The sequence below is a fragment of the Microbulbifer sp. TYP-18 genome (genome assembly GCF_040932045.1).
In the GTDB taxonomy this organism is placed as follows: Bacteria; Pseudomonadota; Gammaproteobacteria; order Pseudomonadales; family Cellvibrionaceae; genus Microbulbifer.
Window position 1 is genome coordinate 57672 of the sequence record NZ_JBFRBC010000007.1, and the last position, 57671, is coordinate 115342.

Here is a 57671-nt window from a genome sequence, read left to right on the forward strand (position 1 = left end):
GATACCCCTGCTGCCCTGCGCGGGCTTTGTGCTGCTCGCGGCGATCCCCCTGTGCAGCCGGCGCGAACCTGCGGAACTGGTGAGCGCCATCATCGGCGTCGGCAGCGTCGGCCTGGCAGCGCTGATCTGCCTCTATCTGGCGGCCAGTGTATTTTTAGGCGCGCCGGAGGCGCAGCTGCAACTGTCCCTGTGGAACTGGATAAGGGTTGCCAACCTAGAACTGGAGTTCGGTTTTGTTGCGGACTGGCTCACCATGGTGATGTTGCTGGTAATCACCGGGGTCGGTTTTCTGATCCACTTGTACTCCGCCGGTTATATGCGCGGCGACGACGGCTACCGCCGTTACTTCGCCTACCTCAACCTGTTTGTCGCCGCCATGCTAGTACTGGTACTGGCGGATAATCTGGTATTGCTGTACCTGGGCTGGGAGGGCGTGGGCCTGTGCAGCTATCTGCTGATTGGTTTCTGGTATCGCGACCCGGCCAATGGCGCCGCCGCTCGCAAGGCGTTTATCGTCACACGGGTGGGCGATACCGCCATGGCTATCGGGCTCTTCCTGTTATTCGATCAGTTTGCCACCCTCAGTATTCGCGAACTCAACGATGTAGTGGTGCAACCCGCGGTGGACCCCACCACAATCACTATCGCGGGGCTGCTTTTGCTGGGCGGGGCAGTGGGCAAATCGGCCCAGCTACCGCTGCAGACCTGGCTGCCCGACGCCATGGCCGGCCCCACCCCGGTGAGCGCCCTGATCCACGCGGCGACCATGGTCACCGCCGGTGTGTATTTGATTGCCCGAATGCACCCCCTGTTCACTCAATCCGAGATTGCCCTGACAGCCGTTGCCTGGGTCGGCGCCCTCACGCTGCTGCTCGCCGGGTGCAGCGCCCTGGTGCAGTCCGATATCAAGCGGGTGCTGGCCTACTCCACCATTAGCCAGATCGGCTATATGTTCCTGGCCCTGGGAGTGGGCGCCTGGTCCGGGGCGATTTTTCACCTGATGACCCACGCCTTTTTCAAGGCCCTATTGTTCCTGGCCGCCGGCTCAGTGATTCTCAGCCTGCACCACGAGCAGAATATTTTTGCCATGGGCAACCTGCGCAAAAAAATCCCGTTTACGTTTATCTGTTTTACCGTCGGTTGTGCCTGTCTCGCCGCACTCCCTTTCACCTCCGGCTTTTTCAGCAAGGACCAGATCCTTATCCTCGCCTGGCAGTCGCAGCAGGGGTTCAGCGGCCTATGGCTGGCCGGGGTACTGGGTGCCCTGATCACCGGTATCTACAGTTTTCGACTGCTGTTTCTGGTGTTCTTCGGCCGCGAAGGCAGCGCTTCGGTCCGCTGCCAGGATGAAAACACCCCTGCCATGGCACTGCCATTACTGCTGCTGAGCGCACTGGCGCTGCTGGGAGGGCTGCTGACACCGCCACTGCAGGCGGTGTTCGGACAGGCCGCTTCGGGACACGCCCCCCTCTTGGCGGAGACCCTAGCCATCGCAGCGCCACTTGTGGGGCTGGCCATCGCCTGGCGGTTGTTCCTGCGGCGCCCGGTACCCGCTCAGCTGCCGGCCCGGTTGGAAACCTTCTGGCGCGACGGCTGGGGTTTCGATTGGCTCTATGAGCAGCTACTGGTAAGACCCGTTTTGGCGCTGGCACACCTCAATCGCAATGACATTATCGACAGTGTGTACAAAGGCTCCGCCTACGCCAGCCGGCAACTAAACCTGTTTTTTGCCGCCTCGCAAAACGGCCAGGTGCGCTGGTATATGGCCACGCTGGTGGCCGGCTCTATTCTGTTCCTCGCCCTACTGGTGGCCCTATGACAATACTGGCAATCATCTCGCTCCTCTTTGCCGGTGGCATCCTCGCCTGGTGGGGGGAACGCCACCTGCGCGGCAGCAGCCAGTGGATCTCCCTGCTGGCTATCGCGGGTGCAACCATACTGCTGCTGCGCTACTGGGGCCTCGCCACCGCGGACGTGAGTGCGGCGCCCGCAGGGCTTTGGTGGGACAGCCTGCAACTGAGCTGGATCCCGCGTTTCGGTATCAGCTTTTTCCTGGCCGTGGACGGCCTGGGATTTCTGCTGATCCTGCTGACGCTACTGATGGGTTTATTTGGCCTGATAGTGACCTGGCGGGAGGTCAGTTTCCGCCGCGGGTTTTTCTATTTCAATTATCTGTGGACCCTCGCCGGCGTGGTGGGCGTGTTCACCGCTATGGACCTGTTTCTGTTCTTTTTCTTTTGGGAAGTAATGCTGATCCCCATGCTGCTGCTGATCGCCATCTGGGGCTATGAACAGCGGATATTTGCGGCGATAAAGTTCTTTATCTTTACCCAGGCCAGCAGCCTGCTGATGCTGATGGCGATAGTGGGCCTGGTCTATATCCACTTCGAAAACACTGGTGTGGTCACCTTCAACTACCGGGATCTCCTCGCGGCCCAGTTCTCTCCCCAGACGGGGTATTGGCTGATGCTCGGTTTCTTCGTCGCCTTTGTGGTGAAGCTGCCCGCAGTCCCGGTGCACACCTGGCTGCCGGACGCACACACCCAGGCGCCCACGGCGGGGAGTATCCTGCTGGCGGCGATACTGCTGAAAACCGGCGCCTATGGCCTGCTGCGTTTCACCCTCCCGCTGTTCCCCCAGGCCTCCGCGGCCTTTGCCCCCATGGCAATGACCATCGGTGCCATAGGCGTAGTGTACGGGGCCGTATTGGCCTTCGCGCAACGGGATATGAAGCGACTGGTGGCCTATTCCAGTGTCAGCCATATGGGCTTCGTGCTCCTGGGGCTCTATGCGCTGAATACGATTGCGATCCAGGGCGCAGTGATGCAGATGCTGGCCCACGGCGTAAGCACAGCGGCGCTGTTTGCACTGGTAGGCGCTTTGCAACACCGGCTGCATACGCGCGACATGGAATTGATGGGGGATCTCTGGAGCCAGGTGCCGAAACTGGCCGCCATTGCGCTGTTCTTTGCCGTTGCCTCCCTGGGCCTGCCGGGGCTCGGCAATTTTATCGCCGAATTTATGGTGCTGCTGGGCACCTTCGATAGCAACCGGACCATTGCGGTGGTGGCTGCCATCGGCCTGGTGGGTGCGGCCATGTACGCCCTGCAGATGATGCAACGGGCTTTCTTTGGCGAGCGCCGCGGGCCCCCGCCGGAAGCGGGTAAAGCGCAAGCCCTGGCCGATCTCAACCTGCGGGAAACCGCTGCGTTGCTGTTTCTCGCTGTGGCACTGGTGCTGCTCGGCCTGCGACCGCAACCGGTGTTCGACATCAGCGCACCCGCCGTTGCCGGTTCGATACAACCCTTGCAGGGCGCGCCGATCAATAGCAGTCAGGCTGCACCACCCAAACTGTCACGCCAGGTCGCGCAGAGCAAAGGGGATTGAAATGAACCTGCAGGAACTCCACGGTATTTTGCCGCTACTGGTACTCACAGCCGGCATCACCCTGCTGTTGCTCCAGGTTTCCTTTTGGCGCGGACACCGCAGGGCCCTGGCCAGCAGCCTGCTGATTCTCACCGCAACTATTTACGCCTGCTACAGCGCTGCCCGTCAACTGCAGCAATTGGACACCCAATCCATCTCTGTCACAAGTCTGATGCTGGTTGACCATACGGCACTGTTTATCTCGGTGCTGATGCTGCTGGCTGCCGTCGCGGTAGCGGTGTTGGGGTTCAACCACCTGCGCCAACGCTGTTCTCACACCACTGGCAGCGGCGACCTGGCGGAGGAGTTCTACATACTGTTGCTGCTGGTGTTATTGGGCGCCTGTACCCTGACTTTTGCCAGTCACTTTGCGGTCCTGTTTCTCGCCCTGGAGCTGATGGGGTTGGCCCTCTATCCACTGCTGGGATTCGCGGTCACCGGAGTCAAGTCGTCCGAGCGGGAGAGGACCTACTCCCTGGAGTCCGGCCTCAAGTATCTGCTGCTGTCAGCCCTGTCCACAGCCCTCGGCCTGTTTGGCATAGCGCTGATTTACGCCGCCTCCGGCACCCTGGATTTTACCGGCGTCGCAAGTGCAGTGGCCCGGACAGACGGCGGTGTTCTCCTGCCCAGCGGCTTAATCCTGCTGCTGGTCGGCATTGCATTCAAACTGTCACTGGTGCCCTTTCACATCTGGACACCGGATGTCTACCAGGGTGCACCGACACCGGTCACCGCCCTGATCGCCACTGTGGGCAAAGGGGCCGTAATCGCAATTTTGTTGCGCCTGCTGGCGCAACTGGACCTGCTGGCATTCCCGGTGATCTCCAATATGCTGGTGGTGCTGGCGATCGCCAGCATGTTAATCGGAAACCTGCTGGCGCTGATGCAGGCCGACATCAAGCGGCTGCTGGCCTACTCCTCTATCGCGCACATCGGCTACCTCATAGTGGCGCTGATGTTTGGCGCCACGGCATTTGGGGTGGAAGCCGTGGCCTATTACCTGGTGGCCTATGTGGTGACCACCCTGGGGGCTTTTGCCGTGGTCAGCCTGGTGGCGGATGCGGCCTGGTCAAATGCCCCGGACAGCGGGACAGAGCCGGGAGACGCTGTGACAGATCCCTTCCAGCGCAGCTACTATCGCGGACTTTTCTGGCGCTCGCCCTGGCTGGCCTGCTGCCTGGCGGCGATGTTGCTTTCTCTGGCGGGGATACCGCTCACCATCGGGTTTATCGGCAAATTCTACATATTTGCCGCCGGCGTTCAGGCCGGCCTCTGGCTGCTTTTGGGCGCCGTGGTGCTCGGCAGCGCCCTGGGACTCTTCTACTATCTGAAACTAATGCTCACCATGATGCAAAAGGATGACAGGGAAAGTCCGCTTTTGCTCTTAACTGCAAATAACCTACAGATCAGACTGTCCGGGCAGATATTATTGATATGCCTATCCGCCTGTCTGTTGGTTTTCGGCATATTTCCCCAAACCCTGATCGACTGGATCAATTGATGAAAACCCTAGCGAAGGAGCGCTCCATGCGAGACCATATACACTCTAGTGCCGCAACCCCATATTGACACAGTACCGAGAGGCAGGCCCATGAAAACTTTCAAGCAGGCATGTGAGGTGCTCAAGGACGCTGAGAAGTTCCATTTGGATATGGCGGATCTCTACCAACAACTGCTGCAAAAATCGCCGGACAACCGCACCCAGTTACTACTCAGGCACATGCTGGAACACGAGCAGCGCATGGCGAGAAATCTGGCCAACTACAGCGACGTCGCACAGCTCAAGGTGATGCGAACCTGGCTGCAATACACCCAGGAGGAGTCAGCCAGTGATTTCCTGCGGGATATCGATCTCAGCGATCCACCCACCATCAGTGAAATCAATACCCTGGGGCGCGCGGTGGACCGCTACTTTTCCGAGCTTTACCAGGCGGTTTACGGCGCTATCGAGTCCGCCGAGGTAAAGGAAGTCTTTGAGGATCTGAAACAGATTCAGGACAAAGAGCGCATTACCCTGTCCATGGCGACCAATTCCCTCTGGGACATGTAGGAACCGGTAGAGATTTACCGACATCGACTGAAGCCGGTATCACTCCCAACGAAAAGCCACCGGGTGGGCCATCTGGATGTAGGTCTTGGGGAAAGGCAACAGCCGGTTATCCGGGCGGCTGCCAGTTGATCACCGGTTGAGTTTCCCGATCTTCGCAGAGCCAGATTACGGCCCGCAGTTTGTCGCGAAACTTTCCGTCCGGCTGGTAGAGCCGGCTCCAGTCCCCCTGGGAAAAAGGGACGCCGTCCAGCCGCATATGCTCCATCAATGCCGCCTCGGTTTGATAGTCCACCTGCAGGGATTCCTGCGTGTCGAAGTCCGTCGACATGCGCAGACTGATTCTGTTGCCCTGGCGATCCAAATGCAGGATCTCGCCCATCCAGGCGGTGAGCTGGTTGGGATCGCAGGTCAGATAGGGCGGAACTGCCAGGCGCCGCTGGGCGGCCACAGGCGCAGATAACAGCAGGATCAGGAAACCGAGCAGGATTTTTTTCATACCGGGAGTCTAGCCCAGTGGAGGAAGGGGGGAAAGCCCCCCTTCCCGGCTTTTTACAGGCCGCGGTAGACGTTGCTCAACTCGTCCGCGCGATTGGATTGGCCGGTGGTGAACTCGTACATACAGGAGTCATAGGTGTAATCCATAAAATTATGGATCGGGTCCAGGCCACTGGCATTCTTACCCTTGGTGCAGGAATCGCGACCTACGGGGCAACCATTTGCCGGTGACCTCTCTGCCGGCGTGTCGGCAACAAAGTCGCCATCGCCATTACAGCCACCCTGGAAGGTGTGATACAGGCCCAGCCAGTGCCCCACTTCGTGGGTCATGGTGTCCCCTTCATTGTAAGGGGCGGCATCGCCGCCGGGCAGTGAGCCGGTCAGCACCACTACGCCGTCACGCACCGGGTTGGAGGCATAGTTGCTGGGAAAGGTCGCCCAGCCCAGCAGGCCGCCGCCGATGTTGGCCACGTAAATATTGAGGTCAGTCGCATCACCCACCCGCAACGCGGATTTCATGGCGGTTTCCTCAGCGGAGCCGGAGTTCAGGTTGTACCAGGCATTGTTTGCCGTAGTGGTGGTGGAAGCCAGGTTGAAAGTGAACGGAGTGTCCGCAAAGGCAGCGTTCAGAACATTCATCTGGTTGTTGATATCACCACTGGACAATGCGCCATTATTGCTGGTGTCGGTGATCACGTGGAAGTGAACATCCACGTTCACAGAGCCGGCGGGGCGAGGCGTATAGCCACTGTCGCCACCGCTGCCAGGCTTGCCGCGCAGATTGCTGAGGTGGCGCTCCTTGAGGGCCGCTTCCTCGGTGGTCGGGTGCTTGGTGCCGCAGCGCAGGAAATTCGCGTTACTGTTGGCGTTTTCGAAAGCCTTGTCACTCTGTGCATCGGCGATCATGGGAGAGGCGAGCAGGCAGAAAGCGAACGCCTTGCTGAGGGACTTGGTTCGACACGGAAATTGCATAAGATAATCCTTATTTTTATTTATGATTGTTGTCGGGCTTCGGTTGAAGCCCGCGCAGAATGAGGCTTTTCACGCCAATTTGTCAATGACACAATCGCGGTGTTACATCAATAATGACGCTTAGTTCATTATTTTTCCCACGCCTAAAGTCCTCTCGCAAAAGCCCCCGATCGCACCTTCAGCAGTAGAAGAACCTGCTGTAAACATCTACAGAAGATTATCCTCCCCGACCGCCATGTCTCCTTATTCTGTCAATATCTACAGCAATATTCAGACAAATATTCTACGCGCTGTCTAAAGTCAGCCCCCTGTCAGAAAGCCCCGCCTCTTTGCTCCTGTTCGCGGTGCAGAACCCGTCTGACGGCCGTCCCACCATAGATTCGGGCTCTGCCTCTCCCAGCCAAATTGACATACCTGCCCCTCTCCGGTTTCTTTTTAGGGAAATCTCTGGCATAACCCCCAGATGATTATTAATCCGGCAACTCAATAAATTGCCGGATTTATGCAATACAAGGATGTGCCGTCACCGGGGTTAGGCCGGTGCGAAGCTGTGGAATACAAGTAACTTTGTGCAGATGTGCAAGTCTTCAAACACGGCAGTCCAATGGATAGAGGATCATCGATTGAATCGCCGAGTTAATAATGCTGTGTGGGAAAGACTATGACGGATGTTTTGATCGTCGGCGGGGGCCACAATGGCCTGGTTTGCGCCTGCTACCTGGCCAGGGCTGGGCAGAAAGTCACCGTATTGGAACGCCGCGATATCGTTGGTGGTGCGGCCGTCACCGAAGAGTTTCACCCGGGTTTTCGCAACTCTGTAGCCAGCTACACAGTGAGCCTGCTCAACCCCAAGGTGATAGAGGACCTCAACCTGCACCGGCACGGCTTGCGGGTAAAGCTGCGCCCACAAGCCAATTTTTTCCCCCTGTCGGACACTGAAAGCCTGTCCTTCCACAGCAGCTTTGCGGATACCAGCGCGGAGATTGCGCGCTTTTCCGGCAAAGATGCCGCTGCCCTGCCCGCCTTCTACGCGATGCTGGAATCCGTCGCCGATATATTGCGCACGGAGCTGCTGCGCACACCCCCCAACGTGGGTGGCGGCCTTGTGGACCTCTTGCGGGCCGGCAGTTTCAGCCTGCGCGCACGCCATTTGACTATGGCCCAACGGCGGGACGCGCTGGACCTGTTTACCAAAAGCGCCACCGACATACTGGATGCCTGGTTCGAAAATGACCACCTGAAGGCTGCCCTGGCATTCGATTCTATAGTGGGTAACTATGCGGCGCCGAGCACCCCCGGCTCCGCCTATGTACTGCTACATCATGTCTTCGGTGAAGTGAACGGTGTCAAGGGTGCCTGGGGCCATGCGCTGGGTGGTATGGGAGCCATCACCCAGGCCATGCTGAAAGAGGCCCAGCGGCTCGGCGTGACGGTGCGCACCGGTGCCGAGGTGAGCGAAGTACGTGTGGACAACGGACGGGCCACCGGTGTGCGCCTGGCCAACGGCGACACCCTCCGGGCGCGCAAGGTGGTTGCCAATGTAGGGCCAAAACTGTTGTTCGGCAGCATGGTGGACCCCCAACACCTGGACGACGAATTCCTGCGCCGGGTGCGCGGCTTCAAGGTCGCCTCCGGTACTTTCCGTATGAATGTGGCCCTGTCGGAACTGCCGGATTTCACCTGTCGCCCGGGCACCCATCTGCAGAAACACCACCAGGCAGGGATAGTGATCGGCCCCGACTTGGCTTACCTGGAACAAGCCTACCTGGATGCAAAACAATTTGGCTGGTCGAAAAAACCCATTGTGGAAATCCTGATTCCATCCACAGTGGATGATTCCCTGGCTCCCCCCGGCCAACATGTTGCCAGTTTGTTCTGCCAGCAGTTTGCACCAACACTGGCGGATGGCAGAAGCTGGGATGACTGCCGGGAAGCAGCGGCGGACACCATTGTCGACGCTGTGTCCGAATACGCACCCAATTTCCGCGATGCCATTATCGCCCGCCAGATCCACTCACCCCTGGACCTTGAGCGCAAATTCGGCCTTGTGGGCGGCGACATCTTTCACGGCGCCCTGGGGCTCGACCAGCTTTGGAGCAACCGCCCATTTATGGGCTATTGCAACTACCGCACGCCGGTAGCGGGTCTCTACCTGTGCGGCTCAGGCACCCACCCGGGGGGCGGTGTCACCGGAGTACCGGGACACAATGCCGCACGCGAAATCCTAAAAGACAAGTGATTTCCCTGTGTTTCCACCCGCGCTGCCAGGCAGTGCACAGGCACAACTGTGCGCTGTCAGACCATATAGGAAGGCACTCAACACGGCCAAGCCAAAAATCCACCAAAATCCTATCCCATAAAATTCACATCGATATGGGCAAGGCGCCTATTTTTTATCAATAAGGTATGAAGTTCCCATCATGAAAAAAGCAGTTTTTTTGCCCGCATTGGCGATAATATTCAGTGCATTTTCCATTGCCGATGAGCAGCCTCTGGAATTTGAGGCAGGTTACCTTGTGGATGGAAAACCGGGTCTGCAACCGTCGGGGCTCGCCGTCTGTAGCGGAGAAATCGTCTTTGTCTCCGATAAACATGAACAGGAAATCTACAAATTGGTTTTCCACCCGCAGGGGGCAGCCAAACAAGGAATAGCTGGAGTAAAAACCTGGAAAACACTGTCCAGTATTCCCGCGCCGCCCAAACAGGACTTCAGCTTCACAATGCGTTTCAGGCGCTTTGTGGCGGAACTGGCCGGTATATCCGGGGGTATGGATTGGGAAGGTATCGCCTGTGACCGATTTGGCAATACCTTTTTGGCCAGTGAGTACTATTTCTCAATTTTGAAAATCGATACTTCCGGCAAGATGGAATGGCTGGCCGACAATCTGTATCAACGCGGAAACAAAGTCGGACTTTTTCAAAAGGACAATGCCTACGTAGAGGGACTCACGTTACAGGACGGTGTACTCCTGCTGGCCGCCGAAAGGGAACCGAGAGGAATTATTGCCCTGGATGGGGGCTCTGCGTCTTTCCATGTTCAGCCCGAACCCCAGTCTTCCGGGCAAGATCTGCCCCTGGACTATACGGGGCTGGAGGCCTACAACGGCAAAATCATTGCTCTGGAAAGAAATCACTATCAGGTGTGCCAGCTTTCCCAGCAGTATGAAAGCAAACCCTGCTATTCGTTCAAGGAGGTTGCCACATCGTCCGACTGGGGCTACAACACCGGAAAGTATGGCCTTGCCGAAGGGGTGGCAGTGGATGGAAACTCCCTATGGATAATTGTGGACAACAACGGGGATACCCGAAAGGCGGATGCCGACGATAGCAGATCGACTATTTTGAAATTCAAAAATCCATTTTAACAAGCCGGCAATTCCTGGGTTAATAGTCCAGCTTCTCCTGTGCAACTACTGATAGGCGCCGCAAGGCGCCGCTCAGCAGCAATACTACAAACGCCGCGAGGCTCAGTACTCCCGCCCAGGCCAGGGTGGTGATGGGAGCCGCATATTCACTCAACACACCGGCGCCGAGCGCCCCCAGTGCGGCGGAACCGAACAAAGAAAGCTGGTAGATGGAAATAATGCGGCTGCGGAATTCCTCCGGTGCCAGCAGCTGCACAATGGCACGACCGAGTGCCGCGGACGCGGCGGCGACCGCACCCCAGCAAAAGCACAGCAACAGCAGGCCAAAACGTGTGGGGCCCAGGCTGATACCGATCAGCAGGGCCGCACTGTACAGCAGGCACATAAGGATACCGCGCCCCGGCTGCGCCCCCTGACCGCGCCGCAGCATTACCACTGTGGCTGTCACCGTCCCGGCGATAAAGGCTATCTGCAGGGTGGCATAGTAGCTGGCGCCGCGTCCATATTCGTTGGCCAGCAGTGGCAACACCACCAAAAAAACACCGATATGGACAAAGCCGTTGAAACCTACCAGGGCCACCAGCTCGCGCAGTGGCGGCCGCTGCCAGACCTGGATAAAGCCGTCGCGAATCAGGGCCATGGATGGCGGTTGCCGCGACTGTGGTGCCGGGGCAGGCAACCTGAGGGCATAGAAAAACGCTGACGCCAGCAGCAATGCGATGATTTGCAGCGACAGCAGGGTCACGACGCCCCAGTGGTCGAAGCGGCTGGCCAGCAGCATACCCGCCGCCTGGCCGCCGTACTGGGCCAGCATCATCCAGGTCACTGTGTGCTGGATACCGGCGCTGCGCTCTCCCACCGGCCGCACACCCCGCTGCACCAGATTGTCCCGCGCCGGCTGCAGGAAGGCAGTGCAGATGCCCAGACCCACGCCATAGAGCAGCAATACCGCCAGGTTCGGAATACGGATATCAAAATACAGCAGTAAAGCTATGTGACAGACAGCCAAGCCAAGGCAGGCCAGAGCGGCCACGGCCGCGGAATCCCGCCGATCCGCGACCACGCCACCAAACAGCAGCAATATCAGATTGGGCAACAGTACCGATGCCTGCACCCAGCCCAGTTGCAGGGGTGGCAAGTTCACCACCGCCACCGCAATCCACGGCAGCAGGATTATCTGTAATCCGGTGGCGAGCGAGGTACCGGCATAGCCGAGCAAAAACTTGTGCAGTCTTGCCGCCAGAGCGGAAACAGACATCGGGAAATTCCGGGGGTTGGTATACAGTGTTACAGCTCCGGACAGCACTCAGCGGCGGCGGGGGCGGAAGCTCCGCAGCAGGCGCCGCAGCTGCCTGCCGGCCCGCGGGTCCTCGGCGTAGCTGGCCATCTCAAATGCGGAGGTGATCTTGTCTGCCATGGGCCCGAGCCCCGGTTCCTCAGCCGCCACCCGGCGGGCGAAGTCCCGCGGTGCTTCTCCGCAACGCCGCCCTATGCCCGCCCGGGCCAGGCGGCGGCAGAAGTTCCGGTAGAGGCGCTGCGCCTCCGGCAGCTTTTGCTCCCGCCCGGTGCTCCAAATCCACAACAGCAGAATGCTCAGGGCCACCGCGGCGGGTATCGCCAACAGCAGTGCCAGCCGGGCCGGGGAGATTTCTCCCAGTATACGCTGCAACAGCGTTCTCTGTCTGTCGCTGTCGAAGCTGATCACCGTCTGGTACCAGCGGTAGTTGAGCATGTCCCATTCCAGGCGCAATCGATGCAGCAGGGCGATGCGGTGCAGTGGCAAGAGCGCATCGCGCATAAACTCATCCGCCGCCGCCCTCTGCAGCCCATCGCGAATCCGCTCCGGCGATACCGCCGCGGTGGGGTCCACCCGCTGCCAGCCCCGTGCGGGAATCCAGATTTCAGCCCAGGCGTGTGCATCATAGTCCCGCACCAACAGGTACTCCTGCCGCGCCACCCATTCGCCGCCCTGATAACCGGCTACCACACGCGCCGGTATCCCCGCCGCACGCATCATAAACACATAACTGCCGGCAAAGTGCTCGCAGAAACCCTGTCTGCTATCAAACAGAAACTCATCCACACTGTCTGCGCCCAGGGCCGGCGGCTGCAGTGTGTAGATAAAGCTGCGGGTGAATAAATCCAGTATCTGCTGCGAGACCTGTTGTGGGGACAGGTTTTTTTCGCGCAGTTGCGCCGCCCAGGCCCGTGCGCGCGGATTCCCACCGCGGGGCAATTGCAGGTTGCGCCGCCGGTCTGTGGTATTCAGCACTTCCTGCACCGGCAGCGTAGACCGCGGCCAGGAGCGCACCTGATAGGCAAAGCGGCTGTAGACCGGCGTCGATTTTACCAGTCGGTCGTCGCGGGTTTCACCGACCCCCCCGGTATCCGAATGCGGCCGCGCCAGCGCGAAAAGCCAGGGTTTGTGGGTCGGCTCCTGGATCACCTGGTAGCGGTAGCGCGGCCCGACCGCCGGCAATTGCGAAGCCGTCGGGCGCGGTTGGCCCCACCCCCTGTCACCGCTGCCAAAGCCGGGATAGCGGCCCCAGCTGCGGCCGTCGAAGCGGGACAAAACCAGACCCCGCCAGTAGCGCTGTTCCGGCGGCGGCACCGGGCCGTCGAAACTAATCCGCAGCGCCGGCTCGTCGGACTTGGACAGCCGGGAAAAATCCCCGGGGGTCATCGAATCACTGATGCCGGTGGTGGCCTCCCCGCTGTCCTGCGGCACTGCCCACAGGGGCCCCAGCCGCGGAATCACCACGAACAGCACCAGCATCAGTGGCACCGATTGCGCCAACAGGGCTGCCGCCAGTCCCAGCGCCCGCCGCGGCCGGGCACTGTGGCGGCCACACTGGGCCGCCAGTGCCGCAGTCACCACCAGGATGCTCAGCACACCGTAAACCGCAACCGGGATCGACTGGTCGAAAATAAACAGCGTCGCGGCGACAAAATAAGACAGCAGCAGGCTCAGAAAAGCATCCCGCCTGGATACCAACTCGAGATTTTTCAGGGTCAGGGCAATGGCTAGCAGCGCGACCATGGGCTCCAGTGCGAACCAGTGCCGATAGGACGACAGCAGCCCCACTGCCACTATCCCCACCGCCATGTACTTGGCCAGACGTCCCGGCAACTCACGGCGTCCGCGGTAGGCATCCAGCCGCCACAATACCGCCAGCACCCAGGCCGCCACCAGCCAGCCCGGCAGGCGCAGGAAGTGTGGCGTCAGCACCGCCAGTTGCGCGGCAAATATCCACAGCAGGCTCTCCCGCGGCAACAAGCTCTCTATCTGATTCACCTGGGGCCCCGCACCGGAAACAGGGCCAGCGCCGTGAGCACCCGCTGCTGGTGCTCCACACCCAGCCCCGGCTCGATTTTTCCACCGGGCAGGCGCAGCCCGTAGGCCTTGTTCTCCCGCTCGGCCTGGAGCGCCCAGTGGCACAGGTTACTGAGGCGCGTCTCCACATCGCGCCCGGCCAGTTGATCCCAATCCAGCCACAGGCGCGGATCGGCGCTGCTGTGATACTCCTTGCTGTGCAGTTCGCGCCCGCCCGCATACTGCTTCCACGCCACCTGCCGCAGAGAGTCTCCCGGGCGGTAGCTTTTGAGTCCGGCGAAATCGTCGCCGTCCCGGCGCTGCCTGTGTATGGCTTCGCCCTCGCCTTCCACCCCACTGTCCGGCAAGGGCCCGGCACTCTTGGGTTGCGGGTAAACCAGGAACTCCACGTCAAGGTCGACGCGACTCCAGCAGCGAAACAGCCCCAGGGGAAAACGGCTCTGGATATAGAGTCGCGGTGGCCGCACCCGGCCGCGCCCGCTGACCGGCAACGTGACCAGAGCCTCTTCCCCTTCCTCCGTCATCAAATCCAGCCGCAGCGCCTGCTGCCCTGGCCAGTATATTTCCACCCCCTCCCGGGAGCGCCCTCCCCGGCCCGACACGGCGATCCGCAGCGCGGCAAAATCCCCACTAAAGGCGGGCGGGCTATCGAGTCGCTGCAGGCGGGTACCGGACAGGTTGCCGAATGTATGGAGAGGCAGCAGCACCAGCAGGCTCAGTAGCAGCAGAGCCAGCGCAAGTACCAGGTTGTTTTCGTAGTTGGTCCCCAGCAGCCACAATAGGGCGATCAACAGCAGTGTCGCCAGGCCCGCGCGGGTGGGCAGGATAAACAGTTTGCGGTGATCCAGGGTAACGCTTGGGGCCGCGGGTGCGCGCCGGTTGATCCACCGCTGCATGGCGGACTGCCAGTGCCGCACGGAGGAAACGGCGTCGTCCCTGGGTGAGGTCATCGGGCCGGGCTCAGGCGGCGATGATATCGACCTGGTGCAGCAGGCGCTCCACCAGCTGACCGCCGTCACCACTGTCGCCGGCGAGGCGGTGGCCGGCAACCGCCGGCAGTACCGCCTGGATATCCTCCGGCACCAGGTGAGCGCGGCCATGGATGAGCGCCCAGGCCCGGGCGGCGTGCAATACCGCCAAAGCGCCGCGGGGCGAGAGGCCGACGGCGCATTCCGCACTGTGACGGGTGTGAGACACCAACCGCTGCAGGTAGTCCAATAAACTCTCCGAGGCCTTCACCTGGCCCACCAGTGCCTGCAGCCGCACCAAACCACCGGCATCGATCCGCGGCTGCAACTGCGCCAGTTGGGCGCGGGGATCGACTCCCTGAAACAGGGCCCGCTCCGCCTCCCGGGTGGGGTAGCCGAGACTCACGCGCATCAGGAAGCGGTCCAGCTGCGATTCAGGCAGCGAAAAGGTACCGGACTGGTAAATGGGGTTTTGGGTGGCGATGACGAAGAAGGGTTCCGGCAGCGAATGGGTCTCTCCGTCGATGCTGACCTGGCGCTCCTCCATCGCCTCCAGCAGTGCGCTCTGGGTTTTCGGCGAGGCGCGGTTGATTTCATCCGCCAGCAACAGCTGGCTGAAAACAGGGCCGGGGTGAAAACGGAAGCTGCCGGAGTCCCGCTGGAAAATCGACACGCCCAAAATATCCGCCGGCAGCATGTCGCTGGTGAACTGCACCCTTTTGTAGGACAGGCCCAGCACTCGCGCCAGGGCGTGTGCCAGGGTGGTCTTGCCCATGCCGGGGAGGTCCTCGATCAACAGGTGGCCACGGGCGAGCAGGCAGGCCAGAGCCAGTTTCACCTGATGTTCCTTGCCCAGCAGTACCTTGCCCGTGTCAGCGATGATGGCGGAGATGATTTTTTGCATGTCGGTCCCGTTGTCACAGCCGCCACACCCCGGAAACTAGCCTCCGGATAGCGGGCGGGCTGAATTCTTGTTATTAATCATAGGCGGCCGGGGGGCGCCGCTTCACGGGCCAATTCCGCCGCCATCAGCTCTGGTTTCAACTGGCGGCGGGATACTTCTTCCCGTCAGTCCAAAGTGGACAGGCCCTGCGCCAGGTCGCGCTGCAGATCCTCGACAGTTTCCAGCCCCACGGAAACCCTAATAAGGTTTTCCGCGATGCCTGCCCGCGCCTTTTCCTCTTCACTGAGACGTCCATGGGTCGTGGTCGCTGGGTGCACAATGGTGCTCTTGGCGTCCCCCAGATTGGCGGTCAGGGAAAAAATTTTGCAGGCGTCGATAAGCTGCCACGCCTGCTGTCTGCCGCCCTCCACCGCAAAACTGAGCACACCGCCGAAAGCCGTCATCTGCTCTGCTGCCAACCGGTGACCCGGATGTCCCGGCAGACCCGTATAGTAGACCCGCGCCACCGATGGCTGCTTTTCCAGCCATTGCGCCAGCACCAGTGCATTGCGCGAATGGGCCTCCATGCGCAACCGCAGGGTTTCCAGTCCCTTGAGAAAGACCCAGGCGTTAAACGGGCTCATGGTCGGTCCCGCGGTGCGCAAAAACACCACCAGTTCATCGATGAACTCCCGCCTGCCGACCACTGCACCACCCACGCAACGGCCCTGGCCGTCGAGGTACTTGGTAGCCGAGTGCACCACGAAGTCGGCTCCCAGTGTCAGGGGGCGCTGCAGTGCGGGCGTGCAGAAACAATTGTCCACCGCCAGCATGGCGCCAGCGCTATGGGCCAGGTCCGCCAGTTTGCGGATGTCGGCCACTTCACACAGCGGATTGGAAGGGGTCTCCATAAACAGCAACTTGGTATCGCCGTCCAGGGCATCCCGCCAGGCCGACATATCGGTGAGGTCCACGAAGGCGACACGCACACCAAATTTTTTCAGATAGCGGCTAAAGAGTGCGGTGGTGGTGCCAAAAACACTGCGCGAGCAGATAACCTTGTCGCCACTCTGCAGCAGCGCCATGCACAGGCTGAGAATCGCGGCCATACCGCTGGAAGTGGCCACTGCGGCCTCGCCCTGCTCCAGTGCTGCGATACGCTGCTCGAACATCCGCACCGTCGGGTTGGTGTAGCGGGAATAGACGTTACCCGGGTTGTCGCCGGAAAATCGCGCGGCGGCCTCCGCCGCCGAGGGAAACACATAGCTGGAGGTGAGGTACATGGCTTCCGCGTGCTCCCCCTCCCCGGAGCGCGACTGGCCGGCGCGCACCGCCAGGGTTTCGAGTCCATAGCCTTCGTCTTCGAACATAGACGCCTTCCCGGATCGCGTGTAAAGAGGCTTTGCCGCTACCATCGCGGCACAGAGAAATCTATTGTAAACAAAGTTGCGGCAATGGCACTTAAAATATCCGCACAGGCGGAGACTGAAGGTACCCTGAGCGAGCCGCAGTGGTGGAGCCGCCAACAAAAAACCCGCGAACTTGCGCGCGCGGGCTCTTTAGTTTTGGCCTGTGTCCCCGACAGTCGACTACATAGAGTTTTGGCTGCCCTTTTCACTCTTGGCACTGTCATTGCGCGCCGCGTGCAGCCGCTCCAGGTACTCCTCATCCACATCGCCGGTCACGTATTGGCCGTCAAAAACAGAACATTCGAACTGCTCGATGGTCTCATTGCCCTCGGCGGAAGATTCTACCAGGTCGCCCAGTTCCTGATAAATCAGCCAGTCAGCACCTATTTCCGCACAGACCTCATCGGTGGTGCGGCCGTGGGCCACCAATTCATCTGCCGACGGCATATCGATGCCATAGACGTTGGGGTATTTCACCGCCGGCGCCGCCGACGCAAAGTAGACTTTGGCCGCTCCCGCCTCGCGGGCCATTTGAATAATCTGCTTGCTGGTGGTGCCGCGCACTATGGAGTCGTCCACCAGCAAAACATTCTTGCCACGGAACTCCAGTTCAATGGCGTTGAGTTTCTGACGCACGGATTTCTTGCGCTGTTTCTGGCCCGGCATGATAAAAGTGCGCCCGATATAGCGGTTCTTCACCATGCCCTCACGGAACTTGACCCCCAGCCTGTAGGCGACGGTCTGGCCCGCGGTACGGGAAGAGTCGGGGATAGGGATCACCACGTCGATATCGTGATCCGGGCGCTCCCGCAGAATTTTTTCCGCCAGGTGCTCGCCCTGGCGCAGGCGCGCCTTGTGCACCGAAACCCCGTCCATGATCGAGTCCGGCCGTGCAAAATAGACATGTTCGAAGATACAGGGGTTCAGGGACGGGTTCTCGGCACACTGCTCGGAGTGCACAGTGCCATCCAGTTCGATGTAAATCGCTTCTCCCGGTGCCACGTCGCGCACCAGAGTGTAACCCAGCACGTCCAGAGCCACTGACTCGGAAGCGACCATATATTCGCTGCCGCGGTCGGTCTCGCGCTTGCCGTATACCAGGGGGCGGATACCGTGCGGGTCGCGAAAGGCGACTATGCCATATCCGACGATCAGCGCGACGCAGGCGTAGCCACCCCGCACACGCTGGTGCACAGCCCTGGTGGCAGCGAAAATATCCGCGGCCTTGGGCTGCAGCTTGTGCAGTTTGTGCAGCTCGTGGGCAAATACGTTCAGCAACACCTCGGAATCGGAATCCGTATTGATATGCCGCAGGTCCTGCAGATAGATTTCCTCCACCACTTCGCGCAAGTTGGTCAGGTTACCATTGTGCGCCATGGCAATGCCGTAGGGGGAATTTACGTAAAAAGGCTGTGCCAGTGCGGGGCCGGAGCTGCCGGCGGTGGGATACCGCACATGCCCTATGCCGAAGTTGCCGGTCAGGCGCTGCATATGCCTGGCCCGAAAAACATCGCGCACCAGGCCATTGGCTTTCTGCTGCTTGAGCTGATCCTTGTCGCAGGTGACGATACCGGCGGCATCCTGGCCCCGATGCTGCAACAGAGTGAGCGCATCGTACAGCTGCAGATTAACGTCACTTTTACCGACAATGCCGACAATACCACACATAATCCGAGTCCTACTGATCTAGCGGCAACCCCTGGTGGATGCCCCGGTTAAAACAATTGAACGAAAAAGCCCTTGAGCGCCGCCGCCAGCACCCGGGCGCGGTCCTCAAACTCCAAAAAGTGGGGAATCAGGGCCGAGTCGCGCCACCAGCCATCCTGCTGCACGGGGATCAGCGCCGGAGCCAGTATCAGTAGTGCCAGCACCACAATACCGCCCCGCACTATGCCAAATACGGTGCCCAGGACGCGATCGGTGCCGGAGAGTCCGGTTGCCTCGACGAATGCCGACAGGGTCATTCTGAGACCGGCGCCCGCCAGCAGAGTGAAGACAAACAGGATGGCAAAGGCCGCGATGACCTGTACGGACGGGGTGTCCACCAGGCCGGAAAGCAGAGGGGCCAGCTGGTCGCGGAACATCATTGCGATGACGAAGGCCGCCACCCAGGTCACCATTGAGAGGGTCTCGTTGACGAAACCCCGACTGAGACCGATCAGCGTGGATATGGCCACGATTGCCAGAATGGTCCAGTCAGCCCAGTTCATTCAACCCTGCCCACCTCGGCGACCGCTGTGAAGAGTGCGCATTCTAACTTAACGGGCTGGGTGCGTGAAGCACAGTGCGAGCGGGACATTGGCCCGGCCGTTGACCGGCGGGCCAGTGGCCCAGCATAGGCTCAAGCACAATTGGGCTTAGGCACAGATTTCTAGCCGGGGCACCAGGCGGGCAACCGGCGTCAGGACCTGAAGCGCAGTACCAGAGTCTGGATATCCAACAGCTGATCCAGTTCCTGCTTGACCAACTGGGCATCCGCCCGGTTTAGTTTGGGGCCCACGAACACCCGTACAAAGCGCCCTCGGGCGGTCGTCACCGGTCGGGTATAGGCTTTGTAGCCCTCATCCATCAGGCGGCCGCGCAACTGCTCTGCGCGGCCCTGGTCGCGGTAGGAGGCCACCTGCACCACCCAGGCCTGTGGCAGGCCATCGGCATCCAGTAAGGAGGGGGTTTCTTTTTCCGCAGCGGACTCATCCCCAGCGGTTTGCCGCTGCCCGTCCCCCGCAAGGGTACTCTCTTGCTCCCCGCGGCTGGACTCGCCGTCGGGGCTGTCCACCGCGGGGCCCGGCTGAAAGACCTGCTCCGGTTCCGGTGTCGGCACAGCATCGGCCACGGGCACCGGGTCGGCAATGGCGATCGGTTGAATCTCCGGAGCTGGCGGTATCTGGCTGGTGGCGTCGACATAGCGGGCGCCTTCGCGGTCGAACAGGCTGGGAAGAAAGATCACCCCCAGTGCCACCAGCACCAGGGCACCGACCAGGCGCTGCTTAAAGCCATCGCTCAATCTCCCGGTGGACACCGGGTCACTACCCCGACTCGCCATCACTCCTATCCCGTAAATATTGCAGAACCCCGGCCACGGTAAAGAAAGAACCGAAGACAAGCAACCTGTCCCGCTCGCCGAGGGCGCTCAGAGCCAGTTCAAACCCCTCCGCCACCGGCTCGCAGCGCGGCTCAATAGCCTGCGCGGTTATACCCACCCCTTCCAGCGCGGTTCTCAGTTCAGTACAGCCGGCGGCGCGGTCGTTCTCCGGCAGCAGCGCCAGCTGCCACCTGTCCACCAGCGGTGCCAGTGGCGCGACCAGCCCAGGCAGGTCCTTGTCGGCCATCGCCGCCAGCAGTGCATGATTTGTCCCCTCCACAGGATTCGCTGCCAGCCAGCCGGCCAGATATTGCGCGGCGGCCGGATTGTGTCCCACATCCAATAGCAGCGAGTGCCCGCGCCAGTGGAGCTGCTGGCAGCGCCCGGGCAGCCAGATTCCCCGCAGTACCGACTCCAGACTGCACGCGGGAAGGCCGTCCAGCAGCGCCACACCGGTTATAGCGGCGGCGATACTGTTGGGCGGCAAGCTGATCGGGGGGATCTCGACGCGCAGGTCACCAAACCGGTAGCTGCCGTCGCTGAGGGCGAAATCTCGATTGATGAAGTAGCTGCGCGCCCCCTGGCTGGAGGCCGAGGACACCACCGACAGGGGTGGCTCCGGATCGGCGCAGACAAACGGACTCGCCGGCCGCAGTATACCCGCCTTCTCCCGGCCTATGGCTTCGCGGTCGCTACCCAGCCAGGCTTCGTGATCCACCGCCACACTGGTGATAATGGCCAGGTCTGCATCCACCAGGTTCACCGCATCCAGACGCCCGCCCAGTCCCACCTCCAACAGGGCATACTCGACCCCGGCGCGCTGGAACAGCCACAGGGCAGCGAGGGTGGAGAACTCAAAATAGGTCAGGCTGATTTCACCCCGCACCCGCTCCACCGCTTCGAACGCCTGCACCAGGGCGACATCGTCCACCTCCCGCCCGTCTATGCGCACCCGCTCGTTGAAGCGCAGTAAATGGGGTGACGTATAGGCAGCCACCCGGTGCCCGCCGGCACACAGCAGCGCTTCCATAACGGCGACACAGGAGCCCTTGCCGTTGGTACCGCCCACAGTGATAACCCTTGGTGCGGGCTTCTGCACCCCCAGCCGGCGCGCCACCTCCGCGACCCGCGACAGTCCAAGTTCTATCTCTACCGGGTGCAACTGTTCCAGCCGTTCGAGCCAGGTCTGCAGCTCACTCATGGCTTACTCCAGAAGTCGACATAAAAGGGGAAAACCACCGCGATTGTTGATGGTGTCGGTGGCTATTGCAATGGTTATTGCGCGAATCGACGGCGAGTGAAAAGCCCCGGGCACCAAAGCCCGGTATCGCCCTGGCGCCGCCCAGGGACGGGATTTCAATCCCGAAACAGTTTGCCCAGCAGGCGCGCCACAGTTGCGCGCATTTCGCCGCGCGGGATGATCATATCGATAGCGCCGTGCTCCAGCAGAAATTCACTGCGCTGGAAGCCTTTGGGCAGTTTCTGGCGAATCGTCTGCTCGATGATATTGGGGCCGGCAAATCCAGCCCGCGCGCCCGGTTCGGCAGCATTGATATCACCCAGCAATGCCAGCGACGCAGAAACACCACCGTAGACCGGATCGGTCATCACCGAGATATAGGGCACACCGGCGGTTTTCATTTTCTCCAGCACCGCGGACGTCTTGGCCATCTGCATCAGGGAGATCAGTGCCTCCTGCATCCGCGCGCCTCCGGTAGCGGAAAAACAGACCAGGGGCATTCTCTCCTCCAGCGCCAGCTGCGCCGCGCGGGTAAAGCGCTCGCCCACCACATAGCCCATGGAACCGCCGTGAAACGCAAATTCGAACGCCACCGCCACCAGTGGTCTGCCTTCCAGAGTACCGCGCATGGCTACCAGCGCGTCCTTTTCGCCAGTGGCTTTCTGCGCCTGAGTCAGGCGGTCCTTGTATTTCTTCACATCCTTGAATTTCAGCCGGTCCACCGGCAGGACGTCGGTGGCCAGTTCCTCCCGCCCCTCCGGGTCCAGAAAGATATCCAGCCGGCGGCGGGCACCAATTCGCATATGGTGATCGCACTTGGGGCACACATCCAGGTTGCGCTCCAATTCCGGGCGGTACAGCATCGCATCGCACTTGACGCACTTCTTCCAGACCCCTTCCGGCACTTTGCTGGCACCGGCGCGACGCTCAGTGCGAATGACCGCGGGAACAATTTTTTCTAACCAGCTCATATTGTTTGCAAATCCCGATGCTTGGCAGGGCCAGTGGCGACTACTGACCTTTGGCGTTGAGGTTGAGCATTAAAACACTAGTGTTCGCCGGAAACCCGGCGGGTTCGGCCGCCAATTTAGGCTTTCTGGCCAGGTGCGCCCAGCGATGGACGCTCAATGGTCGAGCCCTGCGCGTATTTCGCTGACGAGTTCCGCCACGGCCTGACGCGCTGCGTCTGCGGTCGCGGATTCACCCACCGCCGCTACCAGCACACTGCCCACCACGGCGCCATCGCCGTGTTCGCTCACCAGGCGTGCGGAGGCCCCACCCTTGATTCCAAAGCCCACACACAGTGGCAAATCGGTAAAGCGGCGGATCTGGTGCAGCTTCTCACCAACGGAGACCGGGTCCAGATTGCCGGCGCCGGTGACACCCTTAAGGGAAACATAGTAGACAAAACCACTGGCCAGCCCGCAGATAGTGCGCATACGCTCTTCGCTGGTGGTGGGCGTCAGTAAAAAGATATTGCGCAGGCCGCGCTCTTTCAGCAGTTCGTTGAGCGGCCCCGCCTCCTCCGCCGGCAGATCCACCGTCAAGGCGCCATCCACACCAGCGGCCTGCGCCGTCTCGGCAAAGCTCTGCGCCCCCATTTTCTCGATGGGGTTGGCGTAGCCCATCAATATCACCGGTGTATCGCTGTCTCCCTGGCGAAACTCCCGCACCATTTGCAGGCATCTGCGCAGCGAAGTGCCCTGGGCCAGCGCCCGCTCGTGGCCCCTCTGAATGACCGGGCCCTCGGCCATGGGGTCGGAAAAAGGCACCCCCAGCTCAATCAGGTCACTGCCACTGGCCACCAGCTGGTGCATCAGGGGCACTGTATGGTCCACACCGCCGTCTCCGGCAACGATATAGGTGACCAGCGCCTTGCGTCCCTGGGCGCGCAGGGCGGCAAAGCGTCGGTCAATACGGTTTTGCATTTCCTCACTCACCGGCATCACTCCTAGACTTCGATGCCATCAATGGCGGCAACGGTAAAAATATCCTTGTCCCCACGACCGGAGAGGTTGATCACGATATTCTGCTCCGGCGAAAGGCCGGCGGCCAGCCTGAGGCCATAGGCCACAGCATGACTCGACTCCAGCGCCGGCAGAATACCCTCTTTCCGCGTCAGCAGACGAAAGGCGCTGAGCGCTTCCGCATCGTCCGCCACCACATAATCGACACGGCCGATATCCTTCAACCAGGCGTGTTCCGGACCCACACCGGGATAGTCCAGGCCAGCCGACACCGAATGGGTCTCGATAATCTGACCGTCCTCGTCCTCCATCAGATAGGTGCGGTTGCCGTGCAGTATTCCGGGCACACCATCGTTGAGCGGGGCCGCGTGGCGACCGCTGGCAAGGCCCTCTCCACCCGCCTCGACGCCGAACATTTTTACCGCGGCATCGTCGAGAAAGGGGTGAAAGAGACCTATGGCGTTGGACCCGCCACCGACGCAGGCCACCAGCGCATCCGGCAGACGGCCAAACTGCTCGAGGCTTTGGCGGCGCGCCTCGCGGCCTATGACTGAATTGAAATCCCGCACCAGCTGTGGGTAGGGATGGGGGCCAGCCACGGTGCCGATAATGTAAAAGGTGTCATCGACATTGGTCACCCAATCGCGCATGGCCTCGTTCATGGCATCCTTGAGGGTTTTGGAACCGGACTGCACCGGAACCACCTCAGCTCCCAGAAGCTTCATCCGGTACACGTTTGGCGACTGGCGCCTGACGTCCTCGGCACCCATATAGACGACGCACTCCAACCCCAGCCGTGCCGCCACCGTTGCCGTCGCCACTCCGTGCTGGCCGGCGCCGGTCTCCGCGATCACCCGGCGCTTGCCACTGTGCTTGGCCAGCAGCGCCTGCCCCACTGTGTTGTTAACCTTGTGCGCACCCGTGTGGTTGAGATCCTCCCGCTTCAGCCAGATGCGCGCACCGCCCGCTTCGGCGGTGAGCCGCTCCGCCAGATACAGGGGAGAGGGGCGGCCGACATAATGGGCCAGGTCGCGATCGAAGGCGGCGCGGAACTCCGGGTCGTCCCTGAGACTGAAATACATCGCCTGGAGCTGGTCCAGGGCATCCACCAGTGTTTCCGATACGAAGCGGCCGCCATAGGGGCCAAAATGGCCTTCGGCATCCGGAAAGGCTGAATAATTCATCGTATTTCGATCGTTCAATGCTCTATGTCCTTCACGCTATCACCCTTCTCCCTGCCGATTAGGGGCACTTCAATTGTAACTGTGCGCCGGGGTTTCAAACCCGGCACCTGGCGGCACGTATAAATTCGGCAACCTTGCGCTCGTCTTTGCACCCCGGCGAGGCCTCCACGCCGCCACTCACATCCACTGCCTGTGGTCGCGCTATCGCAATCGCTTGCGCCACATTTTCCGGACTCAGGCCGCCGGCCAGAATAATCTGCCGGCCGCTGTCCCGGGGTACCCTCTGCCAGTCGAAGGTCTCACCGGTACCTCCGGGCACTCCCGGCCTGAAGGCATCCAGCAGAAGACCCCGCGCCTGGGGATACCGCGCCATGGTGCCGGCGACGTCCAGGTCCTCCTTCATACGCAGCGCCTTGATATAGGGACGCCCGAACTGCTGGCAATAGTCTGCGGACTCAGCGCCGTGAAACTGCAACAGATTCAAGGGCACCCGATCCAGGACCTCTCTTACCTGCGCCGCATCCGCGTCGACAAACAGTCCCACCAGGGTGACAAAGGGCGGCACCGCTGCCGCAATCTCGGCGGCCCTGTCTATAGAGACACAGCGCGGACTGTGCGGATAGAACACCATTCCCAGAGCATCCGCACCCAGTGTCACAGCCATAATGGCGTCCTCTGGCCGGGTGATGCCACAGATTTTTACTTGCATGGACACTGGTCGCCGAATGGCGCTTAAAAAAAGTAGCTGGCGATACTACCAGATCCGCACAGGTGGCGGAATCCAGCGGCCCGGGAGCCCCGCCCTCTGGCAGCTTGTACAAAACAACCGGAAAGGGGTCAGCTGCGTAAATCCGGGTCAGTCTAGCGACAGTTCTCCCAGGGGCAAGGGTACCAGCAGGGGCCCGGGTGCCCGCCGGGGCAAGGGGAATTCCTCCGGGTATTCGACCTCCACCAGATAGAGACCAAAGGGGGGTGCGGTAACATCCGCCCTGGTGCGGTCCCGGGCAGCCAACACCTCGGCTATCCACTCCGGTGCCCGCTCTCGCCGCCCCACCGACATCAGCGCCCCGGTGATGTTGCGCACCATATGGTGCAAAAAAGCGTTGGCTCTGACTTCCAGCACAATCAGCGGACCCAGTTGGGCAATATCGAGCCGGGTGATTTCCCGCACCGGATTCCTGGCCTGGCACTGGCTGGCGCGAAAACTCGTGAAATCATGGCATCCCAGCAGGTGCGCGGCACCCCTACGCATGGCTCCCAGGTCCAGCGGGTGCCGGGTCCAGGTCACCTCGGCTGAACTGAGCGCCGAGCGCACCGGCGCACTGTGTATCAGGTAGCGATAACTGCGGGCGGTGGCGGAAAAACGCGCATGGAACTGCGGGGCCACTTCCGTCGCCCAGCCTACCCGCACCTCGTCCGGCAGCAGGGTGTTCACACCCTGCACCCAGGCCCGTAGCGGGCGCTGCGCGCTGGTGTCAAAATGCACCACCTGGTTGGTGGCATGCACGCCCGCATCGGTGCGCCCGGCGCACACCACGGCTGTGGGCATTGCTGCTATGGAGGACAGGGCCTTTTCCAGAAATGCCTGTACGGTGCGCGACGCGGACCGCTGCTTCTGGAACCCATGTAGACGGGCACCGCAGTACTCCACGCCCAAAGCATAGCGCCGCACCCCCGGCGGCAGTTGCTCGCCCGGCGGCACTTCACCGTTGGGTTTGTAATGGTACTGGCTGGCCATTTCCTGCGCGGCTCCCCGCTGTGCGCGGCAACGTCTGTCGACGGTGCCTGAAAATAAAAAACCCCGCCGTTTAGGCGAGGTCTCTCTGGGTGCCGAAGCGGGCGATTACGCCAAACGCTCCAGCATCTCCCGGGCCTGTGTCTGCTGATCTCCCGAAGCCTCTTCCACCACTTCAGCAAGTATATCCCTGGCTCCGTCTTTATCACCCATATCCAGGTAGGCCTGTGCCAGCTCCAGTTTGGTACCCACCTCGTCACCGCCATCCAGCAGGTTAAGCTCCGAGTCCAGGTCTCCCTCGAGATCGAAACCCAAGTCGCCCAGATCCGCGCCCAGGTCCTCTGCGGGCGCCTCCTGTGCCGAACTGTCCTGCACCGGCTGGGCCGCTTCCGCGCGGGTCTCGGGTGCCACGGCCAGATCGCCGTCCTGGGGCAGGTCTGCGGCTATGTCGTCGAGGTTGATGGAGTCCAGATCGAGATCCAGTTCCCCGTCCAACTCCACGCCAAAAGTCTCCAACTCTTCCGTTGTCTCATCCGCTTCCTGTGGTGCCGGGTCCACTGCGGTATCGGGGGTGAAATCCCCATCCAGGTCCAGAGTCGGCATCTCCCCACTGCCGGACTCAATTGCTTCCCCCCCCTCTATGGGCGACAGGTCCAGGTCAAAGTCCAAACCACTGTCCGCATCCCCCTGGTGCAATATCTCCGTCGCGCCGCCGGCGGGCTCTGACTCCAGCCCCTCATTCCCTTCCAGATCCAGTCCCCCGGGAATCAGGTCGTCCAGATTGAACTCCTCCGCGGAGGCAAGCTGCTGCTCATCGGTATCGTCAATACTGCCACCGACGTCGGATTCGAGTCCCAGGTCGAGAGAGAACTCTTCCTCGCCGGCGGGATCCTGTGCCGGCCGACTCTCATCGGGAATATCCGCCATCAGATCATCCAGCAGGGATGACCCCTCATCTGCTTCCACCGGGGCCACATCCTCACCCAGGGAGGCACTGATATCATCGAGCTGGGCGGCCTCCAGGGACTCGCTGGACAAATCCATTGCCGGCGCTTCGAACGGTGGCGCCCCGGCGATGCCTTCGCGCAGGTGCGCGGCCCTGTCTGCGGCCGGACCATCGCTCACCGCCAGCAGCTCGCGATAGTGGCTGTCGAATTTATCCAGATCCTGCGCATTGGCATAGACTTCCAACAACATCAGCCGCGCGTCTATATTCTGGGGAGACTGCTCGAGGCCAGCCAGGAGCTTGTTTTCCGCTTCCCGATACTGTCCCAGGGACAAATGGATCTCCGCCTCGGCGATAGGATCGTCGGTACCGATACCCCCCAGGTCATCCATTTCCAGGTCACTGGCGGCTTCGAAGGATTCCACTGCCGCCAGGTTTTCATCCCGATCATCCGCTGAAGGTGCATCCGCCAGCGCCCGCTCGGCGGCCATCTCCGCTTCGATCTCGCGCATGGCTTTCTCTTCTTCACGGCGACGGCGCCAGCTGAAGAAACCGAACAGGCCCGCCAGCAGAATGGCCGCTCCGATTCCGATCAGGCGCATATGTTGCGCGGCCCAATCCAGCAGCGTCGGCTCGGGTTTCGTCTGCACGCTGACAACACGGTTGCGGTCGATATTTTCAACCGGCTCCTCTATCGCAGGCACTTCCTCCGTTGCGGTCGGCATCTCGGCCTCGTCCGCCTCCTGCACAGGCACTTCCCCGGTATCTGCGCCCGGGGACTCCTCCTCAACGGCATTACTCTGCTCTGCCGCGGTCTGAATGGCCTGCATTTCCTCATTGGAAACTTCAACCATCCGCTCCATGGTGTCGATCTGCTCGTCCAGCTCGGAAATCCGCTCCTGCAGCTCCGCATTTTCCAGCCGCTGCTTGTCGAGTTCCTCTTCCGCGACTGCCAACTCTCCGGACAGCGCCTCGCTGTCTTCGGCACCGCTACCGGAACCGGACAGCACCGATTCATTGTCTCCCGGTGCGGCCAGGCTCACGCGCCCCTCCAGCGTATCGCTGGAAGCGGTTTCCCCCACCACCGCACGCCCGTCGAGCGGGGCACCGGTCGCGACTTCGCCACCGACGCCACGGCCGCGCCAGGAATCATTCTGCACCGCCACCTGGGCGATGGCCTGGGTGCGCGTCAGGTTGCGAATGTCATCGGCACTGGGCAGGCGCAGCACCACGCCGCGCTTGAGCAAATTGATATTGTTGTCGATAAATGCTTCCGGATTCAGGCGCTGAATCGCCAGCATGGTCTGCTGCACCGACAGGCGCCGGTCCGGGCGGCTGTCCAGCGCTATCTGCCACAAAGTCTGGTTGGCCACCACCGGACCGTATACCTGGCTGCTGCCGGCCTGCCCACCGGGCGACAGCTCCAGCGGCTCGTCCGCCGGTGGCTGTTCTTCAGCCCGCGGTTCCGCCGCGGGCTCCGGAGCGGGAACACTTTCCACTACCGGTTCCGCCGTCTGAGGGGCGGGGGATGTCTGCACCGAGGGCCGCGCCGGTTCGCGGCGTACCTGCTGGCGCTCGCGCGGAGCGGCGCGCACAGGATCCGGTGCCGCCTTTTCGGCAAAAGCCGGCAAATCCATCAACAGGGTATATTCCCGCAGCAGACGGCCACTGGGCCAGCGGGTTTCCACCAGGAAATTCAGGAAGGGCTCGCGGATGGGTTCATGGCTGGAAATACGGATTTTCGGCTGCGCGGAGGAAAAGTCCACATCGAAATCCAGTTCCGTCAGCAAATAAGATCTGTCGACCCCGGCCCGCTCAAAGTCCTCCGGGCTGGCGAGACGCACCTTGATCTCACCATCCGAAAGTCCACGGGTCTGGAGTAGATTGATTTCCGCCTCCAGTGGCTGGTTGAGTGTCGAGTTCAGCTTGATCTCACCGAGACCCAGCGCCAGAGCGCCATTGCCAACCAGCGCGCTGACCAGACCTACAGCAAGTGCCAGCTTTCGCACACGCATATCCGATTCCCTTTATTGTTAGAACCATCCGGGTTTTCGCAAAGTGCGCCTTAGAAAACCCCTTGACTGTACAGTAAACGTCCAATGGGGGCTTTGCCGCAAATTCAATACCGCTCCACTGGCGTACCAATCGCCTCCCCAAGCGGTACTGAAAGTTAATAACACACCTTCACTATGGCCGCTAAGTATTAATTATCAATGGTTTTTTAGCAACAAGTGCACAATCTGCACACAATTCATAGCCAAATCTTTGCGCAAATTGTCCGAAGCCGTACAAAAATCAAACTGACCGGGGTTCAACAGGCTCGTCCGCAAACGTCCAATCAGGGTCGTATCACGGCCTACCGCCTCCGCCGCCGACGGCCGCTCGACCATTTCCAACCGCGCGCCATTACCCAGCAGTCTGCGCAACTGTTCCAGGTCTGTCGGGGTTTGCAGTAGGACACGCACATTGGCTAGTTGGCCGTGAAACACCGAGGCTGTGTTAACTGTGGCGTCGACCGCAATCTCGTCCCCCAGCAGGCGCTGCAGATCGTGCACCAGTGACAGCTCCGTTAGGTTGTGGCCACTGGGTAGCGGCGGCTCACTGGAACTCAGGATATTAAACGCCAGTCGCTGGCCAATTTCCGGGTCCACTTCCACATCCTGCGCATTGAACATCTGTGCAGTCTGCGCCGCCATGGCATCCACCGCCGCTTTACCCAGCGCTGACACCGGCTGGTTGAGCGTTACTTCCGCCGATTTCAGCAGACTGCGCAAAGGCAGCAATGCCTCCACCACCATGGCCGCACCCGCCACCGGCAACACCAGCAGGCGGCGCTCGGCGACGGCAATGTCCGCGGTATTTACCAGCGGGTGCACCAGCAAGGCCGTCTCGTCACCGCGGGCATTGCCCGCCGCATCCAGTATCCAGGCCCCGGCCTGTTCCGCCGCGGCCATGGCCGCCTGGGCCTCCGGGCCGCTCTTTAGCAGCACAACTATCTGTCCTGGCGCAAAAGCGAACGCCTCCAGTGACTGGGCCGCGATGGAGCGATTGGCAAATACCTGGGGATCCGCTTCACAGTCCTCCGCCTCCAATAGGCACAACTGTCCCGGCTTGACCGTCTTGCGCTCTTCCAATAGCTCCAACAGGGGTGAAATGACGGCGTTGTTGACTCCCACAACCACCAGTTCGCGCTCTGATTCCGACATACCCGATCACTTATCCAATTGCAGCTGTAAAAAAACCGGCCGATTATACCTGCCTGTATAGCCGCCGCGACCCACCGCAGCAACTATTTAATAAGTTCCCGGGTCAGTCGGGTACAGGGATATGCCGCCGCCGGGCAGGGGGCGGTACTTCGATCGATAAGGGGTCACCCATCGGATTGCCGGGTTATTGGGAATGGGTTTTTAGTAATCTGACAGGGCTGCTTAAAGTCTACCCAGCAGAATCAGCAGCGCGCGGCGCAAGGGTTCCGCAGCGCCCCACAATAACTGATCGCCGACGCTGAAGGCATTCAGGTATTCGGCCCCCATATTCAACTTGCGCAGGCGCCCCACAGGGACTTCGAGCCCACCGGTCACCGCAGTTGGACTAAGTTGCGCCAGTGTGGCTTCGCGCTCATTGGGCACCACTTTCACCCAATCATTGGCACCGGCGATCAGCTGTGTCAGGTCCGCCAGTGGCAGATTCCGCTTGAGCTTGATGGTAAACCCCTGGCTGTGGCAGCGCATGGCCCCAATGCGCACACAGGTACCATCCACCGGCACTGTTTCGCCCGTGTCGAGGATCTTGTTGGCCTCCACCTGCGCCTTCCACTCCTCGCGGCTCTGACCGCCCTCCATGTGGCGATCAATCCAGGGCAGCAGGCTGCCTGCCAGCGGCGCCCCGAACTCGGCGATGGGGAAGCTGGGTGCCCGCATGGCGGCGGCCACCTTGCGGTCCATATCCAGTATCGCGCTGGCGGGATCGGCCAGTTCGGTGGCGACGCCATCGCGAATCGCACCCATCTGGGTGATCAGCTCGCGCATGTTTCTGGCCCCGGCCCCACTGGCGGCCTGGTAAGTCATGGCGCTTACCCATTCCACCAGCCCCGCCTTGAAGAGGCCGCCGAGGCCCATCAACATCAGGCTTACGGTGCAGTTGCCACCGATAAAGTTTTTGATCCCGGCGTCTATACCCCGGTCGATCACCGCGCGATTGACCGGGTCCAGCACGATAATGGCATCATCCTGCATGCGCAGGGTGGAGGCGGCGTCGATCCAGAAACCGTCCCAGCCCCTGGCGCGCAGCTGTGGAAACACCCGCTGGGTGTAGTCGCCGCCCTGGCAGCTGACGATGGCATCCTGCTGCGCCAGAAGGTCGATATCGTAGGCGTCCCCCAGGGGCGCCGATTCACGCCCCACGTCGGGCGCTTCACCGCCGGCATTGGAGGTGGAGAAGAACAACGGCTCCGCGATATGGGCGAAATCATTTTCCTCCCGCATGCGCCCCATCAACACGGAGCCCACCATGCCGCGCCAGCCGATAAACCCAATTTTGTTCATTTCAACAACCTGTTAAGTGCCGCGGGCGGCCTGAATTACTAAATTTTGGGGTCACAAGGCGTTCACCACGGCTGCACCCATCTCCGCGGTAGTAACTTTCCTGCATCCCTGGGTAAATATATCCGCAGTGCGCAGCCCCTCATCCAGCACCTTGTGCACTGCCTGCTCAATAAGGTCGGCGGCCCCGTCCATATCCAGTGAATAGCGCAACATCATGGCTGCGGACAGGATGGTCGCGAGCGGGTTGGCAACGCCCTGCCCGGCAATATCCGGCGCTGAACCGTGACAGGGCTCATAGAGACCGAAACCGGTTTCATTCAGGGAAGCAGACGGCAGCATACCGATGGAGCCAGTGAGCATGGCGGCCGCATCGGACAGAATGTCGCCGAACATATTCCCGGTAACCATCACGTCGAACTGCTTCGGTGCGCGTACCAGTTGCATGGCGGCATTGTCCACATACATATGGGACAGCTCCACATCCGGGTACTCGGGCGCGAGTCGCTCGACAACTTCGCGCCACAACACCGTCACCTCCAGCACATTGGCTTTATCCACGGAACAGAGTCGGCCGCGGCGCTTTCGCGCCGCTTCGAACGCCGTGCGGGCGATACGTTCAATTTCGTACTCGCTGTACACGTAAGTGTTGTAACCCTGCTGCTCACCGTTGGCCAGCACGCGAATGCCCCGCGGCTCACCGAAATAAATACCTCCGGTAAGTTCGCGCACTATGAGAATATCCAGGCCGGATACTACCTCCGCTTTCAGTGACGAAGCGTCTGCCAGCTGTGGATAGAGAATGGCCGGGCGCAGGTTGGCATAGAGACCCAGGCGACTGCGGATTTTCAGCAGTCCCTTCTCCGGCCTTATGCCCCGATCCAGCTGGTCCCACTTGGGGCCACCGACAGCGCCGAGCAATACCGCATCACACTGGCCAGCCGCTTCCAGGGTCTCCTCGGTCAAAGGCTCGCCACTGGCATCAATGGCAGCACCCCCTATGTCACCCTCCACAAAATCTAGCCCGAGACCGGTTTTTTTGTCAGCGGCCCCCAGAACCGCTTTGGCCTGGGCGACGATTTCCGGGCCTATGCCATCGCCCGGCAGGATCATAATTTTCTTACTCACGACAGATTCCTCAGTTCCATGGTAAACCGGCGTTACCGGACCGCATCGAATAGCCAGGGTGCCCGCTGGCGACGCTGTTGCTCGTAGGCGCGAATATCATCCGCATCCTCCAGTGTCAGCCCAATATCGTCGAAACCGTTCAGCAGACAGTGTTTGCGAAAACTGTCCACCTGGAAGGAAATGGGGACACCGTCCGGCTTCACTACCTGCTGCTGTTCCAGATCGATGGTGAGCTGGTAACCTTCCCGGGCGAGGGTCTCTTCAAACAACTGATCCACGATCGACTCGTCGAGCACTATGGGCAAAAGACCGTTCTTAAAACAGTTGTTGAAAAAAATATCGGCAAAGCTCGGAGCTATGACGGCGCGAAAGCCGTGGTCGTCCAGCGCCCAGGGAGCGTGTTCGCGGCTGGAGCCACAGCCGAAGTTCTCTCGTGCCAGCAGCACCGAAGCCCCCTGATAGCGCGCCTGGTTGAGCGCAAAATCCGGATTCAGCGGACGCTTGGAATGATCCTGGCCCGGCTGGCCTTCATCCAGGTAGCGCAGTTCGTCGAACAAGTTGGGGCCGAAGCCGGTGCGCTTGATGGATTTCAGAAACTGCTTGGGAATAATCAGGTCGGTATCCACATTGGCCCTGTCCATGGGTGCCACCAAACCCTTGTGCTGAGTAAAAGCTTTCATTGCCCGCCCTCCCGGTGCAAGTCCCGCACGTCGACAAAATAACCGTTAATCGCCGCGGCTGCGGCCATGGCCGGGCTCACCAGATGCGTGCGTCCACCGTAGCCCTGGCGCCCTTCGAAATTGCGGTTGGAGGTGGACGCACAGTGCTCTCCGGCCCCCAACTTGTCCGCATTCATCGCCAGACACATGGAACAGGAGGGCTCGCGCCACTCGAAACCGGCGTCGATAAAAACCCTGTGGAGACCTTCCGCTTCCGCCTGCACTTTCACCGCCTGGGAGCCAGGTACCACCAGCACCTGTTTGACCGTGTCCGCTTTTTTGTGGTCCCGGGCGATGTCCGCTGCTGCACGCAGATCCTCGATGCGAGAGTTGGTACAAGAGCCGATAAAAACGCGATCGAGCCGTATTTCGGTGATTTTCTGCCCGGCGCGCAGGCCCATATAGCCCAGCGCCCGCTCGATACCGGCGCGCCTTGTGGGATCGGATTCGGCGCCGGGATCCGGCACCTGGGCACTGACTGGCGCCACCATCTCCGGTGAAGTACCCCAGCTCACCTGCGGCTCAATTTCCTCACCGCGCAACGTCACTACCGCATCGAATACGGCATCCTCATCTGAGTGCAGATGACGCCAGGCCTCCACCGCCTGCTGCCACTGTTCACCCTGTGGCGCATAGGGCCGGCCCTTCACATAGTCCAGGGTCACCTGGTCCACCGCCACCATGCCCGCACGGGCACCCGCCTCTATCGCCATATTGCAGATAGTCATGCGCCCCTCCATGGACATGGAGCGGATCACCTCACCACCGAATTCGATGGCATAGCCGGTGCCTCCGGCGGTACCAATCTTGCCGATTATCGCCAGCACCACATCCTTTGCGGTAACGCCCGGGCGCAGCTTACCGTCCACGCGTACCAACATGTTTTTCATCTTTTTCTGGATAAGGCACTGGGTGGCCATGACATGCTCCACCTCGGAGGTGCCGATGCCGTGTGCCAGAGCCCCGAGGGCGCCGTGGGTGGAAGTGTGGGAATCACCGCAAACCACCGTCATCCCCGGCAGAGTTGCACCTGTCTCCGGGCCGATTACGTGCACTATGCCCTGCCCCGGTTCATTGATGCCAAATTGCACCACATCGAAGTCCCGGCAGTTCTCATCCAGTGTTTGCACCTGAATGCGCGCTATCTCATCGCGAATACCCGCAACCCCGCCAGCGCGCTCGGTTTTGTCGGAAGGCACATTGTGGTCGGGAGTCGCCACCAGCGAATCCCTGCGCCACAGATTGCGGCCCGCAAGCCGCAGGCCCTCGAAAGCCTGCGGCGAGGTCACTTCGTGAATCAAGTGGCGGTCTATATAAATCAGTGCGGTGCCGTCTTCGCGGCTCTTGACCAGATGGTCAAGCCAGAGCTTGTCGTAGAGTGTCTTTCCACCAGCAGTAGCGCCCATGGCCTTTTCTCCTCGGTTTTGGCTCGAGCCAGTCTAGCCATGCACGTTGCATAACATCAACTTATATTTATCATATAAACTAGTCCAACTGGGAATAGATCCCCCAGGCCAGTTCCCGCCGCGTAACAGGCTGAGGGAGCTGACTTCCCGGAGGAGAGTCCGAGTATGGAGATTCAGTGGCTAAAAGCCTTTCTCGCCATCGCCGAACAGGGTTCTGTATCGGATGCCGCCGCACACCTCCACCTCACGCAACCGGCGGTGAGCAAACGCTTGGCGGCACTGGAACAACAGTTGGATACCGCCCTGTTCGACCGCATAGGACGGCGCCTGCAACTCACGCAGGCGGGGCGTGTGCTGCTGCCCCGGGCACGGCATATTCTCAATGAGGTGAGCGATGCGGAGCGCGAACTCCACACCCTGGGCACTGAGGTCTCCGGCAGTCTACGCATCGCCACCAGCCACCACGTGGGCCTGCACCACCTGCCGCCAGTACTGAAGTCCTTCAGCAACCTCTATCCCAACGTGGCCCTGGACATCGATTTCGTCGATTCGGAACAGGCTTACGAAGCACTGGTAGCGGGCGAGTATGAACTTGGGGTGGTGACCCTGGCGCTGAAGGACTACCCGGGCCTGGAGGCCAGGGTTATCTGGCCGGACCCCTGTGTGGTAGTGGCGGCGCCGGACCACCCATTGGCACTGAAGCCGAAACTCCAACTCGCCGACCTCTCGGACTACCCGGCGATACTGCCGGACCTCAGTACCTATACCGGACGGCTGATCAAGCGGGCGTTCGATGCCCAGGGGCTGAAACTCACCGCCAAACTGGCCACTAATTTCCTCGAGACCATTAAAATGATGGCGGGTGTCGGACTGGGCTGGAGTGTATTGCCGCAAACCCTGGTGGACGAAAGCCTGGCGGTGCTGCCGGTTGAAAAACTCGAAGTCCTGCGCAATCTCGGTGTGATCCATCACCGCGCCCGCACGCTCAGCAATGCGGCCGGCGCCCTGCGACAACTGCTGCTCGAGGCAGCCCAACGGGAACAGGCTGAAAAGCCTGACAACCATCACAAAAATTAACCAAAGTGTACCGCCGGCACCGTTAGGCGGGAAAAAGAATAGTAAACTCCGCGCAAAATAGTACAGAGGGAAGCCGATGAAAAACATAACCCTGGCCATCTGCATGGCCGCCGCCAGCAGTGCCGCCACTGCCGACACCATACTGGGCTTCGACGCCAGCCTGGGGGTTTGGATACCCTCTTACGACGGCGGTATCGGCAGTGACGACTTCGCTATCGAAAGCTTCAACCCGGCAGAGGACAACATCACCTTTATTCAGGCGGCCCTCGAACATCCGGTTCCGTTGATACCAAATGTTATGGTGGCCCACAGCAATATCGAAACCAACGGCGATACCACCCTGTCTGAAACTGCGAGGTTCGGCGATCTCTATTTCCCCGCGGACAGCACAGTGGGCATGAACCTGGACTTAAGCTATACCGATGCCACCTTCTACTACGAACTACTGGACAACTGGGTCAATCTCGATCTCGGCCTGACCGCACGGCGTTACGACGGGCAACTGGACGTGGCCAGCAATCTGCAGACGGAAACTGTCGAACTGGCCGGCTACCTGCCTATGCTCTACGGTATGGCCCGCTTCGACCTGCCTTTCACCGGCTGGTCCATCATCGCCCAGGGCAACGGCACCGGCTACAAGGGCGGCTCCGTTACCGATTTGACCGCCAAGGTGCGCTGGGACTTCGCCCCGGTTTTGGATCTGGGCCTGGAGGCGGGCTACCGTACCATGAATATGAATCTCAAGCGGATCGACGAGTTGGGGACCGACCTGGACATCAGCGGCGCCTATATCGGCCTGAACCTGCATCTCTAACCCTCAACTCAACCCCCTACCCTAGCAGGTTGTTGAAAAAGCCCTCCCTGGGCTTTCCTCAACCTGGGTTTGCGGCGCATGTCCGCAAACCCTCCACCACAAATCAAGCAGTTACATGCTTGATTTGCGGCCCGAACATACCTGCTCGGGCCTGTTCACACTAACTGAGTTGTCCCTGGCGGCCTGCTAAAGCGGGGCTGCTATTTCTTCATCAGGGGTTTCATGGCCGGGCCCGCTTCCGGGTCGAAATCAGCGGGAACAAAGCCCAGCAGTGCCAGCGCCGTAGCGGCCACCTGGTTTTGGTACAGGTCCGCACCACCGGATACTTCTCCAAGGCTGGCGATATCCGGGCCCAGGGCGGCTATCCAGATCTGGTCTGAACCCACCACACCATCCTTTTGGGGCTGATTCTTGTTATTGAAATACTGCACCAGCGCCGGCCCGCTGGCATGGTGCGGCCAAGCCTCGGCGGTTTGTCCCCGGCCGTGATCCACAGTGATAATCAGGTTGGTATTGTCCCGGTAGGCTTCCATGGACTGCAGCGTGTTCCACAGGTCGGCGAGGAATGCATCACTGCGATGCGCAGACAGCAAATACTGGTGATACTCCTTATCGTGGGCAAAATCATCGGTTTCCCCCAGGGCGATATAGAGTACCTTGGGTTTTTCTTGCCGCAGATATTCCTTCGCCAGACCGTAGGTAAAGGCATCGGGCCTTACATCCTTCCAGAAAACCGGCAGCTGCCCCTGCAGATCATTGAGGAATTGAGCCCGCTGGGATAATCGGGGCCAGTCCGCAGGCTCCAGGCCGGCATTGACAAAAACGCCACTGCGCTCCCGGTTGATAATGGCGGGAAATGCGCCCCAGCTGCCGAAAGCGGCCACCTTGTGTTTGAATCCGGGCTGCTTATTCACCCATTCCAAAAAAGTGATATTGGCATTGGGAACCGGATCATTGGAGTCGATATCCGGGTCTGCGCGGCCGGTGAGGATCTCGTTATAGCCGGGGTAGGAAAACCACCACTGATTCGTGACATTGGCCCGGGAATCCCTGTCGCGATTGCCGGCCAGCACCCCGCGCTGCACGATTTCGCCCCACATAAATGGCAGAAGCTTATGGCGTTTCTCCGCTGCGGATTTTCCACCAAACTGTTCCGTCAACTGCTCTTTGTTCCTGGTAAAATCTGCATGGTTGAGCAGTTCCGGATCATAACCGGAAAAAACCTCCTGCCAGCGCAAGCCATCCAGGGTTACCAGCACCAGATTTTCCGCCCCATGCGCCTTGACGCCCAGCACTGCAGCCAGCAGTGCCCCAAGTAATAGTTTCATTGCACAGTCCTCCGCGGGAATTCACTCCGCATGTAATTTTCTTTGCCATTAACCCAGCAGTCCAACAGATAATCCCTTAACTATTGGATTGCCCTCTTGAAAACCTGCGCAATTGCGCAGAATCATTAGCTTTTCAGGGGTTTGCACCGGACTCCGCCCGGCGGCAGCACATCCTTGTGCCGCGTTAACCCGATGGCGTTAGAAATCCACAACAGCGGACAGGGAAACCGTGCGCGGCGCTCCTATCCAGGCGCCCCCGGAAACCACTGAGCCCAGGTAGTCCTCATCAAACAGGTTGTTGACCACCAGATTCAGGTTTGTGCGGGCCAGCGCCGGATGAATATCCACCACGTTCAGGCCCAGATAGGCATCCGCCACCGTATAGGACGCGGCCACCCAGGAGTTGCCCGGATCCACATAGCGGTCCCCGGTAAACTTGGCCGAGATACCGCCGTACAGCAGTTCCGAAGCCCAATCCAGTCCCACCACAAACAGGTGGTCGGCGATACCCACAACGTGGTTACCGGGAGTAATGCCCTGGGCCTCATCGACGGCGGCATCGCCGGAACCGATATAGGTGGCATCAATCAGGGTATAGGAGGTGTAAAGGTTGAGGGATTCGGAGAGATCATAGTCCAGCAGCAGTTCCACACCACTGGATTCGATACCGCCGGCATTGAAGTAGGTGCCGTTGGTTCCGATCAGGTAATCGGGGCCGGCCGTGGTGTTGTTGTCCAAGAAAATAATACGGTTTTCAAACTCGTTCTCAAAATAGGTGGCGGTGGTGGTAAAGCTATCGCCGGCATAACGCAGTCCGAATTCCATGGTCTCGGACGTCTCTGGTTCGATATTCTCCAGGTCGGAATCCGGGCGCTCGAGAACACTGTCACCGATCGCCTTGAAATTCTCCGCATAGCCGGCAAACAGTTTGGTGTTTTCCAGCGGAGTTTCCCACAGCAGCCCGGCGGAGATGAGTATATCGGAATCGGAGTTGACCCTGGCATTGGATGAAGCTCCAAACAGGTCCTTTCGCTCCACGTCCACCAGAAATTGTTTGGCCCCCAGGGTGAGCGTGACGCTATCGTTGGTGAGGGCATCTTGCAGATACCATTTGCGGGTTTCCTGGGGGTAGCTGCGATCATATTGCACCCAGTAGGGACTGGCTTCAAAACCGGCACCCTGGGAGGCATCGGTGATTTTGTGCCAGTCACGGTGTTCGTCTCGGGTGGCATCTTCATACCAAAAACCCCCACGCAACGTGTTGTCGTAGCTGGCGATCAGGCCGTTGTAGCTAAAATCCAGGGTCGCACCGGTGCGCTCCTTGCCATAGTGGGTGTGGCGGTAGGACATGGCCGGCAGCGCATTTGCGGGATAACAGGCGGGATCGTATTCCGGACCGGATTGGCCGTAGACATTCACCAGCGAAGAGATACAGCCGTCCCTGGGGTTGAGTGCATTGCCATCGGCATCGACAAAGAAAATCTGTCCCCGCTGGACACCCCCGTATACGGTAGGAGCGCCGAGGAACTCGGACTCCCCGGCACTGCCGTCATCCATAATATCCACCAGATAGGGCGGCACCCAGTCGCCGCGCCCTTTATTGCGGTGATAGTAAATACCGGACTGCAGGTTCAGGCTGTCGGTCAGATCAAAATCAAATTGGACGTAGCCGAGCAGGTTCTTGCGCAGTGTCGACCAACCGCGGCGGTACAGCTGGTCGATGTACGGAATGCCGGCCCATTCATCCCGCAGAAAATCGTCTTCAGGGAAGGCCTCGAACTGAGCCGCAGAATAAATACGCTGGTAATTGTCCTCGTGGACATCATCGTAGGCGACATAGGCTTTGACAGTAGCGGCGTCCAAAGTGGTCACCAGTTTCGCCGCCAATTGCTCGCGTTCGTTTTCCGCACTCTCATTGATCCAGTCGGAAGCTGTTTGGTTGGAGTAGGAAATCCACGCCTTGCTGTTGCCGGCGAATGTACCTGAATCGAAGCGAAGATAGAATCGCCGGGCATCGAATTCCCCCGCGGACGCTTCCATTCGGCTGCGCCGCGCATCCGTCGGGTCGTCCGTGCGATAGTCGATGGTGCCGCCCAGGGCTTCATGTGAGCGGGAAGCGATATCCGCAGTGCCCTGGGAAACCTCCACCGAACCGATATTGGCCGGATCCACAAAGCGGTTGGCTTTGGAGCCACCACCGTAATTGGAGCCGCCATTGGGAATACCATCAATTGTGGTGCCTATCTGCTGCTCGTCCTGACTGATGGTAAAACCCCGCACACTGATGTTGGTGGACCAGTCATCGAAGCCGTAAGTATCCCCTTCGTTGACGGAAACACCGGGCAGGTTGTCAATTAGCGCATTCACGCTGGTAATGGTGGACTGCTGCCTGCGCATTGCCTCGGACACTTCGCTACGGTTGAAAGTGGCACCCTTGGCCAGCACCACCACCTCCTCCAGCTGTTCATCGCCCGCCTGCTCGGCGTGCGACGGGTTGGCAGCCATCAAAGTGGCGAGGGACACGGCTGCAGCCAGTGGTTTTTTTCTGATGTTCATCGGGGCACCCCTTGTTGTAGTGATTGAACAGACCCGGACTGCAGCAGCCATGCTCCAGTCCGGTTGCCCGCGTACATTGAGGGGTGAAGGTGAAATATTTTTTACGGATAAATTAAACTCTGTTGACCGGCCTGTGAATGCAGGTGAACAGAGTAATCTGGAGTATAAAAGGGATAGGGTTTAGCGGTCATTGACGAGGACCCATGACCGCAAGGCGAGAGTTAGAACTTGCACCAGGACTAAGTGGCACAATCGCAGGAGACAGTTAATCAGAACAGAAAAAGGAGCGGACGGTGGACATTGCTTTGTTTGTCAACCTTAAAAACCTGTGCAATTACGCTGAATCACTTGCTTTTCACTTGAAAATAGCAGGTCGCTGAGAATGCCCTTCTCTGCTAATAGTGCGGCGGCTTATCATCCGCCGCGCCACCGTCACCAAACACCTGCAGTGCAATATCCTGGTATCTGGCCAGCACTTCCTCAAACTGCGCTTTCAGGGCACGAATCTCGGCATCCTGCTGTGCAATCACATCATTCAGCTGTGCCATTGTGTCCTCGTGAAAAGCGAGCCGGGTCTCCAGCTCATCCACCCGACGGGTCAATTCGATATTCTGTTCCATTACAACAACCGGTATAAGTGTTCCACCAGGTGCACCGAGCGCCTGTCCATAAAAAGGCTCTGCCCCAGGCGCGCGGTCACATAGCCGCAGCCGATCTCCCGCTCCGGATCGGCAAAACCGACGCTGCCCCCTGCACCCGGATGCCCAAAGCCCCAGTCCCCGCCAAAACGCAGGTCCGCCCCGCGGCCGCTGAGAACAAAGCCGCAGCCGAAGGCAACGTCCGCCTGCAATACGGCATCGCGCTCCCGGCTCTGTTCCCTGCGGGCCTCCGCCACCGTGTGCGGATCCAGAATCGTCCCTTTGGCCAGTGCTAGGTCGCCGTAGATGCCCGCCAGATCCCGGGCACTGAAGTGCCCGTTTGCCGCCGGTATCAGCGCCCCCCTCCAGGCGGAGCCGTTACTGCCGGTCAGCAGACTGACAGGGTTGGAGAAGGCCTTCGCAACCGGCCCCTGGCGATCCTCTTTCATGGCGTGTGCCACCGCATTTTCCCGCAGCTCCGGCAGCGGCTTTTTGAGCGGGCCCACGTCCGCGATGCGGGTGGACCTGTGGCCCAGGGCACCAAAGCCGCCATCCAGCTGCAGCGGGTCTGCCAGCACCTCGCGATAGAGTTCGGGCAGTGTGCGGGACGAGACCCTCTCCAGCAACCCGCCCAGGCTCCAGCCATAGAGAAAAGCCGCATAGCCCTGCCGCGATCCCGGCGGCCACCAGGGTTCCTCGGCCGCCACCCGCGCGCAGCTTCCGTCCCAGTCGTAGATCAAGTCGTCCGTCACCCGCTCGCGGAAGGCCACCAGGCCGGAGCGATGGCACAGCAACTGACGGGGCGTAATGGCGGCCTTGCCCGCCGCGGCAAATTCCGGCCAGTAGTCCGCCACCGGCCGGTCCAGGTCCAGCCGACCGGCAGCCACTTGCTGCATCGCCAACACCGCGAGTACCCCCTTGGAGCAGGAAAATACATTGGCGATGGTGTCCTCCGTATAGGGAACCTGTCCCTCCCGGTCGCAGCGCCCCGCCCACAGCGACACTATCAGCTCATTGGACCGGCGGACGGCAAAAGCCGCACCGGTTTCACCGCTCTGGCGAAAATTGGCGGCAAAGGTATCCAAGAGCGGCTCGAAACCGGGGGCACAGTGGCCGTATATCTCCATCGCAAGTGTCCAGCAGTGGGAAAAGGAGGCGCAAGATTAATTTCTTCCCCTGTCCTGCGCAAATCGTTAGCATGGCCGCAAAATTTTTCACAGAGGGACAACCATGACTGAGCCGGTGGCAATTCAGGATCAAATTCCCGCGAACCACTGCTTCGGTTGCGGCCCGGAAAATGACCGGGGTCTGCAAATCAAAAGCTTTTGGGTCGGCGACGACGAAACCCACTGCCAGTTCACCCCTGCCCCGGAGCACTGCGCCGGACCCAACCACTACCTCAATGGCGGCATCATCGCCACCATCATCGACTGTCACACCATTTGTACGGCGATCGCCGACGGCTACCGGCAGGCCGGGCGCCAAACCGGCACCGGGAATAAAATCTGGTACGCCACCGGCAGGCTGGATGTCCAGTATAAGGCGCCGGCGGCGATGGATGCCCCCGTAACACTGCGGGCCAAAATCACTGGTCGCAGCGGCAGGAAAACCACCCTGCACTGCACCCTCACCAGTGGAGACCGCATCTGCGCCTCGGCGGAGGTGGTGGCGGTGCGCGTGCCGGACAACTGGTAGCGGCTACCGGCTGGCGACTCAGCCCAGATCCCGGTCCGCTGTGTCCAGTTCTTCCAGCCTGTAGCCGCAGTGGCGACAGTAGTCGGCATCCCGGTCGTGGCCGGCGCGGCTGCAATTGTCACAGCGTTGCACGCTGCGTTCTCTGCCAATCTCACTGGCCAGCTCGGCAGTTACTATCCCGGTTGGCACAGCGATAATGGAATAGCCCACCAACATAGTCAGGGAGGCAATCGCCTGCCCCAGGGGCGTGTGCGGGGTGATATCGCCGTACCCCACCGTTGTCAGGGTGACAATCGCCCAGTAGACACTCTTGGGAATACTGGTGAAGCCGCTATGGGGCCCCTCCACCATAAACATCAGCGCACCGAAAATGATGCACATCACCAGTACGCTGGCGTAAAACACCATAATTTTTCTGCGCGCCTGCCACAGGGACCGCATGAGCAGGTTTGCATCACGCAGATAGCGCACCAGCTTGAGCACGCGAAAAATGCGCAGCACCCGCAGCAGGCGCACCACCAGCAGATAACTGGCCCCGGTAAAGGCCAGCGCCACATAGCTGGGCAATATCGCCAGAAAGTCCACCACGCCGTAAAAGCTGAAAATATACCTGCGGCGGTCCACCGCACAGTAGATACGCAGAATATACTCGACCGTAAACAGCCCGGTAAAAAACCATTCCAGCCAAAAGAACAGCCGCCCGTACCGCCCGGCGATACCCTCCACGGAGACCAGCAGCACCAGACCCACGCTGAGGAGAATGGCCCAGATCAAAAATACATCAAAGCCTTTTCCCGCCGGCGTGTCAGTGCCGAAAATTACCTCATTAAGCCATTTGCGCCTGCCGGTTAGTGCCATATATCCTCCTGCCGGCACAGACTATAGCGCCGGAAGGTCCCGCCCGCCACAGGCGCACCGCAATTCCGGTCGGCAAAGCCCGACTCTTGTTAGAGCACTGCGCTACAACAGCGCACTTTTTCGCTAACATATAACACCAGAGAGGTCTCGGGGGTCGCTGCCGGCGGCTAAGAGGCCGGATTTACCGGCGCACCTGCGGCAGAACTTTTCGCGCGGGGTTGCGTCGCATTGCAGGGCCGATCCCGCCAGCCGGGTTGGCTGGACAGCTGGGGGAAATCATGAGCAGGGAAAACCGTCTGGTTTACTCGACCGATCGCGGCCGGGTCAAAGAGGAACCGAGCCAAGAGTCCCGCCGCAGCGGCGACGGGATTGTTCGTATTCAAAGGGAAAGCAAAGGCCGCAAGGGCAAGGGCGTCACCTGCGTGCGGGGCCTCCCGGGCAGCGACGCCGATTTGAAGCTATTGCTGGCGGACATGAAAAAACGCTGCGGCTGTGGCGGCACTGTAAAAGACGGGGTGATTGAAATTCAGGGTGACAAGCGCAGCGAGATCAAGGCCCTGCTGGAAGCCCGCGACTTTAGGGTAAAGCTCGCCGGCGGCTGAGCGGACCGACGGGCGGGCAACCCCATGCAGCAGGTGCTCGGATCAGTCCCGGGCGCTGCCGAGCCAGCACTCGATGGTTTCCCGCAGCTGGTCCTTACCCAGGGGCTTGGTGAGAAAATCATCCATACCCGCCGCCAGGCAACGGCCTTCGAACTGCTCTTCCGTGGTGCTGGTCAGGGCGATGATCGGCAGCCGGTTCTCCGCTGCATGCTCCGACTCCCAATGGCGCAGGGTTTCGATAATTTGTGCACTGTGTTCGGTATTCTGCTGGCAATCCACCAGCAGCATATCGTAGTGCCCCTCCGACAGCAGCTCCAGCGCGTCCACCACCGACCGGGCCACTTCCACCCGGTATCCCAACGTGTGCAGCATTTCTTCGGTCACCCGCTGGTGTTGGCGCGACTCCTCGATCAACAGCAAGGTGTACTGGCGCGGGTGGGCACCACTGCTGGTGACAATGCGACGGCTGGTCTTTTTACCACCACAGAACAACAAACCGATCAGTGCATCGTGCAGTTCCTTCCGGGTCGCCGGGCGGCTCAGATACTGTGTGCAGGGCAGGCTTTTGATAAAGGGGGTAAATGCCTGCTTATGGCCATAGGCGCCCAGACACATCAGTGGGCAGTTTTTGGGCTCTACATCGCTGTGGTCGATAATCTCCTGGACTGCCGTCAGCAGGCTCGAATCGCCCATGGCCGGCACCAGCAACACCAGCTGACTGCGCACCAGTGCCTGCTGCACAGCCTCCTCCAGTGCCGGCCGGTGCGCCGATGAGGTGTATCTCAAACCCTGCACCTCCATTCCGAAGGAACTCAGAGCCTTTTCCAGGCCGCTGACAAACAGGCCCTTCTGGTGCAACAGCAGTATGTCCAAATCCTGCAAGCGGCGATCCGGCACCAGATAGAAGCGCTGGTTCGGTTCGGTGGCGAATCTCATCGCCACCTGATAGCGGTTGCCGTCGCGGCTGGAATGCAGCTGCAGATAGCCACCCATGGCTTCCGCCAGCCCCTTGGCAATTGAAAGTCCCAGCCCCGTAGCTACCTGGGCACTGTCTACCCGCGAGAAGGCGCCGAACAGTTCACTTTCGTCCGGCAGTATCTCACCCTGGCCATCGTCCATGAGGGCGATCGTCATCTGTCCCTCCGCGGTGCTGATAGGGGAAAAGTCCACCTGTCCCCAGATCTCGCCCTGCTGGGCTATTGCCGTAGCCGCCTCCACCAGGTTGCGTATCAGCTGCGAGGTCTTGCGATTGTCCCCGATCACCATGACCGGCAGCTTGTCGTCTATTTCGAAATTGAATTCAAGGCGCTGGCGATGGGAGGCCTTTGCGGCAAACTTAAACGACTTCTCGACGGTTTTTACCAGATTGAAAGGCCCCTGTCGCAGCCGGATACTCTTCCTTGCCACACGGGTAAAAAGACCGACATTATCCACCAGTTTCAGTTGCTGGCGACTGGCGTTTTTTGCCAGCCGCACCCACTCCCGCTGCCGCTCCGGCAATTGCTCCGCCTCCAGCAGCGCCAGCGCTCCCAGGGAGTCGGTGAGTTGGCTGCGAAACTCCTGGCCGATGTTTGCGACAAATTCATTGGTTAACTCGATAGCCGCATCGGATCTTTTACTGGCCACGGCGAGCTGGCTGGCGCGTTGCTGCAACTCCTGCATCGCGCCCATACGACCCCAGTAATTCTCGGACTCAAGTCGTGCCTGGCGGGAGATGAGCCAGACAAACGCCAGCGAAAGCACACCGTAGACAGTGCCGAGGATATCTCCCGATAGAAACGATGTAGCGGAAGCCGGCACCAGGGATACCACCAGGCACCAGGTGAGAAACCGGTAGTAGGGCGCGAATACGGTCACCACAATGGCACTGTACATCACGGTATAGAGCCACAAAAAGTGGGTCTCCGGCGCAAATCCCAGCAGCCACTCGTGGCACACCAGTATCAGACCCCACCAGCCAGCGAACAGAATTGCGGTGAAAAAATAGCGGCGGCGCCAGCGATGCGGACCGGAGGCATAGAGGCTGCCAAAGCGAAAAAGGTGATAGCCGTGCAACAGACTCAGCAGGATCAACCCTATAGCGAGCACCAGGGTCAATTGCGGTGCAACCAGGGGCAACTCACCCACCGTCACCGCAATGAAAAACACCATAATGGTAAAAAGCATCACGCGACGGCTGTACTTGGCCATACGCGCGTCTGTGAGTCGACAGACGCGACGGTCTTTTTGTACTTTGAGTTCCGGTCGATCAAACATTGGCATTTAGCCCTTTCACCACTGCCCTGGCGCTGGTGTATTCCATCTGCACAATATCGAACCCGAGTATCAGTTCAGCCGGACACCGAGGTTAAGGCGGGCCGGGCGCGGCCAGCTTCTAGCCGATCCCCAACACTTCAACGAGCACTGTTTTGATCACAAAGCCCAGCAGGCCGAGGCCCAGGGCCAGAAACAAAACAAAGGTACCGAATCGCCCCGCCTTGGATTCCTTGGCCAGGCTCCAGACGATAAACACCATAAACAGAATCAGCCCACCGACCCCCAGCCAGAGTGAATACTGCTCGAATTGCTCAAAAGACATACAACTTCATGCCCTGAATGATTCACTACCACTGGCGGCCGGCTAAGGGGCAATAGCCCTGATGGCCGACTTCCGCCCGGCACGCCGGGCAGGTAAAAAATTTGGCGCGTATTGTAATGGACACTTGGGCTTATAACCACGGCTACAGGCTCCTCCAGTGGACCGGAGCCAGGGAACCTCTGCAGCGGATTCAGGCGCCCTGATAATAGTCCTCATCCTCCGCCCTGGTGCCGCAGCGCATACGGCTGACCTCCCTGTCCCGGTAGCGGCTGTCGTGCCAGCAGCGAGGCAGTGCCTCACCGGACAGGAAACACAACTGGGTCTTGTCAAAGACCTCGGGATCCTGGACCTCTTCACCCCAGAGGTAGCGGCCGACGACGGTGAGTTCGTAGGGGTTGGATAAGGTAACGATATCCGCTACCTCAACCAAGTGACTGGAAGACAACTCTTTGAACAGCATATTGGCACCAATTTCATCCTACTTCCCTCAGTATAGGGTTCGCGGATATATTGGGGCGTTCCGGGGGATAAAAATAGTGTTTACGGGGCACAAGCCAGCTCCAGGAACGGCACCCAATGCGGCCTTGCCCGGCACCTTTACGGCAATTCCGGCGGCTCCGTATGGACCCGATCGACGATGGCCATTCATGGCGCCCTGCGGGATTTGGGGCTGCTGAAAAAGACTTTGCCAGCAACCTGCTGTCCCGAGCAGGTTTGTTCGGGCCGTAAATAGGGCTCGCTCACTTAGTGTCAGCAGGCCTAGGAGTGATTGGGGACTGCCTCGACAGTATGCCGAGCGGTAATATCGGTCACCGTAGCAATAGATATTCAATCTATGGACTTGGAGCAAATAAACTCTTCGGTCACATCGGCTCCGAGCAGCAAATACCTGCGGCACTTCCCATAGCCGGCGGGCGCATCAAGACTGCAGACGACAACACCCTAACTCCGGGATACCCTCAGCCTTCCAGGGTCAGGCGGGCGGAAATCATCCCCTCTTCCGCCAGGGCATCCAGGTTTACCGTGCGGAGCACAAATCCCTGCTGGACCAGGGTATTTAGCCAGGGTTGAAGGTCCTGATAGCGGGCCTCATCGATCCACAGACGAATGCGCCCCTGGTCCTCGGGCTCGAAGCGCTTGATAGAAATGCCGTGTTGCTGGGCCGCCGCCGTCACCCTTTGCAGCAGGGTCCCGGAGGCCTGACCGCTGGAGGAAGGGGGCTTGAGGCGCTCCAGCACATTGCGCTGGGATTCTATCCACTGCACCAGCTCCTGCGATGCGTCGGCGCGGCCGTAGGCGTCGTCAAAAAAGTGCTTGGCGGGCGTAAACAGACCGTAAACGATAAAAAGTCCCCCCAGTACCAGGATCAGCGCTCCCAGCGCCCGCTGGTCATTGGGCGGCAGGGAACGCCATTTCTGCTGCAGTTCCTCGACAATTGCTTGTTTCATCACTCGGTTTTCTTGGCAGGTACAAATATCTGTTAATCCGGTAATCCAATCGAAGTCTGTTCGAATGGATTGCCGCCCTTAAAATCCTGTTCGAGTACCCGGAAGCGCCGGCCTTTGCCGACGGCAGGTCCACGGGCAGGATTCACCCCAGCGCCGACTGGCGGGCGGGTGAATCAATGTGATCACTGCAGCTTGACACGACCTGATGCGCCCTTTTCCAATTCACTGGCAGCCAGCAGTTCGGCCCGGTACTGGCCGTTGCTGAGGCTGCCGACAAATCGATCCAGCTCAGCGAGATCGGCGGCTTTCACCTGTAACACCAATTCGCCGCGCTGGCCGTCAAAACGCAGGGACTGCAGCTTCAACTGGCCGCTGCCCTGTTGGTTCCATACCTCGCTCAACAGCTGCATCTGGCCACTGAAACCATCGCCGCCGCCGGCGGCCTGCTTCAGATACCCCTCAATCTGGCGCCGCAGATCCCGGCCGGGCCGGGTTTCGGGAAACAATTCCGTAAACAGTGCTCGCGCCTGCTCTTCAGAACCGGAGGCACGCCAGTTGTAATAGGAACCCGCCACTACAAATAGCAGCAGTTGCACCGCAAAACAAATGGCCGCCACCTGTGCCGGCCTTATCCACCAGTTGGGCTCTTCCCTGTCAGTCGCCAGCGCAAAATCTCCAGTGAGAAGATTGGCCATGCGCGAAGGGCGAAAGCGCTCCAGCAGTTGCTCCTCCGCCGCGCCGGCGGAAGAGTGCAGACCGTCGCCGAACAGTGATTCCAGATTTGCCCGGGTCAACTGATCGTCGGGGTCTTCGCCGATCAGTTCCAGCTGCGGGGTTGCATCACCCTCCTGGCTATCTTCGCTGTGATTTTCCACCAGGGGTGCCAGAAGCTGCTGCAGGTAGCGGCGCTGTACCGAGAGGCCGTGACCGCTGCCGTACCAGAGGTGGGCGCGGTTCCCATCCAGCCACAGGGCGGTATCGGTATCCAGCAGATCCAGTAGCTGGTATTCGGGAACAGCGGCAATCAGCGGCCACTCCAGCCGCTGCAGCTGATCCCGCAGCACTTCCATCTTCTGGCGGGCGATAGCGTAAACACTGCACGCTTCTCCCGCGCGGGGCTGACATACAAAGTGCAGATCCTCAACGTCCTCGGCCAGCTGCTCTTCGACCATATAGCCAATGGCCTGACTCTGGCGACGGGCGGCTTTGGGAATGCTGTCCACCCCACTCCACACCCAGTGTCCGGGCAACAGCAGCAGCGCCCGCGTCTGTTCACCAAACTGCAATTCCAACGCGTCCGCGGGCTCCTCCTCGGTAGTAACGGGATCGTCCACACCAAACGCGCGCGCAAAATCATCGTCCATAGCGACGGTGCGCCAGCCGCAATCACTCCAGCATTCCACCCGGGGAATCTGGTTACTGCTATCCTCCACCAGCCGCAGTAACAACAATCGCTTCTCGGATCCCGAAGCGGTTTCGCCGCCAGTTACCTTTTTAATCATAACCATTTAAATTTAATTAGCATTATTGTCCGAATTGTCCGGGCCTTCAGCCTCGAAGCTCAGCAGCTCACGCATATAGGCAATGTCGAAATTCCGCCTGTGGCGCTGCATCACCTTGGCTTCGCCCTTGGCCTCGTCCAGATAAATCATGGACTCCCAATATTGCCGGTACTCTTCCCCTTCACCCAGCTGCACCGCGATTCTGGCGAGGAAATACTGGCTGTGAAATGCCAGCGCCTGGGTCTGCTGAAAACCAAAATCCTGCAACTGGGCCTGTTCATTGAATACGCCCTCAGAATCGCGAAAGCTCATTACATCCTCCACCCGCGCCTGGGGATCAACCGCTTCCAGCAGGGCCTCGGAGGCAAAATTTACATTGATCGCCGTACCCTCCGCCGGCAGTGCGCAAAGGTAGGGCCTCAAGGCCTGCCAGTCTTCACCCTCCATCCCCTGTACCGCAGCCAGTTCGGAAACATCGCTGATCAGTGTGTCCGGAGTGCGGTGCGCCATTTCCAGGCCCAGATAGCCGTCGTCCTCAGTCCCCGGCGCCAGCGGCGTATCGCCGGGATCGAGCCAGTCCAGTATCGCTTTGGCCAGCTCCGGCTTGCCGGTTACATTGACCACCAGGCGCTGAAAAATCTGCGCCTGATCCGCCTGTCCGGCGCCCGGGCCGGCGAGATTGTTTACATTAAAACAGGAATGCAAATCCTGGATGTTGATTCTGATCCTGCCGTTCTCCGGGTTGAAGGACAGCGCCGGCCCGGCCCAGCCTTCCTGCATCGAATCCGACGACGGTGACTGTTCCCGATCCTCCTCGTAATCCCGCTCCAGTGCCACCCTGGCCCAGGCTTCGGCGCCACCGACAAATTCAGCCAGCTGGGTATTGGCCAGCAGGGCCGCGGTGCGGGAAACGGCTATGCGGTTGCGCACAATGGCCTGGCTGACCGCGGCAACGGCAATCACCAACACCAGCAGTACGGTAATCAGCGCCACACCCCTCTGGTGTGATAGGCCAACACTACCCATCGCGCTTCCCACCGTTATCGCCTTCACCGTCCCCCGGTTTGGGCTGGGAGCCGTCATTATTGTCGGAGCCACCCCCACCACCGCCGCCGCCACCGCCACCGCCTCCTCCCCGATTGGAGCTAAGACTTACCGCGCCACTGGGTAGAACGAAGACCCGCCGCAGTTCACCGCTCGCCTGGGTGAGCAGGACAAACTCAACGGCCCGGGGCAACCGCAGGTCGACAGCTCCCGCATCAGTGGTGGAGGATGCCGGCGGCCACTGGGACAGCCAGGCTTCCGTCTCCCCATCGAAATAGCGCAGGCTCAGGCTGTCGATACCGGCCAGCAGGGGTTCCGAGACAGGCTCGCTGTCCGGTGCGCGGTCCAGGATTCGCCAGCGCCCCCTCAACAGCAGTGACTCTTGATCCCCGGAATCCGCGTCCGGATCTTCGGCAAAGCCCACGCGGTAACTGACACGCTGCAGCTCACCCCGGGGTTCCCCGGTAAAGTTGGACGCGCCCAGGCGGGTGAATTCCAGCTCGTCGGAATCCCCCCTCAGCGCCGGCTCGTAGCCACTGTAGGCATTTTTAACCGGCCTCGGCGTAACCTGGCGCAGATCGTCATCGATGCGGTACATGGCCATGGAAAAGCGACGCATCTCCTCGGCCCGCACTTGCAAGGCCTGATCCGTGTGGTTGAAAGTATCCAGCAGTGTGAAGGCACCCACACTGATAATCGACACCAGAACCAGCACCACCAGGATCTCGATCAGGGTGAAGCCCGGCGCCGGCCTCCCGTGCCGAAGCGGTATCCGCCGGACTCTGGGGTTAAATACCGGCTGCGGCTTCACTCTGCCACCCATGCGTCCAGGGTATAGCTGGGATTGTCCGCTTCCGGCTCGGCCACCTGGATAATGATGTGGCGCATTTTTTCTTCACTGGTGGCCTCGACCCTGGCCGTCACCTCCCACTCGCGAGCCCCGGCGGGAACCCGCTCTGTCTGTTCCCCTATGGGTGGCCAGGGACTCTGCAGGCGAATCTGCGCCAGCACCTGCTGTGCCGCCAGGTTGGCCGCCAGCCGCTGTTCCATGGCAGCCTGCGCCTGCACGCTGTCCTGCATGGTTTTTAGCAGGCTGGCGGCGATAACACCGAAGATCACCAGAGCCACCAAAACCTCCACCAGGGTAAAACCCATCTCCCGGCTCCGGACCTCAATAGTCATCGGTCTGCCACTGAAGCTGCAGCCCGTAGAGGCTCGAATAGGAGATACTGGCGGCACGGGACACTTCCCGGTCCTCCAGCAGCACAACGGCGAGTTCGGCCGGCAGGACTTCGCCGCTGGCCAGAGCAATAAACTGCGGCACCGGATCCTCAGTGTCCTCATCGCTTGCCGCCGAGGGCAGTTCCGCCTGCTGCAATACCTCCACCCGCATGTTTCCCGGCAGCTGGTGGACGGCAAACCGCTGCGCCATGGTGCTGGCGGTCTCAGCATCGGCTTCGGGGGACTGCCACTCCAGGCTGGTGGGGTCGTAGCGAACCACCGAATAGCCATCGCTATTGAATACCACCCCATAGTGAGAATTGTCGATCACAGCCCGGTCCACCACCAATTGCAAAACTCCGGCGAGGCGCTGTGTTTCACCTTTCCAGGCCCGGACATCGGAGCCCCCCAGGGAGAGCACGGCCATACCGGCCAGGGTGGCGATAATTACAATCACCACCAGCAATTCGATCAGGGTAAAGCCGGCGCTGCGACCGGGCCGCACAAACATGTGAATCGACTGTTTGCAGACTAAGGTTCAGACGCGAAGATATCCGCCGCCTCCCCCTCACCACCGGGCTTGCCGTCGGCACCCAGACTGAACAGATCGTAGGGGCCATTACTGCCCGGGCTGATGTACTGGTATTCATTGCCCCAGGGGTCCTTGGCCTCGCGCTTCAGGTAGGGCTGCGACCAGTTTTTTGGCTCTGGAAAGCCGCTCGGCTTGTTCACCAGCGCCTGCAGACCCTGATCCGTACTGGGGAACACAAAGTTGTCCATGCGGTACATATCCAGTGCGGTTTCCAGGGCGCGGAGATCCGTCACCGCCGCCTTCATCCGCGCCTCTCCGGTGCGGCCCAGGATATTCGGCACCACCAGAGCCCCCAGTACGCCGAGTATCACGATCACCACCATGATCTCGATCAGCGTAAAGCCCCCATTTCCACGCATGCTTTTCATTGCAATCACCTTTACCTGTCTCCACCTTGGTTCTATCCCGGTGGTTCCACTCAGCCGGCAGCTGAATTACACCACCATCTGATTCATACTCATGATGGGCATCATTATTGCCATCACGATAAACAACACTATCGCCGCCATCAGCAGCAGCATGACCGGCTCGAACAGACTGACGAACGCTGTTACTGCCCCCTGCAAATCCTGCTCCTGGGACTCTGCCGCCCGGCCCAGCATCGCGTCCAAACTACCCGAGGACTCCCCGCTGGCAATCATGTAGATCATCATCGGTGGAATATACCCAACATCCTCCAAAGCCCGGCGCAGGCTTCCACCCTCACGCACAGATTTTTGCGCTGCCTGCAACCGCTCCTTGAGAAAGTCGTTGGACATCACCCCACCCGCAATACCCATCGCCTGTACCAGTGGCACACTGCTTCCGGTCAGAATGGCCAGGGTTCCCACATAGCGGGCACTCTGGCCGCTGCGCACCAGCCAGCCCACAAGCGGCAATTCCAGCAAGCGGTGATGCACCCGGTAGCGCACTCCGGGGCGTTTCATCATAACAATGGCGACGACCACCAGGGCAATCAGCACCGGCGGCACCAGCCAGCCCCAGGCGGCGATAAAATCGCTGATGGCGACCAGTATCTGGGTGGGTAGCGGCAACAGCTGTCCACTGCCAGTAAACACCTCTATCACGTCGGGCACCACATACACCATCAGACCCGTTACCACCAGTACGCAGACCAGTACCAGCATCATGGGGTATATCAGGGCCAGCTGGACCTTCTGGCGAAACTTCTGCTGGTTTTCCGTGTAATCCCCCAGGCGCTCCAAAACCGCATCCAGGTGCCCGGAGTGCTCCCCGGCCTCCACTGTGGCCCGGTACAGATTGGGAAAGGCACGGGGAAAGTTGCCCAGCGCCTGGGCGAAACTGTGCCCTTCGAGCACCTTGCCGCGCACGGCGAGCACAATGCGGCGAATCTTTTGATTGCGCGTCTGGCTGGCAATGGCCCCCAGCGCCTCCTCCAGGGGAATACCGGCCCGGAGCAGAGTGGCGATCTGGCGCGTCAGCAGCGCCAGATGTTTGACACTGAGGCCGGGGCTGCCGGACAGAAAGCTGGCGTTGCCGGCTGCGGACGATTCCGTGGCCGGGGCCACCTCCAGTGGTACCATGCCCTTGGCACGCAGCTGCTGTCGCGCGGCCCGGGCGCTGTCCGCCTCCAGAGTGCCGCGGTTTTTGCGCCCGGAAGCGGTCAGCGCCGCGTATTGGAACGCCGCCACGTCAGGACTCCTGTGTCACGCGCACGACTTCCTCCAGCGAAGTGACTCCGGCCAGAATTTTGGCGATACCATCTTCACGGATACTGGGTGCGACTTTGCGCGCTTCGCCGACCAGGGCGCTTTCAGAGGCGCGGTCGTGGATCAGTTGACGCATGGTTTCGTTGACTGGCACCAGCTCATAGATACCCACCCGCCCGACGTAACCGCTTTGGCTACAGGACTCACAACCCACAGGCCGGTAAATGATGGTTTTCTCAGCCGCCCCCCTGCCCAGCAATTCACATTCACTGGCGTCTGCAGGGTGCGGCGCCCTGCACTCGGGACACAGCACCCGCACCAATCGCTGAGCCAAAACGCCGATCAGGCTCGAGGACAGTAAAAAGGGCTCGATCCCCATATCCACCAGGCGGGTTACGGCCCCCAGCGCTGTGTTGGTGTGCAGAGTGGAGAGCACCAGATGGCCGGTCAGACTGGCCTGAATGGCGATCTGCATGGTCTCCAGGTCGCGGATCTCACCCACCATTACCACGTCCGGGTCCTGGCGCAGGATCGCCCGCAGGCCGCGGGCAAATGTCATGTCAGCTTTGGTGTTGACCTGGGTCTGGCCAACGCCTTCGAGGTTGTATTCTACCGGATCCTCCACCGTGAGAATATTCTTCTCGCGGCTGTTGATACTGCCCAGGCCCGCGTAGAGCGTGGTGGTTTTACCGGAACCTGTGGGGCCTGTAACCAGCAATATGCCGTGGGGCCGCGCCAGCAGTTCGGTCATAGCACCGAGATCGCGGTCGCGCATGCCCAGCTGGCGCAGATCCATCTTGCCCGCCTGCTTGTCCAGCAGGCGCATCACCACCCGCTCGCCGGCACTGGAGGGCATGGTGGATACGCGCACGTCCACCTCCCGACCCGCCATCAGCAGTGAAATACGTCCGTCTTGGGGAATGCGCTTCTCGGCGATATCCAGTTTGGCCATGACCTTGATACGGGACACCAGCAGCGGCGCCAGTGCACGGCGCGGCTCGAGTACTTCGCGCAATACCCCATCGACGCGAAAGCGCACCACCAGGCGCTTTTCAAATGTCTCGATATGGATATCCGAGGCACCCTGTTTGAGGGATTCGGCAAAGATGGCGTTGATGAGTCTGACGATGGGCGCATCGTCCTCCTGCTCGAGCAAGTCCTCGGTTTCCGGCAGCGAGTCCACCACCGCCGCCAGGTCCAGCTCCTCACCCAGCCCCTCGACGTCGGAAAGGTTGCCCCCCTCGCGATTCTCGTACTGGCGCTGCAGCGCCATGTTGAAGTCGCCCTCGTCGACAGGCTCGATATCCACTTCCAGGCCGCTCAGCCGCTGCAGCTCCGCCAGCACACCGGCGTTGATCGGCGCCACATACTGGCACCAGGGACGCCCCTCGCGCTCCACCAGCAGCACCTTGTGGCGCTTGGCAAACGCATAGGGCAGGCGCTTTGGTGTCGCAGACACCTCGCCGCTGATCATTTTTCTACCTCGAGTACCTGGACCGGCGCATCTGAGGAGCCGGACTCGTCGTAAGTGCCGGAAGGCGGCAGCAGATCCGGCAAAACCTCACCCCGGTGCCAGTCCCAAAGCAGGCTGGTTTCCCCGCGCATTTCTATCTGCTTCCGCTGCAGGTCGAGATAGCGCTTGCGGGTTTCCTCGTAGCCCGCCACCTGGTCACTCAAAATGCGCGGGCGCAGGAATACCATCAGATTGGTTTTGCGCACTCTTTTCCTGCTGGAGCGAAACAGTCGGCCGATGCCGGGAATATCGCCCAACAACGGCACCTTTGACGATGTCTCGGTCACATTGTCCTCAATCAGGCCACCGAGCACCAGAATAGCGCCGTCGTCGATCAGCACCCGCGTGCTGATCTCTCGTTTGCTGGTGACGATGTCGGAAGCACCGGTGGCATCCTCCGCAGCGGGAACCACATTTTCCACCTTCTGCTCGATATCCAGGGTCACCGAATTATTGTTGTTCACCCGCGGGGTGACATTCAGTTCGGTACCTATGTCCTCCCGCTGTATCTGTGTGAAGGGGTCATTGTTGCTGCCGGACAAAAGCTGCTCACCGGTAACGAAGGGCACATTCTGACCCACCAGTATGCTGGCCTCTTCATTGTCCAGCGCGATAATGGTGGGCGTAGACAGGATATTGGCGTTGCTCTGGGTCGCCACCGCATTCACAACCGCACGCAGGTCGGTGCCGCTGAGATAACCCAGGTTCAGGCCCCTGCCGATCAGATTGAGGGGATTCAATGATAGCGGGTTGATATCGGATATCTGGTTACCCTCATCATCGACGATAGGAGTTGGTGCCGCGTCGTTATTGAACCCCGCCACCACATCGTCGCCCGCCCCGGCGATCCACTTGATGCCCAGGTCGCTGCCGTTGTCCGCCGTCACTTCCACGATCAGCGCCTCTATCAGCACCTGAGCACGACGCACATCCAGCTTGGCGATGACCCCTTTCATGGTTTCCAGCAATGACGGCGGCGCGGTCAGTACCAGCGAATTCAGCGCTTCGTTGACCTGAATACTGACTTCCACATCCGCCGCCTGCTGGTCTTTTTCCGTCTTCTGGATGCTGCCACTCATGCCCTCGAGAATCGGTTTCAGGTCCGCCGCATTGGCGTACTGGACATAGACCACCGCCGTATTGCCGTCCCCGGCCAGTGGCTGGTCCAGGCGCGCTATCACGTTCTTGATTTGTTGTCGGGTGACCGGGTCCCCGGTGAGCAACACCGAGTTGGAGCGTTCGTCGACGGCAATACGCAACGGCTGCACGTCGGTGCCGGGTTGCTTGCCGCCGGAAATCAGCAGGTCGTTGATAACCTGTTTGATCTCCTTGGCAGAGGCGAATTGCAGTGGCACCAGCTCAATATCGATGGCGCCCGCGTGGTCGAGCTGGTGAACCAATCGCACTATCTGCTCGATATTGGCCGCACGGTCCGCAATCAACAGTGTATTGGTCTCCGCATAGGCGGCCAGGTGACCGGTTTGGGGAATAAGAGGACGGAGCATGGCGATCAGCTGCGCCGCGGAAATATTCTTGACCCGCACTGTGCGCACTACCAGGGATTCGGCCGGCGCTTTGGTACCGTTGCCGACTACTGGTATCGCCTGCTGTTTCGCCAGCGCATCGGGGACCACCTTCCAGGCTCCGCCCTGCTCCACCAGGCTAAAGCCATTGACCTGAAGCAC

The 57671-nt window shown here is 60.3% G+C and carries 50 protein-coding genes (2 of these 50 cut by a window edge); 10 read left to right on the forward strand and 40 right to left on the reverse strand.

Translation table 11 applies throughout. From position 1 onward, the window contains the following. From nuoL to ABVT36_RS08370, 4 genes are all read left to right on the forward strand, one after another. A protein-coding gene (gene nuoL / locus ABVT36_RS08355) for an NADH-quinone oxidoreductase subunit L (protein WP_368456146.1) crosses the window boundary here: on the forward strand, positions 1–1819 show its 3' portion. The gene continues 20 nt to the left of window position 1, outside the view; only the last 1819 of its 1839 coding nucleotides appear in the window; its start codon lies beyond the left edge, outside the window; it ends in the stop codon at positions 1817–1819. After that, positions 1816–3387 (forward strand): NADH-quinone oxidoreductase subunit M, encoded by a 1572-nt coding sequence (gene nuoM / locus ABVT36_RS08360; RefSeq protein WP_368456147.1) that lies wholly within the window; start codon positions 1816–1818, stop codon positions 3385–3387. Before nuoL ends, nuoM begins: the two co-directional genes overlap by 4 nt. A 1-nt stretch (position 3388) precedes the next feature. Further along, a complete protein-coding gene (locus tag ABVT36_RS08365; protein WP_367149446.1) occupies positions 3389–4927 on the forward strand; it encodes an NADH-quinone oxidoreductase subunit N in 1539 nt (512 codons plus the stop codon). Between the two features lie 90 nt (positions 4928–5017). Next, complete coding sequence (locus tag ABVT36_RS08370; RefSeq protein ID WP_367149445.1) at positions 5018–5476, forward strand: hypothetical protein; 459 nt, start codon at positions 5018–5020, stop codon at positions 5474–5476. A gap of 106 nt (positions 5477–5582) precedes the next feature. On the opposite strand, the gene ABVT36_RS08375 is transcribed toward ABVT36_RS08370, so the two are convergent. After that, positions 5583–5972 (reverse strand): hypothetical protein, encoded by a 390-nt coding sequence (locus ABVT36_RS08375; protein WP_367149444.1) that lies wholly within the window; start codon positions 5970–5972, stop codon positions 5583–5585. Between the two features lie 53 nt (positions 5973–6025). Continuing rightward, positions 6026–6943, reverse strand: coding sequence for a zinc metalloprotease (locus ABVT36_RS08380; protein WP_368456148.1), 918 nt, complete (start codon positions 6941–6943; stop codon positions 6026–6028). Between the two features lie 661 nt (positions 6944–7604). Here ABVT36_RS08380 and ABVT36_RS08385 point away from each other — a divergent pair. Together ABVT36_RS08385 and ABVT36_RS08390 are read left to right on the forward strand one after the other, a co-directional pair. Next, positions 7605–9182 carry a phytoene desaturase family protein gene (locus tag ABVT36_RS08385; protein WP_368456149.1) on the forward strand — a complete coding sequence of 526 codons (1578 nt, stop codon included), beginning with the start codon at positions 7605–7607 and terminating at the stop codon, positions 9180–9182. A 181-nt stretch (positions 9183–9363) separates the two neighbouring features. Beyond that, positions 9364–10308, forward strand: coding sequence for a hypothetical protein (locus ABVT36_RS08390; protein WP_368456150.1), 945 nt, complete (start codon positions 9364–9366; stop codon positions 10306–10308). A gap of 19 nt (positions 10309–10327) precedes the next feature. On the opposite strand, the gene ABVT36_RS08395 is transcribed toward ABVT36_RS08390, so the two are convergent. From ABVT36_RS08395 to leuC, 20 genes are all read right to left on the reverse strand, one after another. Next, a complete protein-coding gene (locus tag ABVT36_RS08395) occupies positions 10328–11566 on the reverse strand; it encodes an MFS transporter (RefSeq protein ID WP_368456151.1) in 1239 nt (412 codons plus the stop codon). A gap of 48 nt (positions 11567–11614) precedes the next feature. Beyond that, positions 11615–13603 (reverse strand): DUF3488 and DUF4129 domain-containing transglutaminase family protein, encoded by a 1989-nt coding sequence (locus ABVT36_RS08400; RefSeq protein WP_368456152.1) that lies wholly within the window; start codon positions 13601–13603, stop codon positions 11615–11617. Beyond that, positions 13600–14592 (reverse strand): DUF58 domain-containing protein, encoded by a 993-nt coding sequence (locus ABVT36_RS08405; RefSeq protein ID WP_368456153.1) that lies wholly within the window; start codon positions 14590–14592, stop codon positions 13600–13602. The genes ABVT36_RS08400 and ABVT36_RS08405 overlap by 4 nt, the downstream gene beginning before the upstream one ends. Positions 14593–14602: 10 nt before the next feature. Beyond that, positions 14603–15514 carry an AAA family ATPase gene (locus tag ABVT36_RS08410; protein ID WP_368456154.1) on the reverse strand — a complete coding sequence of 304 codons (912 nt, stop codon included), beginning with the start codon at positions 15512–15514 and terminating at the stop codon, positions 14603–14605. A gap of 164 nt (positions 15515–15678) precedes the next feature. Next, positions 15679–16863, reverse strand: coding sequence for an O-succinylhomoserine sulfhydrylase (locus ABVT36_RS08415; RefSeq protein ID WP_368456155.1), 1185 nt, complete (start codon positions 16861–16863; stop codon positions 15679–15681). Between the two features lie 219 nt (positions 16864–17082). Next, positions 17083–18570, reverse strand: coding sequence for an amidophosphoribosyltransferase (purF, locus tag ABVT36_RS08420; protein ID WP_368456156.1), 1488 nt, complete (start codon positions 18568–18570; stop codon positions 17083–17085). Positions 18571–18617: 47 nt separating this feature from the next. Next, positions 18618–19112, reverse strand: coding sequence for a CvpA family protein (locus ABVT36_RS08425; RefSeq protein WP_368456157.1), 495 nt, complete (start codon positions 19110–19112; stop codon positions 18618–18620). Between the two features lie 191 nt (positions 19113–19303). Further along, the gene (locus tag ABVT36_RS08430; protein ID WP_368456158.1) at positions 19304–19945 is read right to left on the reverse strand and encodes an SPOR domain-containing protein; all 642 of its coding nucleotides are present in this window, start codon (positions 19943–19945) and stop codon (positions 19304–19306) included. Next, positions 19929–21185, reverse strand: a complete 1257-nt coding sequence (gene folC, locus ABVT36_RS08435) for a bifunctional tetrahydrofolate synthase/dihydrofolate synthase (RefSeq protein ID WP_368456159.1) — start codon at positions 21183–21185, stop codon at positions 19929–19931. The genes ABVT36_RS08430 and folC overlap by 17 nt, the downstream gene beginning before the upstream one ends. 155 nt (positions 21186–21340) lie before the next feature. Next, positions 21341–22195 carry an acetyl-CoA carboxylase, carboxyltransferase subunit beta gene (gene accD, locus ABVT36_RS08440; protein WP_367149430.1) on the reverse strand — a complete coding sequence of 285 codons (855 nt, stop codon included), beginning with the start codon at positions 22193–22195 and terminating at the stop codon, positions 21341–21343. Positions 22196–22348: 153 nt separating this feature from the next. After that, positions 22349–23152, reverse strand: a complete 804-nt coding sequence (gene trpA / locus ABVT36_RS08445) for a tryptophan synthase subunit alpha (protein WP_368456222.1) — start codon at positions 23150–23152, stop codon at positions 22349–22351. A 23-nt stretch (positions 23153–23175) separates the two neighbouring features. Then, positions 23176–24375, reverse strand: a complete 1200-nt coding sequence (gene trpB / locus ABVT36_RS08450) for a tryptophan synthase subunit beta (RefSeq protein ID WP_368456160.1) — start codon at positions 24373–24375, stop codon at positions 23176–23178. Positions 24376–24469: 94 nt separating this feature from the next. Continuing rightward, on the reverse strand, positions 24470–25084 hold the full coding sequence (locus tag ABVT36_RS08455) for a phosphoribosylanthranilate isomerase (protein ID WP_368456161.1): 615 nt from the start codon (positions 25082–25084) through the stop codon (positions 24470–24472). A 147-nt stretch (positions 25085–25231) separates the two neighbouring features. Continuing rightward, the gene (truA, locus tag ABVT36_RS08460; protein WP_368456162.1) at positions 25232–26113 is read right to left on the reverse strand and encodes a tRNA pseudouridine(38-40) synthase TruA; all 882 of its coding nucleotides are present in this window, start codon (positions 26111–26113) and stop codon (positions 25232–25234) included. Between the two features lie 105 nt (positions 26114–26218). Next, positions 26219–29071, reverse strand: a complete 2853-nt coding sequence (locus ABVT36_RS08465; protein WP_368456163.1) for a FimV/HubP family polar landmark protein — start codon at positions 29069–29071, stop codon at positions 26219–26221. Between the two features lie 195 nt (positions 29072–29266). Continuing rightward, entirely contained in the window at positions 29267–30262 is a 996-nt protein-coding gene (locus ABVT36_RS08470) for an Asd/ArgC dimerization domain-containing protein (RefSeq protein ID WP_368456165.1), read from the reverse strand. A gap of 222 nt (positions 30263–30484) precedes the next feature. Next, on the reverse strand, positions 30485–31600 hold the full coding sequence (gene asd, locus ABVT36_RS08475; protein ID WP_368456167.1) for an aspartate-semialdehyde dehydrogenase: 1116 nt from the start codon (positions 31598–31600) through the stop codon (positions 30485–30487). A 51-nt stretch (positions 31601–31651) separates the two neighbouring features. Continuing rightward, a complete protein-coding gene (leuB, locus tag ABVT36_RS08480; protein ID WP_368456168.1) occupies positions 31652–32725 on the reverse strand; it encodes a 3-isopropylmalate dehydrogenase in 1074 nt (357 codons plus the stop codon). A gap of 32 nt (positions 32726–32757) precedes the next feature. Next, a complete protein-coding gene (leuD, locus tag ABVT36_RS08485) occupies positions 32758–33405 on the reverse strand; it encodes a 3-isopropylmalate dehydratase small subunit (RefSeq protein WP_368456169.1) in 648 nt (215 codons plus the stop codon). Then, positions 33402–34850, reverse strand: coding sequence for a 3-isopropylmalate dehydratase large subunit (gene leuC / locus ABVT36_RS08490; RefSeq protein ID WP_368456170.1), 1449 nt, complete (start codon positions 34848–34850; stop codon positions 33402–33404). The genes leuD and leuC overlap by 4 nt, the downstream gene beginning before the upstream one ends. 165 nt (positions 34851–35015) lie before the next feature. Here leuC and ABVT36_RS08495 point away from each other — a divergent pair, with 165 nt between their 5' ends. Further along, positions 35016–35927, forward strand: a complete 912-nt coding sequence (locus ABVT36_RS08495; RefSeq protein WP_368456171.1) for a LysR family transcriptional regulator — start codon at positions 35016–35018, stop codon at positions 35925–35927. A 76-nt stretch (positions 35928–36003) separates the two neighbouring features. Continuing rightward, positions 36004–36741, forward strand: a complete 738-nt coding sequence (locus tag ABVT36_RS08500) for a TIGR04219 family outer membrane beta-barrel protein (RefSeq protein WP_368456172.1) — start codon at positions 36004–36006, stop codon at positions 36739–36741. Positions 36742–36941: 200 nt separating this feature from the next. Here the strand turns inward: ABVT36_RS08500 and ABVT36_RS08505 are convergent, their stop codons facing one another. From ABVT36_RS08505 to ABVT36_RS08520, 4 genes are all read right to left on the reverse strand, one after another. Further along, a complete protein-coding gene (locus tag ABVT36_RS08505) occupies positions 36942–38069 on the reverse strand; it encodes an alkaline phosphatase family protein (protein ID WP_368456173.1) in 1128 nt (375 codons plus the stop codon). A gap of 198 nt (positions 38070–38267) precedes the next feature. Further along, the gene (locus ABVT36_RS08510) at positions 38268–40625 is read right to left on the reverse strand and encodes a TonB-dependent receptor (protein ID WP_368456174.1); all 2358 of its coding nucleotides are present in this window, start codon (positions 40623–40625) and stop codon (positions 38268–38270) included. Positions 40626–41020: 395 nt separating this feature from the next. Continuing rightward, the gene (locus tag ABVT36_RS08515; RefSeq protein WP_368456175.1) at positions 41021–41245 is read right to left on the reverse strand and encodes a SlyX family protein; all 225 of its coding nucleotides are present in this window, start codon (positions 41243–41245) and stop codon (positions 41021–41023) included. Then, positions 41245–42390: a serine hydrolase domain-containing protein gene (locus ABVT36_RS08520; protein ID WP_368456176.1), complete on the reverse strand. Its 1146-nt coding sequence runs from the start codon at positions 42388–42390 to the stop codon at positions 41245–41247. Before ABVT36_RS08520 ends, ABVT36_RS08515 begins: the two co-directional genes overlap by 1 nt. 103 nt (positions 42391–42493) lie before the next feature. Between ABVT36_RS08520 and ABVT36_RS08525 the strand changes: the two genes are divergently transcribed. After that, positions 42494–42958: a PaaI family thioesterase gene (locus ABVT36_RS08525; protein WP_368456177.1), complete on the forward strand. Its 465-nt coding sequence runs from the start codon at positions 42494–42496 to the stop codon at positions 42956–42958. Between the two features lie 18 nt (positions 42959–42976). Here the strand turns inward: ABVT36_RS08525 and ABVT36_RS08530 are convergent, their stop codons facing one another. Beyond that, complete coding sequence (locus ABVT36_RS08530) at positions 42977–43816, reverse strand: ion transporter (protein WP_368456178.1); 840 nt, start codon at positions 43814–43816, stop codon at positions 42977–42979. Between the two features lie 278 nt (positions 43817–44094). On the opposite strand from ABVT36_RS08530, the gene yciH reads away from it, so the two are divergent. Then, the gene (yciH, locus tag ABVT36_RS08535) at positions 44095–44418 is read left to right on the forward strand and encodes a stress response translation initiation inhibitor YciH (RefSeq protein ID WP_368456179.1); all 324 of its coding nucleotides are present in this window, start codon (positions 44095–44097) and stop codon (positions 44416–44418) included. 42 nt (positions 44419–44460) lie between these two features. On the opposite strand, the gene ABVT36_RS08540 is transcribed toward yciH, so the two are convergent. From ABVT36_RS08540 to gspD, 13 genes are all read right to left on the reverse strand, one after another. Further along, positions 44461–46680 carry a response regulator gene (locus ABVT36_RS08540; protein ID WP_368456180.1) on the reverse strand — a complete coding sequence of 740 codons (2220 nt, stop codon included), beginning with the start codon at positions 46678–46680 and terminating at the stop codon, positions 44461–44463. A 112-nt stretch (positions 46681–46792) separates the two neighbouring features. After that, positions 46793–46996: a DUF2788 domain-containing protein gene (locus ABVT36_RS08545; protein WP_368456181.1), complete on the reverse strand. Its 204-nt coding sequence runs from the start codon at positions 46994–46996 to the stop codon at positions 46793–46795. A gap of 190 nt (positions 46997–47186) precedes the next feature. Then, a complete protein-coding gene (locus ABVT36_RS08550; RefSeq protein ID WP_367149407.1) occupies positions 47187–47456 on the reverse strand; it encodes an acetyltransferase in 270 nt (89 codons plus the stop codon). Between the two features lie 499 nt (positions 47457–47955). Beyond that, on the reverse strand, positions 47956–48444 hold the full coding sequence (gene gspM / locus ABVT36_RS08555) for a type II secretion system protein GspM (RefSeq protein ID WP_368456182.1): 489 nt from the start codon (positions 48442–48444) through the stop codon (positions 47956–47958). Positions 48445–48626: 182 nt separating this feature from the next. Beyond that, entirely contained in the window at positions 48627–49952 is a 1326-nt protein-coding gene (gene gspL / locus ABVT36_RS08560) for a type II secretion system protein GspL (protein WP_367149406.1), read from the reverse strand. 6 nt (positions 49953–49958) lie between these two features. After that, the gene (gspK, locus tag ABVT36_RS08565; protein ID WP_368456183.1) at positions 49959–50972 is read right to left on the reverse strand and encodes a type II secretion system minor pseudopilin GspK; all 1014 of its coding nucleotides are present in this window, start codon (positions 50970–50972) and stop codon (positions 49959–49961) included. Continuing rightward, positions 50965–51801 (reverse strand): type II secretion system minor pseudopilin GspJ, encoded by an 837-nt coding sequence (gspJ, locus tag ABVT36_RS08570; RefSeq protein ID WP_368456184.1) that lies wholly within the window; start codon positions 51799–51801, stop codon positions 50965–50967. The genes gspK and gspJ overlap by 8 nt, the downstream gene beginning before the upstream one ends. Beyond that, complete coding sequence (gene gspI, locus ABVT36_RS08575) at positions 51798–52172, reverse strand: type II secretion system minor pseudopilin GspI (protein ID WP_368456185.1); 375 nt, start codon at positions 52170–52172, stop codon at positions 51798–51800. The genes gspJ and gspI overlap by 4 nt, the downstream gene beginning before the upstream one ends. Continuing rightward, positions 52162–52722 (reverse strand): type II secretion system minor pseudopilin GspH, encoded by a 561-nt coding sequence (gene gspH, locus ABVT36_RS08580; protein ID WP_368456186.1) that lies wholly within the window; start codon positions 52720–52722, stop codon positions 52162–52164. Before gspH ends, gspI begins: the two co-directional genes overlap by 11 nt. Before the next feature lie 20 nt (positions 52723–52742). Continuing rightward, positions 52743–53171: a type II secretion system major pseudopilin GspG gene (gene gspG, locus ABVT36_RS08585; RefSeq protein WP_367149401.1), complete on the reverse strand. Its 429-nt coding sequence runs from the start codon at positions 53169–53171 to the stop codon at positions 52743–52745. A 66-nt stretch (positions 53172–53237) separates the two neighbouring features. Further along, on the reverse strand, positions 53238–54455 hold the full coding sequence (gspF, locus tag ABVT36_RS08590; protein ID WP_368456187.1) for a type II secretion system inner membrane protein GspF: 1218 nt from the start codon (positions 54453–54455) through the stop codon (positions 53238–53240). 1 nt (position 54456) lies between these two features. Continuing rightward, positions 54457–55947, reverse strand: a complete 1491-nt coding sequence (gene gspE, locus ABVT36_RS08595; protein ID WP_368456188.1) for a type II secretion system ATPase GspE — start codon at positions 55945–55947, stop codon at positions 54457–54459. Next, positions 55944–57671, reverse strand: the 3' portion of a protein-coding gene (gene gspD, locus ABVT36_RS08600; RefSeq protein WP_367149398.1) for a type II secretion system secretin GspD. It continues 276 nt past the right edge of the window; the window shows 1728 of its 2004 coding nt (coding positions 277–2004); its start codon lies beyond the right edge, outside the window; the stop codon is at positions 55944–55946. Before gspD ends, gspE begins: the two co-directional genes overlap by 4 nt.

Excerpts from the sequence above, each read along its gene's own strand:
- ABVT36_RS08390 (WP_368456150.1), top strand. The coding sequence starts at position 9,364 with ATGAAAAAAGCAGTTTTTTTGCCCGCATTGGCGATAATATTCAGTGCA.
- trpA (WP_368456222.1), bottom strand. The coding sequence starts at position 23,152 with ATGCAAAACCGTATTGACCGACGCTTTGCCGCCCTGCGCGCCCAGGGA.
- ABVT36_RS08375 (WP_367149444.1), bottom strand. The coding sequence starts at position 5,972 with ATGAAAAAAATCCTGCTCGGTTTCCTGATCCTGCTGTTATCTGCGCCT.
- ABVT36_RS08370 (WP_367149445.1), top strand. The coding sequence starts at position 5,018 with ATGAAAACTTTCAAGCAGGCATGTGAGGTGCTCAAGGACGCTGAGAAG.
- ABVT36_RS08540 (WP_368456180.1), bottom strand. The coding sequence starts at position 46,680 with ATGCCAATGTTTGATCGACCGGAACTCAAAGTACAAAAAGACCGTCGC.
- ABVT36_RS08530 (WP_368456178.1), bottom strand. The coding sequence starts at position 43,816 with ATGGCACTAACCGGCAGGCGCAAATGGCTTAATGAGGTAATTTTCGGC.
- ABVT36_RS08395 (WP_368456151.1), bottom strand. The coding sequence starts at position 11,566 with ATGTCTGTTTCCGCTCTGGCGGCAAGACTGCACAAGTTTTTGCTCGGC.
- gspK (WP_368456183.1), bottom strand. The coding sequence starts at position 50,972 with ATGGGTAGTGTTGGCCTATCACACCAGAGGGGTGTGGCGCTGATTACC.
- trpB (WP_368456160.1), bottom strand. The coding sequence starts at position 24,375 with ATGAATTATTCAGCCTTTCCGGATGCCGAAGGCCATTTTGGCCCCTAT.
- ABVT36_RS08380 (WP_368456148.1), bottom strand. The coding sequence starts at position 6,943 with ATGCAATTTCCGTGTCGAACCAAGTCCCTCAGCAAGGCGTTCGCTTTC.
- ABVT36_RS08510 (WP_368456174.1), bottom strand. The coding sequence starts at position 40,625 with ATGAACATCAGAAAAAAACCACTGGCTGCAGCCGTGTCCCTCGCCACT.
- leuD (WP_368456169.1), bottom strand. The coding sequence starts at position 33,405 with ATGAAAGCTTTTACTCAGCACAAGGGTTTGGTGGCACCCATGGACAGG.
- ABVT36_RS08465 (WP_368456163.1), bottom strand. The coding sequence starts at position 29,071 with ATGCGTGTGCGAAAGCTGGCACTTGCTGTAGGTCTGGTCAGCGCGCTG.
- ABVT36_RS08430 (WP_368456158.1), bottom strand. The coding sequence starts at position 19,945 with ATGGCGAGTCGGGGTAGTGACCCGGTGTCCACCGGGAGATTGAGCGAT.
- ABVT36_RS08520 (WP_368456176.1), bottom strand. The coding sequence starts at position 42,390 with ATGGAGATATACGGCCACTGTGCCCCCGGTTTCGAGCCGCTCTTGGAT.
- ABVT36_RS08415 (WP_368456155.1), bottom strand. The coding sequence starts at position 16,863 with ATGTTCGAAGACGAAGGCTATGGACTCGAAACCCTGGCGGTGCGCGCC.
- accD (WP_367149430.1), bottom strand. The coding sequence starts at position 22,195 with ATGAGCTGGTTAGAAAAAATTGTTCCCGCGGTCATTCGCACTGAGCGT.
- gspE (WP_368456188.1), bottom strand. The coding sequence starts at position 55,947 with ATGATCAGCGGCGAGGTGTCTGCGACACCAAAGCGCCTGCCCTATGCG.
- gspL (WP_367149406.1), bottom strand. The coding sequence starts at position 49,952 with ATGGTTATGATTAAAAAGGTAACTGGCGGCGAAACCGCTTCGGGATCC.
- ABVT36_RS08455 (WP_368456161.1), bottom strand. The coding sequence starts at position 25,084 with ATGCAAGTAAAAATCTGTGGCATCACCCGGCCAGAGGACGCCATTATG.
- ABVT36_RS08385 (WP_368456149.1), top strand. The coding sequence starts at position 7,605 with ATGACGGATGTTTTGATCGTCGGCGGGGGCCACAATGGCCTGGTTTGC.
- ABVT36_RS08500 (WP_368456172.1), top strand. The coding sequence starts at position 36,004 with ATGAAAAACATAACCCTGGCCATCTGCATGGCCGCCGCCAGCAGTGCC.
- ABVT36_RS08405 (WP_368456153.1), bottom strand. The coding sequence starts at position 14,592 with ATGACCTCACCCAGGGACGACGCCGTTTCCTCCGTGCGGCACTGGCAG.
- ABVT36_RS08470 (WP_368456165.1), bottom strand. The coding sequence starts at position 30,262 with ATGTCGGAATCAGAGCGCGAACTGGTGGTTGTGGGAGTCAACAACGCC.
- ABVT36_RS08495 (WP_368456171.1), top strand. The coding sequence starts at position 35,016 with ATGGAGATTCAGTGGCTAAAAGCCTTTCTCGCCATCGCCGAACAGGGT.
- gspI (WP_368456185.1), bottom strand. The coding sequence starts at position 52,172 with ATGACTATTGAGGTCCGGAGCCGGGAGATGGGTTTTACCCTGGTGGAG.
- yciH (WP_368456179.1), top strand. The coding sequence starts at position 44,095 with ATGAGCAGGGAAAACCGTCTGGTTTACTCGACCGATCGCGGCCGGGTC.
- gspH (WP_368456186.1), bottom strand. The coding sequence starts at position 52,722 with ATGTTTGTGCGGCCCGGTCGCAGCGCCGGCTTTACCCTGATCGAATTG.
- asd (WP_368456167.1), bottom strand. The coding sequence starts at position 31,600 with ATGAACAAAATTGGGTTTATCGGCTGGCGCGGCATGGTGGGCTCCGTG.
- ABVT36_RS08505 (WP_368456173.1), bottom strand. The coding sequence starts at position 38,069 with ATGAAACTATTACTTGGGGCACTGCTGGCTGCAGTGCTGGGCGTCAAG.
- nuoM (WP_368456147.1), top strand. The coding sequence starts at position 1,816 with ATGACAATACTGGCAATCATCTCGCTCCTCTTTGCCGGTGGCATCCTC.
- truA (WP_368456162.1), bottom strand. The coding sequence starts at position 26,113 with ATGGCCAGCCAGTACCATTACAAACCCAACGGTGAAGTGCCGCCGGGC.
- folC (WP_368456159.1), bottom strand. The coding sequence starts at position 21,185 with ATGAGTGAGCTGCAGACCTGGCTCGAACGGCTGGAACAGTTGCACCCG.
- purF (WP_368456156.1), bottom strand. The coding sequence starts at position 18,570 with ATGTGTGGTATTGTCGGCATTGTCGGTAAAAGTGACGTTAATCTGCAG.
- ABVT36_RS08425 (WP_368456157.1), bottom strand. The coding sequence starts at position 19,112 with ATGAACTGGGCTGACTGGACCATTCTGGCAATCGTGGCCATATCCACG.
- gspG (WP_367149401.1), bottom strand. The coding sequence starts at position 53,171 with ATGAAAAGCATGCGTGGAAATGGGGGCTTTACGCTGATCGAGATCATG.
- gspM (WP_368456182.1), bottom strand. The coding sequence starts at position 48,444 with ATGAAACAAGCAATTGTCGAGGAACTGCAGCAGAAATGGCGTTCCCTG.
- leuC (WP_368456170.1), bottom strand. The coding sequence starts at position 34,850 with ATGGGCGCTACTGCTGGTGGAAAGACACTCTACGACAAGCTCTGGCTT.
- ABVT36_RS08550 (WP_367149407.1), bottom strand. The coding sequence starts at position 47,456 with ATGCTGTTCAAAGAGTTGTCTTCCAGTCACTTGGTTGAGGTAGCGGAT.
- ABVT36_RS08410 (WP_368456154.1), bottom strand. The coding sequence starts at position 15,514 with ATGCAAAAAATCATCTCCGCCATCATCGCTGACACGGGCAAGGTACTG.
- ABVT36_RS08525 (WP_368456177.1), top strand. The coding sequence starts at position 42,494 with ATGACTGAGCCGGTGGCAATTCAGGATCAAATTCCCGCGAACCACTGC.
- ABVT36_RS08365 (WP_367149446.1), top strand. The coding sequence starts at position 3,389 with ATGAACCTGCAGGAACTCCACGGTATTTTGCCGCTACTGGTACTCACA.
- ABVT36_RS08545 (WP_368456181.1), bottom strand. The coding sequence starts at position 46,996 with ATGTCTTTTGAGCAATTCGAGCAGTATTCACTCTGGCTGGGGGTCGGT.
- ABVT36_RS08515 (WP_368456175.1), bottom strand. The coding sequence starts at position 41,245 with ATGGAACAGAATATCGAATTGACCCGTCGGGTGGATGAGCTGGAGACC.